57 protein-coding genes (1 of these 57 cut by a window edge) are annotated in these 55,955 nt (G+C 64.0%); 20 read left to right on the forward strand and 37 right to left on the reverse strand.

Going from position 1 to position 55,955, the window contains the following annotated elements; genetic code table 11:
- Positions 1-5: 5 nt before the first annotated feature.
- On the reverse strand, positions 6-503 hold the full coding sequence (gene coaD / locus QQL28_RS23945; protein WP_284269234.1) for a pantetheine-phosphate adenylyltransferase: 498 nt from the start codon (positions 501-503) through the stop codon (positions 6-8).
- 252 nt (positions 504-755) lie between these two features.
- Between coaD and QQL28_RS23950 the strand changes: the two genes are divergently transcribed.
- Together QQL28_RS23950 and QQL28_RS23955 are read left to right on the forward strand one after the other, a co-directional pair.
- Complete coding sequence (locus tag QQL28_RS23950) at positions 756-1,013, forward strand: hypothetical protein (RefSeq protein WP_284269235.1); 258 nt, start codon at positions 756-758, stop codon at positions 1,011-1,013.
- Positions 1,014-1,203: 190 nt separating this feature from the next.
- Positions 1,204-3,057: a potassium transporter Kup gene (locus QQL28_RS23955; protein WP_284269429.1), complete on the forward strand. Its 1,854-nt coding sequence runs from the start codon at positions 1,204-1,206 to the stop codon at positions 3,055-3,057.
- A 151-nt stretch (positions 3,058-3,208) separates the two neighbouring features.
- Here the strand turns inward: QQL28_RS23955 and gyrA are convergent, their stop codons facing one another.
- From gyrA to QQL28_RS23970, 3 genes are all read right to left on the reverse strand, one after another.
- On the reverse strand, positions 3,209-5,944 hold the full coding sequence (gyrA, locus tag QQL28_RS23960; protein WP_284269236.1) for a DNA gyrase subunit A: 2,736 nt from the start codon (positions 5,942-5,944) through the stop codon (positions 3,209-3,211).
- A 169-nt stretch (positions 5,945-6,113) separates the two neighbouring features.
- Positions 6,114-6,512: a DUF2306 domain-containing protein gene (locus tag QQL28_RS23965; protein WP_284269237.1), complete on the reverse strand. Its 399-nt coding sequence runs from the start codon at positions 6,510-6,512 to the stop codon at positions 6,114-6,116.
- A gap of 195 nt (positions 6,513-6,707) precedes the next feature.
- Complete coding sequence (locus tag QQL28_RS23970) at positions 6,708-7,199, reverse strand: single-stranded DNA-binding protein (RefSeq protein WP_284269238.1); 492 nt, start codon at positions 7,197-7,199, stop codon at positions 6,708-6,710.
- Positions 7,200-7,646: 447 nt separating this feature from the next.
- Between QQL28_RS23970 and QQL28_RS23975 the strand changes: the two genes are divergently transcribed.
- The 5 genes from QQL28_RS23975 to QQL28_RS23995 all read left to right on the forward strand — a co-directional run bounded on the left by QQL28_RS23975 (position 7,647) and on the right by QQL28_RS23995 (position 14,024).
- On the forward strand, positions 7,647-8,405 hold the full coding sequence (locus tag QQL28_RS23975; RefSeq protein WP_284269239.1) for an outer membrane protein: 759 nt from the start codon (positions 7,647-7,649) through the stop codon (positions 8,403-8,405).
- Positions 8,406-8,647: 242 nt separating this feature from the next.
- Entirely contained in the window at positions 8,648-9,406 is a 759-nt protein-coding gene (locus QQL28_RS23980) for an outer membrane protein (RefSeq protein ID WP_284269240.1), read from the forward strand.
- A gap of 192 nt (positions 9,407-9,598) precedes the next feature.
- Positions 9,599-10,387 carry an outer membrane protein gene (locus QQL28_RS23985; protein WP_284269241.1) on the forward strand — a complete coding sequence of 263 codons (789 nt, stop codon included), beginning with the start codon at positions 9,599-9,601 and terminating at the stop codon, positions 10,385-10,387.
- Between the two features lie 282 nt (positions 10,388-10,669).
- Positions 10,670-13,645, forward strand: a complete 2,976-nt coding sequence (gene uvrA / locus QQL28_RS23990) for an excinuclease ABC subunit UvrA (protein WP_284269242.1) — start codon at positions 10,670-10,672, stop codon at positions 13,643-13,645.
- A gap of 55 nt (positions 13,646-13,700) precedes the next feature.
- On the forward strand, positions 13,701-14,024 hold the full coding sequence (locus QQL28_RS23995) for a hypothetical protein (protein ID WP_284269243.1): 324 nt from the start codon (positions 13,701-13,703) through the stop codon (positions 14,022-14,024).
- 14 nt (positions 14,025-14,038) lie between these two features.
- Here QQL28_RS23995 and QQL28_RS24000 read toward each other — a convergent pair whose 3' ends face one another.
- A complete protein-coding gene (locus QQL28_RS24000; RefSeq protein WP_284269244.1) occupies positions 14,039-14,374 on the reverse strand; it encodes a DUF5615 family PIN-like protein in 336 nt (111 codons plus the stop codon).
- A 1-nt stretch (position 14,375) separates the two neighbouring features.
- Complete coding sequence (locus QQL28_RS24005; protein ID WP_284269245.1) at positions 14,376-14,603, reverse strand: DUF433 domain-containing protein; 228 nt, start codon at positions 14,601-14,603, stop codon at positions 14,376-14,378.
- 100 nt (positions 14,604-14,703) lie between these two features.
- Between QQL28_RS24005 and QQL28_RS24010 the strand changes: the two genes are divergently transcribed.
- Positions 14,704-15,354: an HAD-IA family hydrolase gene (locus tag QQL28_RS24010; RefSeq protein ID WP_284269246.1), complete on the forward strand. Its 651-nt coding sequence runs from the start codon at positions 14,704-14,706 to the stop codon at positions 15,352-15,354.
- 71 nt (positions 15,355-15,425) lie between these two features.
- Positions 15,426-16,349, forward strand: coding sequence for a nucleoside hydrolase (locus QQL28_RS24015; protein WP_284269247.1), 924 nt, complete (start codon positions 15,426-15,428; stop codon positions 16,347-16,349).
- Between the two features lie 87 nt (positions 16,350-16,436).
- Here the strand turns inward: QQL28_RS24015 and QQL28_RS24020 are convergent, their stop codons facing one another.
- The 5 genes from QQL28_RS24020 to QQL28_RS24040 form a co-directional block, all read right to left on the reverse strand.
- On the reverse strand, positions 16,437-17,387 hold the full coding sequence (locus tag QQL28_RS24020; RefSeq protein ID WP_284269248.1) for a YVTN family beta-propeller repeat protein: 951 nt from the start codon (positions 17,385-17,387) through the stop codon (positions 16,437-16,439).
- 2 nt (positions 17,388-17,389) lie between these two features.
- The gene (locus tag QQL28_RS24025; RefSeq protein WP_284269249.1) at positions 17,390-17,953 is read right to left on the reverse strand and encodes an SRPBCC family protein; all 564 of its coding nucleotides are present in this window, start codon (positions 17,951-17,953) and stop codon (positions 17,390-17,392) included.
- Positions 17,954-18,095: 142 nt separating this feature from the next.
- Positions 18,096-18,884 (reverse strand): AAA family ATPase, encoded by a 789-nt coding sequence (locus QQL28_RS24030; RefSeq protein WP_284269250.1) that lies wholly within the window; start codon positions 18,882-18,884, stop codon positions 18,096-18,098.
- Between the two features lie 108 nt (positions 18,885-18,992).
- Positions 18,993-19,853: a PCC domain-containing protein gene (locus tag QQL28_RS24035; protein ID WP_284269251.1), complete on the reverse strand. Its 861-nt coding sequence runs from the start codon at positions 19,851-19,853 to the stop codon at positions 18,993-18,995.
- Positions 19,854-19,862: 9 nt separating this feature from the next.
- Entirely contained in the window at positions 19,863-21,467 is a 1,605-nt protein-coding gene (locus QQL28_RS24040) for an acyl-CoA synthetase (RefSeq protein WP_284269252.1), read from the reverse strand.
- Positions 21,468-21,661: 194 nt separating this feature from the next.
- Here QQL28_RS24040 and QQL28_RS24045 point away from each other — a divergent pair, with 194 nt between their 5' ends.
- The 3 genes from QQL28_RS24045 to QQL28_RS24055 all read left to right on the forward strand — a co-directional run bounded on the left by QQL28_RS24045 (position 21,662) and on the right by QQL28_RS24055 (position 22,880).
- Positions 21,662-21,985: a hypothetical protein gene (locus QQL28_RS24045; protein WP_284269253.1), complete on the forward strand. Its 324-nt coding sequence runs from the start codon at positions 21,662-21,664 to the stop codon at positions 21,983-21,985.
- Positions 21,986-22,077: 92 nt separating this feature from the next.
- Complete coding sequence (locus tag QQL28_RS24050) at positions 22,078-22,593, forward strand: DUF3828 domain-containing protein (protein ID WP_284269254.1); 516 nt, start codon at positions 22,078-22,080, stop codon at positions 22,591-22,593.
- A gap of 11 nt (positions 22,594-22,604) precedes the next feature.
- Entirely contained in the window at positions 22,605-22,880 is a 276-nt protein-coding gene (locus tag QQL28_RS24055) for a GNAT family N-acetyltransferase (protein ID WP_284269255.1), read from the forward strand.
- Between the two features lie 45 nt (positions 22,881-22,925).
- On the opposite strand, the gene QQL28_RS24060 is transcribed toward QQL28_RS24055, so the two are convergent.
- On the reverse strand, positions 22,926-23,324 hold the full coding sequence (locus tag QQL28_RS24060; protein WP_284269256.1) for an SPW repeat protein: 399 nt from the start codon (positions 23,322-23,324) through the stop codon (positions 22,926-22,928).
- Between the two features lie 182 nt (positions 23,325-23,506).
- Positions 23,507-24,454 carry a tetratricopeptide repeat protein gene (locus tag QQL28_RS24065; RefSeq protein ID WP_284269257.1) on the reverse strand — a complete coding sequence of 316 codons (948 nt, stop codon included), beginning with the start codon at positions 24,452-24,454 and terminating at the stop codon, positions 23,507-23,509.
- A gap of 104 nt (positions 24,455-24,558) precedes the next feature.
- Between QQL28_RS24065 and QQL28_RS24070 the strand changes: the two genes are divergently transcribed.
- The gene (locus QQL28_RS24070) at positions 24,559-24,834 is read left to right on the forward strand and encodes a GNAT family N-acetyltransferase (RefSeq protein ID WP_284269258.1); all 276 of its coding nucleotides are present in this window, start codon (positions 24,559-24,561) and stop codon (positions 24,832-24,834) included.
- A 63-nt stretch (positions 24,835-24,897) separates the two neighbouring features.
- On the opposite strand, the gene QQL28_RS24075 is transcribed toward QQL28_RS24070, so the two are convergent.
- Entirely contained in the window at positions 24,898-25,338 is a 441-nt protein-coding gene (locus QQL28_RS24075; protein ID WP_284269259.1) for a DUF3597 domain-containing protein, read from the reverse strand.
- Positions 25,339-25,677: 339 nt separating this feature from the next.
- On the opposite strand from QQL28_RS24075, the gene QQL28_RS24080 reads away from it, so the two are divergent.
- The gene (locus QQL28_RS24080; RefSeq protein WP_284269260.1) at positions 25,678-26,580 is read left to right on the forward strand and encodes a DUF2189 domain-containing protein; all 903 of its coding nucleotides are present in this window, start codon (positions 25,678-25,680) and stop codon (positions 26,578-26,580) included.
- A 191-nt stretch (positions 26,581-26,771) separates the two neighbouring features.
- A complete protein-coding gene (locus QQL28_RS24085; RefSeq protein WP_284269261.1) occupies positions 26,772-27,596 on the forward strand; it encodes a lytic murein transglycosylase in 825 nt (274 codons plus the stop codon).
- Between the two features lie 143 nt (positions 27,597-27,739).
- Here QQL28_RS24085 and QQL28_RS24090 read toward each other — a convergent pair whose 3' ends face one another.
- A complete protein-coding gene (locus QQL28_RS24090; protein ID WP_284269262.1) occupies positions 27,740-28,000 on the reverse strand; it encodes a hypothetical protein in 261 nt (86 codons plus the stop codon).
- A gap of 730 nt (positions 28,001-28,730) precedes the next feature.
- Here QQL28_RS24090 and QQL28_RS24095 point away from each other — a divergent pair.
- From QQL28_RS24095 to QQL28_RS24105, 3 genes are all read left to right on the forward strand, one after another.
- On the forward strand, positions 28,731-28,883 hold the full coding sequence (locus QQL28_RS24095; protein ID WP_284269263.1) for a DUF1127 domain-containing protein: 153 nt from the start codon (positions 28,731-28,733) through the stop codon (positions 28,881-28,883).
- Positions 28,884-29,006: 123 nt separating this feature from the next.
- Positions 29,007-30,449, forward strand: coding sequence for a methylenetetrahydrofolate--tRNA-(uracil(54)-C(5))-methyltransferase (FADH(2)-oxidizing) TrmFO (trmFO, locus tag QQL28_RS24100; protein ID WP_284269264.1), 1,443 nt, complete (start codon positions 29,007-29,009; stop codon positions 30,447-30,449).
- Between the two features lie 7 nt (positions 30,450-30,456).
- Positions 30,457-31,551 (forward strand): AMP-binding enzyme, encoded by a 1,095-nt coding sequence (locus QQL28_RS24105; RefSeq protein WP_284269265.1) that lies wholly within the window; start codon positions 30,457-30,459, stop codon positions 31,549-31,551.
- Between the two features lie 135 nt (positions 31,552-31,686).
- Here the strand turns inward: QQL28_RS24105 and QQL28_RS24110 are convergent, their stop codons facing one another.
- The 6 genes from QQL28_RS24110 to yajC are packed head-to-tail and all read right to left on the reverse strand — an operon-like array spanning position 31,687 to position 37,328.
- On the reverse strand, positions 31,687-32,952 hold the full coding sequence (locus tag QQL28_RS24110; protein ID WP_284269266.1) for a threonine ammonia-lyase: 1,266 nt from the start codon (positions 32,950-32,952) through the stop codon (positions 31,687-31,689).
- Positions 32,953-32,997: 45 nt separating this feature from the next.
- The gene (locus tag QQL28_RS24115) at positions 32,998-33,861 is read right to left on the reverse strand and encodes a phytoene/squalene synthase family protein (RefSeq protein ID WP_284269267.1); all 864 of its coding nucleotides are present in this window, start codon (positions 33,859-33,861) and stop codon (positions 32,998-33,000) included.
- Entirely contained in the window at positions 33,858-34,241 is a 384-nt protein-coding gene (locus tag QQL28_RS24120; RefSeq protein ID WP_284269268.1) for an Mth938-like domain-containing protein, read from the reverse strand. Before QQL28_RS24120 ends, QQL28_RS24115 begins: the two co-directional genes overlap by 4 nt.
- A 60-nt stretch (positions 34,242-34,301) precedes the next feature.
- Positions 34,302-35,321 carry a protein translocase subunit SecF gene (gene secF, locus QQL28_RS24125; protein WP_284269269.1) on the reverse strand — a complete coding sequence of 340 codons (1,020 nt, stop codon included), beginning with the start codon at positions 35,319-35,321 and terminating at the stop codon, positions 34,302-34,304.
- A 10-nt stretch (positions 35,322-35,331) separates the two neighbouring features.
- Positions 35,332-36,930: a protein translocase subunit SecD gene (secD, locus tag QQL28_RS24130; RefSeq protein ID WP_284269270.1), complete on the reverse strand. Its 1,599-nt coding sequence runs from the start codon at positions 36,928-36,930 to the stop codon at positions 35,332-35,334.
- A 44-nt stretch (positions 36,931-36,974) separates the two neighbouring features.
- Positions 36,975-37,328 (reverse strand): preprotein translocase subunit YajC, encoded by a 354-nt coding sequence (yajC, locus tag QQL28_RS24135; RefSeq protein WP_254095419.1) that lies wholly within the window; start codon positions 37,326-37,328, stop codon positions 36,975-36,977.
- A gap of 181 nt (positions 37,329-37,509) precedes the next feature.
- Between yajC and QQL28_RS24140 the strand changes: the two genes are divergently transcribed.
- On the forward strand, positions 37,510-38,481 hold the full coding sequence (locus tag QQL28_RS24140; protein ID WP_284269271.1) for an ATP-binding protein: 972 nt from the start codon (positions 37,510-37,512) through the stop codon (positions 38,479-38,481).
- A 260-nt stretch (positions 38,482-38,741) separates the two neighbouring features.
- On the opposite strand, the gene QQL28_RS24145 is transcribed toward QQL28_RS24140, so the two are convergent.
- From QQL28_RS24145 to QQL28_RS24165, 5 genes are all read right to left on the reverse strand, one after another.
- Positions 38,742-39,344 carry a cation:proton antiporter domain-containing protein gene (locus tag QQL28_RS24145; protein WP_284269272.1) on the reverse strand — a complete coding sequence of 201 codons (603 nt, stop codon included), beginning with the start codon at positions 39,342-39,344 and terminating at the stop codon, positions 38,742-38,744.
- 186 nt (positions 39,345-39,530) lie between these two features.
- Complete coding sequence (locus QQL28_RS24150) at positions 39,531-41,204, reverse strand: arylsulfatase (RefSeq protein WP_284269430.1); 1,674 nt, start codon at positions 41,202-41,204, stop codon at positions 39,531-39,533.
- A gap of 126 nt (positions 41,205-41,330) precedes the next feature.
- Positions 41,331-42,326 (reverse strand): formylglycine-generating enzyme family protein, encoded by a 996-nt coding sequence (locus QQL28_RS24155; RefSeq protein WP_284269273.1) that lies wholly within the window; start codon positions 42,324-42,326, stop codon positions 41,331-41,333.
- A 631-nt stretch (positions 42,327-42,957) separates the two neighbouring features.
- Positions 42,958-44,358, reverse strand: a complete 1,401-nt coding sequence (locus QQL28_RS24160; RefSeq protein WP_284269274.1) for a LysM peptidoglycan-binding domain-containing M23 family metallopeptidase — start codon at positions 44,356-44,358, stop codon at positions 42,958-42,960.
- A 109-nt stretch (positions 44,359-44,467) separates the two neighbouring features.
- On the reverse strand, positions 44,468-45,118 hold the full coding sequence (locus tag QQL28_RS24165; RefSeq protein WP_284269275.1) for a protein-L-isoaspartate(D-aspartate) O-methyltransferase: 651 nt from the start codon (positions 45,116-45,118) through the stop codon (positions 44,468-44,470).
- A gap of 254 nt (positions 45,119-45,372) precedes the next feature.
- On the opposite strand from QQL28_RS24165, the gene QQL28_RS24170 reads away from it, so the two are divergent.
- On the forward strand, positions 45,373-45,744 hold the full coding sequence (locus QQL28_RS24170; RefSeq protein ID WP_284269276.1) for a response regulator: 372 nt from the start codon (positions 45,373-45,375) through the stop codon (positions 45,742-45,744).
- 185 nt (positions 45,745-45,929) lie between these two features.
- On the opposite strand, the gene surE is transcribed toward QQL28_RS24170, so the two are convergent.
- From surE to argS, 11 genes are all read right to left on the reverse strand, one after another.
- Positions 45,930-46,697: a 5'/3'-nucleotidase SurE gene (gene surE, locus QQL28_RS24175; RefSeq protein ID WP_284269277.1), complete on the reverse strand. Its 768-nt coding sequence runs from the start codon at positions 46,695-46,697 to the stop codon at positions 45,930-45,932.
- Positions 46,698-46,925: 228 nt separating this feature from the next.
- Entirely contained in the window at positions 46,926-47,300 is a 375-nt protein-coding gene (locus QQL28_RS24180; RefSeq protein WP_284269278.1) for a hypothetical protein, read from the reverse strand.
- 115 nt (positions 47,301-47,415) lie between these two features.
- Complete coding sequence (gene serS / locus QQL28_RS24185; RefSeq protein WP_284269279.1) at positions 47,416-48,747, reverse strand: serine--tRNA ligase; 1,332 nt, start codon at positions 48,745-48,747, stop codon at positions 47,416-47,418.
- Between the two features lie 192 nt (positions 48,748-48,939).
- The gene (gene tatC, locus QQL28_RS24190) at positions 48,940-49,749 is read right to left on the reverse strand and encodes a twin-arginine translocase subunit TatC (RefSeq protein ID WP_284269280.1); all 810 of its coding nucleotides are present in this window, start codon (positions 49,747-49,749) and stop codon (positions 48,940-48,942) included.
- Positions 49,746-50,306 (reverse strand): Sec-independent protein translocase protein TatB, encoded by a 561-nt coding sequence (gene tatB, locus QQL28_RS24195; protein ID WP_284269281.1) that lies wholly within the window; start codon positions 50,304-50,306, stop codon positions 49,746-49,748. Before tatB ends, tatC begins: the two co-directional genes overlap by 4 nt.
- 83 nt (positions 50,307-50,389) lie before the next feature.
- Positions 50,390-50,623, reverse strand: a complete 234-nt coding sequence (locus QQL28_RS24200) for a twin-arginine translocase TatA/TatE family subunit (protein WP_074120659.1) — start codon at positions 50,621-50,623, stop codon at positions 50,390-50,392.
- Positions 50,624-50,789: 166 nt separating this feature from the next.
- Positions 50,790-51,521 carry an SMC-Scp complex subunit ScpB gene (scpB, locus tag QQL28_RS24205; RefSeq protein ID WP_284269282.1) on the reverse strand — a complete coding sequence of 244 codons (732 nt, stop codon included), beginning with the start codon at positions 51,519-51,521 and terminating at the stop codon, positions 50,790-50,792.
- A 21-nt stretch (positions 51,522-51,542) separates the two neighbouring features.
- Positions 51,543-52,382, reverse strand: coding sequence for a segregation and condensation protein A (locus QQL28_RS24210; protein WP_284269283.1), 840 nt, complete (start codon positions 52,380-52,382; stop codon positions 51,543-51,545).
- On the reverse strand, positions 52,379-53,407 hold the full coding sequence (gene nagZ, locus QQL28_RS24215; RefSeq protein WP_284269284.1) for a beta-N-acetylhexosaminidase: 1,029 nt from the start codon (positions 53,405-53,407) through the stop codon (positions 52,379-52,381). Before nagZ ends, QQL28_RS24210 begins: the two co-directional genes overlap by 4 nt.
- 52 nt (positions 53,408-53,459) lie before the next feature.
- Positions 53,460-54,980: an SPOR domain-containing protein gene (locus tag QQL28_RS24220; protein ID WP_284269285.1), complete on the reverse strand. Its 1,521-nt coding sequence runs from the start codon at positions 54,978-54,980 to the stop codon at positions 53,460-53,462.
- Positions 54,981-55,132: 152 nt separating this feature from the next.
- Positions 55,133-55,955, reverse strand: partial view of an arginine--tRNA ligase gene (argS, locus tag QQL28_RS24225; protein WP_284269286.1) — the final stretch only. It continues 968 nt past the right edge of the window; the window shows 823 of its 1,791 coding nt (coding positions 969-1,791); the start codon falls outside the window, past its right edge — the gene reads right to left on this strand; the stop codon is at positions 55,133-55,135.

The following is a 55,955-nucleotide window of genomic DNA, read 5'->3' on the forward strand; positions in this document are numbered from 1 at the left end:
CGCCGTTAGCCGGCGAATTTTGCCTTGAGCTGGCTTGCGACGAGCGGCGGCACGAACGCCGAGACATCTCCGCCCATGGCGGCGATCTGGCGCACCAGTGTGGCGGTGATCGGGCGGACCATCGGCGAGGCCGGCAGGAAGACGGTGTGCACCTCCGGCGCCATGGCCTCGTTCATGCCGGCAAGCTGCATCTCGTAGTCGAGGTCGGTGCCGTCGCGAAGACCCCTGATCATGATGGTCGCGCCATGCTTGCGCGCCGCGCTCACGGTCAGGTCGTCGAAGGTCGTGGCTTCGAAGGCGCAGCCGGCCTGGGCGGCGATCGGCCCGCAGACGTCGTCGAGCATCTTCAGCCGCTCCTCGGTCGAGAACAGCGGCTTCTTGCCGGGGTGAACGCCAAGCGCCACGACCAGCCGGTCGCACAGGGGAACGGCATGCCGGACCACGTCCAGATGGCCGTTGGTGATGGGATCGAAGGAACCCGGATAAAAGGCGATACGCGGCATGACCTCCTCCTACCGCGCAACGCCTTGGCCGGCAAGCCAGCCAGGTTCCCTGCCCGTTTTTCGCGAGAACCTTGTCGGAATCCCCTCAATTGTTTCGTCCTGAGGGCAGCGACGAAACAAAACGGATGGCGAACGAAACCATTTTCCGCATCGGCGAAGATGTCCGGAAACTGGCCATGGTTAGTAATCCACCCAACGAAATGACGGGCCGCAGCGAAATGGGCGCAGCGGCCGCATCACAGGGGACCGTCTATGATCAAGGCTCTTTCAGCGATCACTCTGGCTGCGTGCGTTGCGGCAGCTCTGACCATCCTGCCCGGCTTTGCGCCGACCGTCGAAGCCAGCGTGCCGCAGCCGCTGGCCAAGGGTGACCGGCTGGATATCCGCGTCATCGGCAAGGATTGCTCGCAGCAGGCGTGGCCGAACTTCGAAGCCTCCTGCCTGCGACGCGCCGGCACCAAGGCGAACGTCCGTGAGGCGCGCCTGGTGACCGCCGACCGGACCCCGTAGGCTAGGCTGCCTATTCCGGCGTCACTCGACGTCATACAAACCCCATGGAATTTTGCGACGTCTCGTCGCAGACTGAGCTGACGACCGCGCCCCCGGATTGACGGGCGGGCGCGTCGCCATCAGGGGGTTGCCATTGTCCAGTACGCCTGCTGTCGCTACCGGCCACCATCCCGATCCGCTGCCGATTGCCATGACCATGGGCGCCCTCGGGGTCGTCTATGGCGATATCGGGACCAGCCCCCTCTACGCCCTTAAGGAAGCCGCCAAGGCAGCCGCCCATGGCGGGACGGTAACCCCAGAGGCCGTGCTCGGCGTTGCGTCCCTCATCCTGTGGGCGCTGCTGCTGATCATCTCGCTGAAATACGCGCTGCTGATCCTGCGCGCGGACAACCGCGGCGAAGGCGGCATCGTGGCGCTACTGGCATTGCTGCATGCTCGTCACGCCCAGCCGGGCACCTGGCGCGCGCATCTCCTGGTAGTCGGCCTCGTCGGTGCCGCCCTGCTCTATGGCGACGGCGCGATCACGCCGGCGATTTCGGTCCTGAGCGCCATCGAAGGCCTGAAAGTGGATGCGCCGTCGCTCGCGCCGGCGGTAGTCCCCATCACGATCGCCATCCTGATCGGCCTTTTCATGATGCAGAAGCAGGGCACCGGCTTCATCGGCCGGATCTTCGGTCCCGTCATGCTGGCCTGGTTCGGCGTGCTCGCCGCGCTCGGCATCCACGGCATCGTCAAGGCGCCGGCGGTGCTTGCTGCGCTGAGCCCGCTCTATGCCTTCGAATTCCTGATCCACCAGGATTTCCACGTCTCCTTTGCGATCCTCGGCGCTGCCTTCCTGGCGGTGACCGGCGGCGAGGCGATGTATGCCGACATGGGGCATTTCGGGCGCTTGCCGATCCGGCTCGCCTGGTTCGCCATCTGCCTGCCGGCCCTGGTGCTCAACTATTTCGGCCAGGCGGCGCTCCTGATCACCGATCCCAGCCAGATCGACAATCCCTTCTTCCAGCTCTGCCCGGACTGGCTGCACTATCCGATGGTCGCCTTCTCCGCGATCGCGACCGTGATCGCCTCACAGGCGATCATCTCGGGCGTGTTCTCGCTGACCCAGCAATCGATTCAGCTCGGCTTCCTGCCGCGCATGCAGATCCGCCACACCCAGAGCGAAGCGATCGGGCAGATCTATGTGCCGCTGGTGAACTGGCTGCTCGCCGCCGCGACCCTCGGGGCAGTCCTCGCCTTCGGCACGTCGGATGCGCTCGCCGGCGCCTACGGCATCGCAGTGTCGCTGTTGATGGCGATCACCACGCTGCTCGCCGCGCTGGTCGCGATCCAGTGGGGCTATTCGCCGTGGCTGGTGGTCGCGGTGAATGGCTTCTTCTTCGTGATCGACGTGATCTTCTTCTCGGCCAATTCGATCAAGCTGTTCGAGGGCGGCTGGTTTCCGCTGCTGCTCGCCGGCTTCGTCGCCTTCCTGATGCTGACCTGGCGTGGCGGCGTCAAGCTCGTCGAGCGCGCCCGCGCGAAGCTTCGCCAGCCGGAGGAAGATCTGATCGAGACCGCCGTCAACAAATGCCGCGCCAGGCTTCCCGGCACCGCCGTCTATCTGGCCTCGGCGCCGAAAGGCGTGCCGCTGGCGCTGACGCAATTCGTCAAGCACAACCGCGTCCTGCATGAACGCCTGCTGCTCGTCACCGTGCTGATCGAGGAGGTGCCGCACGTCCCCGACGAGGAGCGCGCCGAGGTGATCGAGATCATCCCGGCGATCACGCGCGTGATCCTGCATTACGGCTTCATGCAGAACCCGACCATCTATGAGGGGCTGAAGCTCGCCTGCCGGCAGGGCAAGCTGCCGGGCATCGACCTCTCCGACATCACCTATTACGTCGGCCGCGAGACGATCATCCCGAGCGAGGATATTCCCGGCATGTGGGTCTGGCGGGAGTCGCTGTTCGCGTTCCTGCAACGCAATGCCGAGCGCTCGGCCGCGTTCTTTGGCGTGCCGACCGGGCAAGTGGTGGAGTTCGGCACGGAGCTGGAGATTTAGCGAGTGGCGAATAGCGAATGGAGCGACGCACCCCATTCGCCACTATTAAAGCGCGATGAGATTAGGATGAATCGTCATCGCGCTTTAGGTTATTGTTTGCGCATGATATTTTCGGAAGAACCGCTTCACACTTTTCCGGATCATGCTCTAGCTATTCGCCATTCGCACCGTTGCCGTTCTCCGCCTCTTCCGTGATGTGCTCGACCGAGACCACATGCTCGTCCTCGGCGGTGTCGAACACGATCACGCCCTGCGTCGAGCGGCCGGCGATGCGGATGCCTTCGACCGGGCAGCGGATCAGCTGCCCCTTGTCGGTCACCAGCATGATCTGGTCGGCCTCTTCCACCGGGAAGGACGCCACCAGATTGCCGTTGCGGTTGTTGACGCTCATCGCAACGATGCCTTTGCCGCCGCGGCCCGTGGTGCGGTACTCGTAGGACGAGGTCCGCTTGCCATAGCCGTTGACGGAGACGGTCAGCACCACCTGCTCGGCCGCCGACATCTCGACATAGCGCTCCTGCGGAATCTGGAAGCTGCCGGAGGTCTCCTCGGCCTCGGCGTCCGCTGCAGCCTCATCAGCCGCACCTTCGCCCGCGACCGCGCGGCGCATCTTCAGGTAAGCCGAACGTTCGTCAGAGGTCGTCTCGACATGGCGCAGGATCGCCAGCGAAATCACCTTGTCGGCCTCCGCGAGCGCGATGCCGCGCACGCCCATCGAGGTGCGCCCGGTGAACACGCGCACGTCGGTGACGGGGAAGCGGATGCACTGGCCGCCGGCGGCGGTCAGCAGCACGTCGTCGCGCTCGGTGCAGATCTGCACGTCGACGATCGCTTCATTGTCGTCGAGCTTCATCGCGATGATGCCGGAACGGCGGACGTCGACGAAGTCGGAGAGCTTGTTGCGCCGGACATTGCCGCCGGTGGTGGCGAACATCACGTCGAGCTGGCCCCAGGTCGATTCATCCTCGGGCAGCGGCATGATGGTGGTGATGCGCTCGCCCTGCTCCAGCGGCAGTATGTTGATCAGCGCCTTGCCGCGCGCATTCGGCGCGGCCATCGGCAGCCGCCAGACCTTTTCCTTGTAGACCTGGCCACGCGAGGAGAAGAACAGCACCGGCGTATGCGTGGAGGCCACGAACAGGCGGCTGACGAAATCCTCGTCGCGGGTCTGCATGCCGGCACGGCCCTTGCCGCCGCGGCGCTGTGCCCGATAGGCCGACAGCGGCACGCGCTTGACGTAGCCGGCATGCGACACGGTGACAACCATGTCCTCGCGCTGGATCAGGTCCTCGTCCTCGACCTCGCCCTCCTGCTCCATGATCACGGTGCGGCGCGGGGTAGCGAACTCCGCCTTCACCTCGGCGAGCTCGGTCTTGACAATGTCCAGGACGCGGGCCCGCGATCGCAGGATGTCGAGATAATCGCCGATCTCGCCGGCGAGCTTGTCGAGCTCTTCGCGAATCTCGTCACGGCCGAGCGCGGTGAGACGCTGCAAGCGCAGGTCGAGAATGGCCCTGGCCTGCTCCATCGATAGCCGGATCGTGCCGTCCTCGCTGATGCGGTGGCGCGGATCGTCGATCAGCGTAAGCATGTCCTCGACGTCCCGCGCCGGCCAGTCGCGCGACATCAGCGTGTCACGCGCGGTGGTCGGATCCGGTGAGGTGCGGATCACGCGAATCATCTCGTCGATATTGGCGACCGCGATTGCCAGACCGACCAGGATATGCGCGCGATCGCGCGCCTTGGCGAGCAGGAACTTGGTGCGCCGCGTGACGACCCGCTCACGGAAGTCGACGAAGATGGCCAGCAGGTCCTTCAGATTCATGGTCTGCGGCCGGCCGCTGTCGAGCGCCACCATGTTGACGCCGAAGCTCGACTGCAATGGCGTGAATCTGTAGAGCTGGTTCAGTACCACGTCGGGCACGGCGTCGCGTTTCAATTCGATGACGACGCGGTAGCCTTCGCGGTCCGATTCATCGCGCAGATCGCCGATGCCCTCGATCTTCTTTTCCTTGACCAGTTCGGCGATGCGCTCGACCATGGTCGCCTTGTTCACCTGATAGGGAATCTCGGTGATGATGAGCGCCTCGCGCTCCTTGCGGATGGTTTCGACAGTGACCTTGCCGCGCATGACGATCGAGCCGCGGCCGAGGTGATAACCGGCGCGAATGCCTTGGCGTCCGAGAATGACGCCGCCGGTCGGAAAATCCGGTCCCGGCACGATGTTCATGAGTTCATCGATGGTCAGCGCGGGGTTGTCGATCAACGCGACGCAGGCATCGACCACCTCGCCGAGATTGTGCGGCGGGATATTGGTCGCCATGCCGACCGCGATGCCGCCCGCGCCATTGACGAGGAGGTTCGGGAACTTGGCCGGAAGGACCGACGGCTCCGTCTCGTTGTTGTCGTAGTTCGGCTGGAAGTCGACGGTGTCCTTGTCGATATCGGCCAGTAGAGCCAGCGCCGCCTTCGTCAGCCGCGCTTCGGTGTAACGATAGGCGGCCGGGGGATCGCCATCGACCGAGCCGAAATTGCCCTGGCCATCGATCAGCGGCACGCGCATCGAGAAGTCCTGCGCCATCCGGACCATGGCGTCGTAGATCGACTGGTCGCCGTGCGGATGATATTTACCGATCACGTCGCCGACCACGCGCGCCGACTTGACGTACTTCTTGTCCGGCGTGTGCCCCTGCTCGTTCATCGAGAACAGGATGCGGCGATGCACCGGCTTCAAGCCGTCGCGCGCATCGGGCAGCGCGCGCGCCACGATCACGCTCATGGCGTAATCGAGGTAGGACTTCTTCATCTCGTCGAGGATCGAGATCGGGCGAATGTCCGAAGGATGCTCCGGCTTGTCGCCGGGCGTGTCGTTATCGTCGTCAGCCAAGGGGGAATCCGGTGAGTTCTTGTCCGGGAATCATATAGCGCATCGAGGGTCTGATAACCACCCTCGCAAGGCCTGCGGGAAGCGCTTTTTCCGCTTATTTTTCCAACGACTTACGGCTTCTGCGAAGCTTCGTTTGGGGAGGCTGGAACGGGCACGCAGGAACCCTGTCTCACGAGCCGAAAATCACGTGATGCATGATCCGGCCCGGCAGCAGCGTGAACAGCCCCGCGACCACCAGCGCGCCGATGAACATCAAGATCATTATGCGCCGGTGATCGGCGACGCGATGGGTGTGCGCCCGCCACACCGCGAGCGGCAGCATAACGAGCGTGAAGATCGACAAGAGATGGATCGGACCGAACGGCCCGACCAGCCGGATCTGGTGGATCCAGAATGACGACGCGGCCACGATGGCCATCAGCGCCACCCAGATCCAGCCGATGGTCCGGTGCGGCAGCGTGCCCTTGGGGGCGGCGAGCTGCACGACGCCGAGCACGAAGGCGGCCATCGCCGCAAAGGCGTGGAGCGGGATGGCTGGCGCAGCGTTAAGCAGCGGCGCGAGGGTCATGGCCGACGTTCCCCGGTGCTTGCGCGGGCGTATCCGGCGCAGCAATGTAAATCGCATTAACATGAAGTTAATAGCATTCACATCGCCAAGCGTCCAATCCCTTGAGGCGCAACATCAGCCGAGCCCGCAAGCGGCAAGCCTCACCAGCCGGTTGATCGGAAATGCTGTCGTTCTACGCGAAGGCTCGCGACGTCCTCAGAACGGGATGTCGTCGTCCATGTCGCTGTTGCGGCCACCGCCCGCGGCAACGGCACGGCGCGGCGCGCTGCTCACGGGGCTGCTGGAGCCGAAGTCGCCGCCCGGCTCCTCGCCGAAGCTGCCGCCTCCCCCGCCGCCACGACCATCGAGCATGGTGAGGGTTGAGTTGAAGCCCTGAAGCACCACCTCGGTGGAGTACTTCTCCACACCGCTCTGGTCGGTCCATTTGCGGGTTTGGAGCGCACCCTCGACGTAAATCTTGGCGCCCTTCTTCAGGTACTGTTCGGCAACCTTGCAGAGCCCTTCATTGAAGATCACGACGCGGTGCCACTCCGTCTTTTCCTTGCGCTCACCGGTCGCCTTGTCGCGCCAGGTCTCCGAGGTCGCGACACTCAAATTCGCGATCGGCCGCCCGTCTTGGGTGCGGCGAATCTCCGGATCCTTGCCGAGGTTGCCGACCAGAATGACCTTGTTGACGCTTCCCGCCATCGCCGCTCTCCACTCGCAAACTGCGAAATTGTTCGAAAAAGCCGGAGCCGCGCCAAAACCGCTCGCTGCCGCTTGCTGAGGGACCCTATACGCTCGCGCACGTCGCCGAGCCCGCAGTCCCGCAGGTTATCCCCATATATAGCACCGCGCTCCGCAGCGTTCCAGCTTTGTTCCTGCACGGCGGTGACGGGGTACGCCCGCAACATGAGGTTGCATGTCCAGGAAATCATCGGAACCGCATGGAACTTTTCCGGGTTCCCGCGAATGGGAAATAATGCTTAACATTCATTACCTTAGTACCGATTCAGTTCGCTGCCGACTGTTGCTTTTGGGAGACGGACTCTGCCGACAAATCGGACTAGGTTCGCCGCGACATCAATTCATTGGGCGTCGCGCCTGATTGACCGCTTCGGGGACCAGAGAAGCGGCAAAGCCGGAGGGACAGAAATGAAAAAGATTTTGGTGGGAGCCATTGGTGCAGTTGCGTTGAGCCTGTCGGCTCCGGCGAGCGCGGCGGATCTCGCCGCACGTCCGTACGTGAAGGCTCCGCCCCCGGCGATCGCCGCGGTGTACGACTGGAGCGGCTTCTACATCGGCATCAACGGCGGCGGCGGCTCGGCCCACAAATGCTGGGACTTCGTGGACAGCACCGGCGTTCCCGGCAGTCTCGTGGGTGAAGGCTGCCACAATGCGACCGGGGGCACGGTCGGTGGCCAGATCGGCTATCGCTGGCAGTCGGGCCAGTGGGTGTTTGGTGCGGAGGGCCAAGGCAACTGGGCCGACTTCCGTGGCGACAACACCAGCGCCGTCTTCCCGACGGACCGCAACCGTTCGCGCATCGACGCCTTCGGCCTGATCACCGGCCAGGTCGGTTATGCCTGGAACAACGTGCTGTTCTATGTGAAGGGCGGCGCTGCGGTTGTCGGCGACAAGTATGACTTCTTCGACATTCCGACAGGCGCGCTGCTGGCTTCGGCCAACGAGACCCGTTGGGGCGGCACGGTCGGCGCCGGCCTCGAATTCGGCTTTGCGCCGAACTGGTCGGTGGGCGTCGAGTACAACCACCTCTTCCTCGGCCACCGCACGATCGGCTTCACGACGCCGGGTGGCATCGCGGCTGGAAGCGACCGAATCAGCCAGGACGTCGACATGGGCCTCGTCCGCCTGAACTATCGCTGGGGCGGCCCGCTGATCGCGAAGTACTGATCTCCGCCAAGCTCTTCCTGTCGAAAAGGCCGGCCTCGCGCCGGCCTTTTTGCTGCGCGGGTACAGCCGGCGTGAATAGGTCAGCCATACTCACACGTTTTCCGCGTGGTGTGGCATCTCGGGTACACAACTTGCGGCTTCACTGGTGTAGACACGACATCAGTTGGACCACGGCGCGTCCGATGTCCTTCCCGCGCACGGAAGGCAAAAACAGAAACTGTGACCTGGGATTAATTTTGAAAATGAAGAAGGTTTTGTTGGCTTCGGCCAGTTTGTTCGCACTCAGCGCGTTCGCTCCGGCCATGGCTGCCGACCTGGCGGCCCGCCCCTACACCAAGGCACCCGTTGCTGCAGTTGCCGTCTATGACTGGACCGGCTTCTACCTCGGCCTCAACGCAGGTGGCGGCTCGAGCCACAATTGCTGGGATCTGATCAATGTCGGCGGCGTCCCCGGCGGTCCGGTGGCTGAAGGCTGCCACAACGCGACCGGCGGCATGGTCGGTGGCCAGGTCGGCTATCGCTGGCAGGCCACGAACTGGGTGTTCGGCCTCGAAGCCCAGGGCGACTGGGCTGATCTCAAGGGATCGAACACGAGCCTGGCGTTGGGCGGCATCGGCGCGAACAACACCAAGATCGACGCGATCGGCCTGTTCACCGGTCAGGTCGGTTACGCTTGGAGCAGCGTGCTCTGGTACGTGAAGGGCGGCGCGGCCGTCACCCACAACAAGTACCGCGGCACCTTCGTCGGAACCGACACCGAGTTCGACAGCGCCAGCGAAACGCGCTGGGGCGCGGCGGTCGGCACCGGAATCGAGTTCGGCTTTGCGCCGAACTGGTCGGTGGCGATCGAGTACGACCACCTGTTCATGGACAAGCGGGACGTCACCTTCCCTGCGACCGCATTTGCAGCCTCCCGCATCGACACCATCAAGCAGGATGTCGACATGGCCACGGTACGCGTGAACTACCGCTTCGGTGGCCCGGTGATCGCGAAGTACTAAGCTTCGACAGACGATCAATTCTCGACGGAAAGGCCGGCCTTCGCGCCGGCCTTTTTGTTTGTGGCGGGATAGACCTATTTCCGCATCGCATTAAGCAGTTCCAGTCTCGCAACCCTGTGGCCTTGGGGTGACAGACGGACGCAGCCACATGTCGTAGTTTCGGTCGAACACAACTTGGGACTGGAGACTAAATTGAAGAAGATCCTGCTTGCCGCGATCGGCGCAATTTCGATGACCGTTTCGGCTTCGGCAGCGGATTTGGCGGCGCGCCCCTACGTCAAGGCGCCAGTGGCGCCTGCGCCGATCTATAACTGGGCTGGTCTTTATATCGGTCTGAACGGCGGTGGCGCGTCGAGCCACAATTGCTGGGATATCAACGGCCTCGACTTCATCCTCAGCGGTACCATTTTTCCGATCTCACCCGCCGTGAGCGAAGGTTGCCACAACGCCACCGGTGGGCTGGCAGGCGGCCAGATTGGTTACCGCTGGCAAGCATCGAATTGGGTGTTTGGCTTGGAAGCCCAGGGCGATTGGGCGAACCTGAAGGGCTCCAATGCGAGCCCGTTCTTCGCCGCCCTTGGCGGTTGGACGAACCAGACCAAGATTGACGCGATTGGACTGTTCACAGGTCAGGTCGGTTACGCCTGGAACAACGTTCTTTGGTACGTGAAGGGTGGCGCTGCGCTGACCCACGACAAGTACAACGGCATCTTCAACCCAACCGGACTCACGATTGACCAGGCAAGCGAAACCCGCTGGGGCGGCGCGGTCGGAACAGGGCTCGAATTTGGCTTCGCGCCCGGCTGGTCGGTTGCCATCGAATACGATCATCTGTTCATGGGCAGCCGCACCATCGGCTTGGCGACGACCACTGTTCTTCCCGGCACCGTCTTCCGCACCGACAATATCAGACAGGACGTCGATATGGGCACCGTTCGCCTGAACTACACCTTCGGCGGCCCGGTGGTCGCGAAGTACTGAGCTTCGGCAGACGATCAATTCTCGACCGAAAGGCCGGCCTAGCGCCGGCCTTTTTGTTTATTCCGGATGCATGCCGCGCCGGACTCCTGCCACGTGCTGCCAGCGCGCCAACAATCCGTTGACGATTCGCAACTCGCACTGGAAATCCGGCCCCGTTCTTCCTACGTTCGCGGCATACCCATTGGCGTCCGTCCCCGGTTCCGGGCGAAGGCGCGCCTGAACGTCGGCGCGCGCAGCGCCTGTGGGTATTTCCTTTGGGAATTTTCCTTGGGGACCACCAGGATGGATGAAGTGATCAAGGCGAAGCGCCAACAACAGAACGCGGGATCACACCTGCGCGCAATTACGATCCGTGGCGCGCGCGAGCACAATCTCAAGAACATCGACGTCGAGATTCCCCGCGACAAGCTCGTGGTCTTCACCGGGCTCTCCGGCTCCGGAAAGTCCTCGCTCGCCTTCGACACCATCTATGCCGAAGGCCAGCGCCGCTACGTCGAGTCGCTGTCGGCCTATGCCCGACAGTTCCTGGAGATGATGCAGAAGCCGGATGTCGACCAGATCGACGGCCTGTCGCCGGCGATCTCGATCGAGCAGAAGACGACCTCGAAGAACCCGCGCTCCACCGTCGGCACCGTCACCGAGATCTACGATTACATGCGCCTGTTGTGGGCGCGCGTCGGCGTGCCCTATTCGCCCGCCACCGGCCTTCCGATCGAGAGCCAGACCGTCTCGCAGATGGTCGACCGCGTGCTGGCGCTGCCCGAAGGCACCCGCCTTTATCTGCTCGCGCCGGTCGTGCGCGGCCGCAAGGGCGAGTACAAGAAGGAGCTCGCCGAATGGCTCAAGAAGGGCTTTCAGCGCGTCAAGATCGACGGCACCTTCTATGAGCTCGCCGAGGCGCCAAGCCTCGACAAGAAATTCCCGCACGACATCGACGTCGTCGTCGACCGCATCGTCGTGCGCGCCGATATCGGCCAGCGCCTCGCCGAGAGCTTTGAGACGGCCCTGAAGCTCGCCGAGGGCCTGGCCGTCGTCGAGTTCGCCGACGCGCCGGCCGCAGCGCCTGTCGAAGAGAAAAAGAAGACCGCAAAAATCCACGACAAGAGCGGGCCCGAGCGCATCCTGTTCTCGGAAAAGTTCGCCTGCCCGGTCTCCGGCTTCACCATCCCCGAGATCGAGCCCAGACTCTTTTCCTTCAACAATCCCTATGGCGCCTGCCCCGCCTGTGGCGGCCTCGGCGTCGAGCAGCATGTCGACGAAGACCTCGTCATCCCCGACAAGGAGCTCGCCATCGGCAAGGGCGCGATCGCGCCCTGGGCCAAGTCGTCATCGCCCTACTACATTCAGACGCTGGTCGCCCTCGGCAAGCACTACAAATTCGCACCCACCGCCAAGTGGAAGGATCTGCCGAAGAAGACGCAGAACGCGATCCTCTACGGCTCCGGCGACGACGAGATCAAGTTCTCCTACGAGGACGGCGTCCGCTCCTACGACACCAAGAAGCCGTTCGAGGGCGTCATCACCAACATCAACCGCCGCTATCGCGAGACCGAGAGCGAATGGGCGCGCGAGGAGCTGGCAAAATACTTCCACGACGTCCCCTGCGAGGCCTGCAAGGGTTTTCGGCTCAAGCCCGAGGCGCTCTGCGTCAAGGTCGGCGGCAAGCATATCGGCGAGATCTCGGAACTGTCGGTGAAGCGCGCGGGCGAATGGTTCGAGGGCGTGCCCGGAGCGCTGAACAAGCAGCAGAACGAGATCGCGGGACGCATCCTCAAGGAGATCCGCGAGCGCCTCACCTTCCTGCTCGACGTCGGCCTCAACTATCTCACGCTGTCGCGCTCCTCCGGCACGCTGTCCGGCGGCGAGAGCCAGCGCATCCGCCTGGCCTCGCAGATCGGCTCCGGGCTGACAGGCGTGCTTTACGTGCTAGACGAGCCCTCGATCGGCCTGCACCAGCGTGACAATGCGCGCCTGCTCGATACGCTGAAGCGCCTGCGCGACCTCGGTAACACCGTGGTCGTGGTCGAGCATGACGAGGACGCGATTCGCCTCGCCGACTACGTGCTCGACATCGGCCCCGGCGCCGGCATGCATGGCGGCCACATCGTCGCCGAAGGCACGCCCGCCGAGATCATGCGCAACCCGAAATCGCTCACCGGCAAGTATCTCACCGGCGAGCTCGAGGTCGAGGTGCCGGAGCGGCGCCCGCCGAACCACCGCCGCACCATCAAGGTGGTCAACGCGCGCGGCAATAACCTCAAGAACATCACGGCGGAGATTCCGCTCGGCCTGTTCACCTGCGTTACCGGCGTCTCCGGCGGCGGAAAGTCGACGCTGCTGATCGATACGCTCTATCGCGCGATCGCCCGCAAGCTGAACAATGCGAGCGAAGGCGCGGCGCCGCACGACCGCATCGAGGGCCTGGAGCATATCGACAAGATCATCGACATCGACCAGTCGCCGATCGGCCGCACCCCGCGCTCGAATCCTGCGACCTACACCGGCGCCTTCACACCGATCCGCGAATGGTTCGCAGGGCTCCCCGAAGCGAAGGCGCGCGGCTACGAGCCCGGCCGCTTCTCCTTCAACGTCAAGGGCGGCCGCTGCGAGGCCTGCCAGGGCGATGGCGTCATCAAGATCGAGATGCACTTCCTGCCCGACGTCTACGTCACCTGCGATGTTTGCAAAGGAAAACGCTACAACCGCGAGACGCTGGAGGTCCTGTTCAAGGGCAAGAGCATCGCCGACGTGCTCGACATGACCGTCGAGGAGGCCGCCGAGTTCTTCAAGGCGGTGCCACGCGTCCGCGAAACCTTCAACACGCTGCACCGCGTCGGCCTCGACTACATCCACGTCGGCCAGCAGGCGACGACGCTCTCCGGCGGCGAAGCCCAGCGCGTCAAGCTGGCAAAGGAGCTGTCCAAGCGCGCCACCGGCCGCACGCTCTACATCCTGGACGAGCCGACCACCGGCCTGCACTTCCACGACGTCAAGAAGCTCCTGGAGGTGCTGCACGAGCTGGTTGCGCAGGGCAACACGGTCGTCGTCATCGAGCACAATCTCGAAGTCATCAAGACCGCCGACTGGGTCATTGACCTCGGCCCCGAAGGCGGCGACGGCGGCGGCGAAATCGTCGCCTGGGGCCCGCCGGAGGATATCGTCAAGGCACCGCGGAGTTATACGGGGAAGTTTCTGGAGCCGGTGCTGAAGAAGGCGAACAAGCCGAAGCGAAGGAGCACGAGCGAGGCGGCGGAGTAGCTCGCGGCCTGGAGTTTGATGATTTCGGGAATCAGGCCGCCATTGAGTGTCCGCGATGCCCAGCCAGAACTATGCGCTCTTTCGCAACGCCATCCTCGCCGAACAGCAGGTGACCTGCGTCTATGAAGGCCGCCGTCGCGAGCTGTGCCCACATATCATCGGTACCAACAGACACGGCGAGGAAGTGGTATTGGCCTGGCAGTTTGCCGGCGAGAGTAGCGGCAAGCTGCCACAATGGCGCTACCTGCGGCTGGCGAATGTTAGCAAGGGCCGAACCCGCGACGGCCGCTGGCACGAGGGCGGGTCCCACCGCACCACGCAGACCTGCGTGACCGACATCGATCTCGATATCAATGTTCACGTACGCAAGTTGCGCTGACCCGACCTTTGATGCTAGCAGCCGACGAATTCAATGACCGCTTCGTCCCGTCCAACGGCCTCGCCGATTTGTGGCATGGCGCTTAGAAGTTGGTCTATCAGCGTGCGATCGTCGATATTGCCAACGCGAACCCACAGCACGATCGGCCCTTCACCTTTTGCGACGCGAAGAAGCGAGAAGTCGCGGTCCTTGGTGACGAGAACGGCTGATCGAGACGTTGCCTCATCCCAAATCACTCCGTCCGTCGCGGTCGCCAGCCCAAGTTCGACAACATGCGCTGCATCGAATCCGGCCTGACGCATGGCCCGCGCGAGAGCAGGTGGGAGCTGAGCATCGATCAGGTAGAGCAAGCTATTTGGCCGCTATGATCGGGTGATCGACCTGACGGGCAGCATAGGCGAGCGCCGCATCGATATCGGCATCTTCGAGATACGGATAGTCCTCCAGAATGCTCTCCCGCGACTGTCCGGCCGACAGCAGGCCTAAGACGTCACCGACTGTGATGCGCAGATCGCGAATACATGGACGACCATGCATGCGCTGCGGATCGATCGTAATTCTTGCCAGTAGCTCCGACATCTGTCACCTCTGCGTATTCAATATATAGCATCTTTGATTGCACCTGTCAGCGCGTCACGATCGAACGAGGCGCGCGTTCTGCCGAATGCGTCTTCCCTCAATGCCCTACTCCCTCGCCATCTTCGATCTCGACGGCACGCTGGCCGACAGCTTTCCCTGGTTCCTGCGCACCATCAACGACGTCGCCGACCGCTTCGGCTTTCGCCGCGTCGCGGATGAGGAGGTCGAGGGGCTGCGGCATGCCTCGACGCGCGAGATCCTGAGGCGGCTCGAGGTGCCCGTGTGGAAGCTGCCGGCGATTGCGCGGCATGCGCGGCGGCTGAAGGCCGAGGCCGCGGCGGAGATTTCCCTGTTCGCCGGCGTCGAGACCATGCTGCAGACGCTGGCCGCAAGCGGCGTGCAGCTCGCGCTGGTGACCTCGGACAGCGAAGCCAATGCGCGTGAGAAGTTAGGTGCGGCAGCTAACCTGTTCGCGCATTTCGACTGCGCCGCCTCGCTGTTCGGCAAGCCGGCCAAATTCCGCCGGGTTATCCGCCGCGCCGGCGTGCAGCCGGCACAGGTCATCGCCATCGGCGACGAGGTCCGCGACATCGAGGCTGCGCGTGCGGTTGGCATCGCCTGCGGCGCGGTCAGCTGGGGCTATGCCGCGCCGGCGGCGTTGCAGGCGCTTGCGCCCGATCACATGTTCGAACATATGCGCGACATTGCGGATACCTTAAGCGGAAGCGTAGGGTGGATTAGCGAAGCGTAATCCACCACCTTTGTCGGCATGGTGGGTTACGCCTTACGGCCAACCCACCCTACGAACTGTTCGGGAAAACGATGATACCCCTCACGGACGCAGCCCGCCTGAAACTCCTGGCGCCGCCTGTCGGCAAGGTGCGCGTCGTGCTCGACACCGATACCTACAACGAAATCGACGATCAGTTCGCGCTCGTCCAGATGCTGCTCTCGAAGGAGCGCTTCGAGGTCGAGGCGATCCACGCCGCCCCATTCTTCAACGCGCGCGCGGACAGCCCGGGCCACGGCATGGAGCTGAGCTATCAGGAAATCCTGCGCCTGCTGGAGCGTCTGAAGGTTTCGCCTGACGGCCTGGTTCACCGCGGCGTCACCGACTATGTCGGCCCGGGGAAGGAAGCCCGCGAGGCGCCGGCGGTCGATGACATGATCGCGCGAGCGCGCGCCGGATCGCCTGACAAGCCGCTCTACATCGTTGCCATCGGTGCCATCAGCAACGTTGCCTCAGTGCTTCTCAAGGCACCGGATATCATGGATCGCATCGTGGTCGTGTGGCTCGGCGGCCACGCGCTGGAATGGCCGCACACGATCGAGTTCAATCTCAAGCAGGATGTCGGCGGCGCCCAAGTGCTGTTCGACAGCGGCGTGCCGCTGGTGCTCGTGCCGTGCAAGGGCGTCACCTCGCATCTTCACTCGACCGTGCCGGAGATCGAGCGTTACGTCGAACCTCACGGCAGCATCGGCGCGTTCCTGGCGATGCGCTTCAAGGACTACGCGTCCGATCACCTCGGCTGGTCCAAGGAAATCTGGGACATGGCGCCGGTCGGCTGGCTGCTCAATCCCATGTGGGCGCCGAGCGTGATCGTGCCGGCTCCGATCCTCACGGATCAGATGACGTGGAGCACCGATCGCCGGCGGCATCCGATCCGCTACGTGACCTACGTGGATCGCAACCCGATCCTGAAGGATTTTTTCCTGAAATTGAAGGCGTTCTCCGAGGAAAAGTAGCCGTGCGGTAGCCCGGATGAGCGCAGCGATATCCGGGGTTACAACTCCCGCATGTCGCTTCGCTCATGCGGGCTACAAACTCTCACGCTACTCTGTCCGCCTGAGAAACGCGCCAAACGCGCGCGGGCCGTCGCCGACCTTGACCTCGCCGATCAGCTTCAGCTCGACGGCATCGATGATGCTGAGCGAGTTGCTCTCCCAGTTCGCCACGATGATCCGCTTGCCGTCCGCGGTCGCCGCGATCCCTTCTGGATAGTCCCCGACGCTGATGCGCTTGACCGGCGCGAGGCTGGCAAGATCGAAAACGCTGACGGTGCCGTCATATTGGTCCGTGACGAAGCCGCGGCCCTGCGCCAACGCCACCGCATAGGGGCGCAGACCAGTCTTCACACGCCCGATCTCGCGGGAATCCGCGACATTGATGACCGATACATCGTTCGATCCGACATTGGCGGTGTAGGCGCGCCGACCCTCGGCATCGATCGTTATGCCAAACGGGCGCACGCCGACCTTGATGACAGCCCGCCGCTCGCGCGTTGCGGTATCGATGACGGACACGCTGTCGGCATCGCGATCCGCCGAGAGCAGGAGATGCCCGTCTGGTGTCAGCGCAAGCCCCGATGGCGAAGCGCCGGTCGCGATTTCGGCGACCACACGCCGCGCGCTCGGATCGATCACACGAACCGCCGCAGCGTACCAGTCGGCCACATAAACTGTGGCACCATCTGGCGCTACAGCGACGCCAAGCGGACCACCGCCGACGTTGATCGTGGCGACAACCCGCCGGGCGACGGCATCGATCACCGACAGCGCCTTGGCTTCGGGACTCGTCACATAAGCGAAGCGACCGTCCGGGGTGACGGCGACGCCTGCGGGCTTACCGCCAATCGCGATAGTCGCGACCGGCCGTGCGGTCGCGAGGTCCACGACCGTCAGCGTTTCGCTGAGCTGGTTGGTGACGAACGCCTCCTCGGCCGACGCACGGCCGAGGCCCAAAGCGAAGCCGGCGGCAAGCGCCGCCAACACCAGAACGCGCACGCTCAGCTTCCGCTCTCGATCTTCTTCTTCAGCGCCTCGAGGCCGCCCTTGTAGAGCCCGCTCACCGCCTTCATCGCGGCCTCGTCGCTGAGCTCCGGCGGCGGGTCATTGTTGGGGAAGCCGCGATAGAACGCGCCGGCCCATTCCAGCTTCGTCTTGCCTTCCGGAGCCGGCGATACGGACAGGGTCGAGGAATAGTTGGTGACCGGCAGCACCTTCACGTCGACGGCCGTGATGCGGTACGAATAGCTCATCATGTCGGGCTCGTATTTGTAGAGCTCCTCGTCGACGGTGGCGCCGCCGGCAAGCGTCAGCCGCCGCGTCGCCCCGATCTCGTTGCCCTTCTCGCCCTCGGTCTTGGTGACGCCTGCGAGCCAGCTCATGTCCTGGAAATTGCCGATCACCGCCCAGACCTTGGCCTGCGGCGCGTTGATCTCGATGGATTCCCGCACCTTCTGCCGGGTGGGTCCGTGCGCCCAAGCGGACGGAAATGCCGTCGTCAAAGCCGTCCCCGCCAGGGCCATCGCGGCCACCAGGCCAGCGGCCCTCGCAATCGTCATCCTCATGTCGTTTCCTCAAATGTATCGTTGGTGTCTTACGCGACTGACGCGCGCTGAGGCCATGGTAACGTAGTTTTGGACGGGATCGAGGCCGTTTGTGACGTCCGATGGTCTGACGGCGCGTTTCTTCCCCGTGTCCCGTGTCCCCCTACTCGTCCTGGAGCGCTGCATCGACGAATCCGGCCGGATCGTCGCAGAACTCGCGCATCACCTTGAAATGGTCCGTCTCCCACAACGTCGCCGGCTCCAGTCCGGCTTTGGTCAGTCGCAACAGGGTCGCATTGGGATAGGCCATCAGCATCGGCGCGTGCGTGGCCATGATGACCTGGCAAATGCGGGAGCCCTCCATTCGCCGCAACAGCTTCAGGAATTCGATCTGCCGTGCCGGTGAAAGCGCCGACTCCGGCTCGTCGAAAATGAAGATGCCCTGCCGCTGGCAACGCTCTTCGAAGAAGCGCAGGAAGCCTTCGCCGTGGGAATGGGACAGGAAGTCAGGTGGCGGGCCGCCCGGCAGTCCCATTCTCATGTCTTCGAGCGCCAGCTTGTCGAGCCACCTCGCCACCGAAAAAAAGCTCTCGACACGGAAGAACCAGCCATTGGTTATCTTGGGCAGCCAACTCGCGCGCAGCGCCTTCGACAGTTGGCCACCCATCTTCTCCAGCGCGTCGGAATGGTCGACAGGCCTGTAGCCTTTGCCCCCGCCGGCATCGTCGAAGCCAGCAAGGGTAGCGATCCCCTCGAGGATGGTGGACTTCCCCGTGCCGTTCTCGCCGACAATGATGGTGATGGGAGCCTCGAAACAAAGCTCGAAGTCATCCGTGAAGATCGGCAGGCAGAACGGATAGGCCTCGCGATCGGCAATGCGCGACGGCTCGAGCCAAACGCGTTTGAGATAGGGCGCCGGCAGATTGATTGTGCGGTTGCCCCTCCGACTCATTCCTCGCCCCTGCCAATTCCCGCCAGCTCCAACGACTGACGGGAACGTAACAGGAACGCTCGACTTATGAAAGTGGCATCTTGGACCTGCCACAAGCCCCGGTCGCGCCTAGTCCAACACCTCCAGCACCAGCTCCATCGTCATCAGCACGGGATTGTCGCCGCGGACCAGGCGGCCCTCGGCGAGGCCGCCGGTGTAGTCGACCAGGGCAACATCGAGCTTCGCCTCCTGCGCACCGGAGGCGCCGGGCGCGATTGTGCCGGCCGTCACAGCCAGCTCGGTCGCAAACGGCTCTGTCACGCCGCCATGGGTGAAGCGGGCGCCAATGGTAGAGCCGACGCCGCCATGGATCTTCGCACGCTTGATGCGGTGCTCGCGGCAGAAGCCTTCGAGCGCCCCGGCAAGGTCCTGGTTGGGCCGCAGCCGCAGGGCGAAGGCGCGGGCAGTGGTGCGTGCGCCGGTCGTGCTTGAGGCCACCGGCCCAAACAGCTTGAAGTTGGTTTCGCCGTCAGGCTCCGCCGTGAACATCGCGCCGTCGATGCCGAACGCTGCGACCTCGAACGGCTCGGCGACGACAGTCTCCTCCGGCAGCATATGGCCGCCGTTGGCGCGACCGTCCGCCTCGGTCCAGAGCCCATGGCAGTGGAAAAACGCCGCGCCATCGCGCCTGCCCAGCGTCAGGCTGCCGAGCCGCACCCGCGTCACGCCCTCGGGGCGAAAGGTCTCGCTGTAGAACGCGGCGTTCTCGCCGGTCTTCGACAGCGCCGGCATCACGTAAGCGAACGGGCCGAGCGCGCCGTGCCCGAAATTGAGGACACCGCCGGCAAAGCCCTCCGCCGCAAAGCCGCGGCGCGCGGCCTCCAGCAGTGGCATGCCGGATTGCAGCGTGAAGGAAAATGCTCGTCCCCTCGCCTCCACCCACTGGATACGCTCGGCGACCGGTGTGCCCGGCTGCTTGATGCTCCGCATGATCAGCGCTCAGCCCGCCTGCTTGTTGTCGAGATCGAGCAGGCCCCGCGCCTCCAGCTCGTCGCGCACCATTCGCTTGGGGATCTTGCCATAGCCCGATTTCGGCAGCGCCTCCCAGAAGAAGAAGCGCTTCGGCATCTTGTAGCGCGGCACCTTGGGGCCGAGGAACGCCGCCATCTCCGCCTCGCTCACGGGTTTTGCTCCCTCGCGCGCAACGCAGACGGCAACACCGACCTCGCCCCAGGTCGGATCGGGCACGCCGAGGACGGCGACCTCGCCGACCGCGGGATGCGTCAAGATCTTCTCCTCGATCTCGCGCGGATAGATGTTGGAGCCGCCGGAGATGTACATGTCGGAGGCGCGTCCCGTGATGTAGACAAAGCCTTCCTCGTCCATGTGGCCGAGATCGCCGGTGCGGAACCAGCCGTTGCGAAACGCTTTCGCGTTGGCCTCGGGGTTGTCGTAGTAGCCGGCGAACACCGCAGGGCCGATCACGCAGATCTCGCCGCTCTGGTTGGCCCCAAGCTCGCGGCCCGCGTCGTCCTGGATCGAGACCTGCATGCCCGTGCGCTCGAAACCGCAGGTGCCAATCTTGGAATGCGGACCGTCTTCGAGATCGTGCAGCGCCGCCGGCAGCACCGTGATGTTGCCGGTGACCTCGCCGAGGCCAAAGTACTGCACGATGACTTTGCCGAGCTTGTTCAGCGCAGTCTTCTGATCCTCGCGATACATCGGCGCGCCCGCATAGATCACCTGGCGCAGCGAGGAATGGTCGAACTTGTCGGCCGCGGGATGCTCGACCATCATCTTCAGAATCGTCGGCACGGTGAAGAGGTTACTGACGCGATGCGTCTCGATCAGACGAAACGCCTCGCTGATGTCGAATTTTTCGGTCGGCAGCAGCACGGTGCGCGCGCCGCGCGCGGTCTGCATCAGCTGATGCACGCCGGCGCCATGCGACAGCGGCGCGACCACCAGCGATGCATCCGCTTCGGTGGTGCCCGGCGTCAGATCGGCAAGATGATTGGTGACCACAAAACCCATCTGGCCATGGGTGAGCACGGCCGCCTTGGAACGGCCGGTGGTACCGGAGGTGAAGAAGAACCAGCAGGGATCGTCATGCTCGACGGCGACGTTCTCGACCGTGGCGCCCGCGTGCTTCTCGATCGCCTCCGCAACAGTGGTGTCACCGAACGCGCCGTCACCGATGCGCCAGGTGAACTCCAATGCCCCACCGGTCACGGCTGCGGCATGCTCGGGAAAATCGCCGTGGCACAAGAATCCTCTCGCGCCGGAAGCCTGCGCGAGATAGGTGACCTCGTCCGGCATCAGGCGGAAGTTGGTGGGCACCCAGACCGCGCCGAGCCGGAACGCGGCGAACATCGAGAAGAACATCTCGTCGCCATTCTTGGAATGGACGAGGATGCGGTCGCCCTTGTTGATGCCGCGCGCGGCAAGCGCAGCGGCGAGCGCGGACACTTGCGCGTCGATCTCGCGCCAGGTCCAGTATCTATCGCCCCACACGAAACCCGGCCGCGACCCGTGCCGCCGCGCATTCTGGGTCAGCATGTAAGCGAGATTCATGACGCGGCGCGACATCCGCAATGGCTGCATGGGGCTTCCTCTTCGCTGGCGGCCTGCGCGCAGGCGGACCGCACTTCGCGGATCATTTATCGCCATCGTCAGCGGTGCCGCAAGATCGCACGGCGCAAGGTCGCATTGTCCGGCGGAGCAGCCTCGATCGTTCAGGGAATCTTAAACATGATCGGCGCAACCTTGACCCGTCTCCGCGTACAGAGTTTTGCACCATGTCCAAGGCGCCCGCTTTCCTCCTGTTGTCGCTGGTGCTCGCCGGATGCGCCGCGGCCCCGCAAGCGCGACTTGCGTCCGATCCCGCGTTTGCCCCGGCGCGCTACGCCTGGGACGGTGCTGGTGAGGATCCCAATCAGCCGAAGCCGGCGCGCACGTCGCGGACCGCTGCCCGAACCGGCCAGGACAAGTCGGTCGCGGCGGCCCAGGATGGTATCGAAACCGACCAGGAGTCACAGGTCAAGCGATCGCTCGTCATCTGCAAGGGCTGCCTGCGGCCGCAACCTGCAGAGGATTCGCGTCTCGCCAGGGTTGCCGATTGAACCAATCCGCCGCCACGAAACTCTACTGAGATACACCGCCGGCCGGACATTTCCGGCCTATAAGCGCGGTGCAACCGATCTCAGGACATCCCATGCTCACCCGCCGCACGTTCGTCGCAGCCTCGCTTCTCGCCACCGTCGACGCGGCCGCCGCGCAGGCCCCCTCAGCCAACGATCCCGTCGCGATCCTGACCGCGATCTACACCCGCGCCGCCAAGGGAAAAGGCGACGGCGGCGGCGCCTTCATCATCGAGACCAAGGCGGCCAAGGCAAAATATCTCTCGAAATCGCTGGTCGCGCTGTGGGCCAAGGCCGACGCGCACACGCCGAAGGGCGACGTCGGGCCAGTCGATTTCGATCCCGTGACCAACTCGCAGGAGCCCGACGTCAAATCGTTCAAGGTCGACACCGAGAAGCTCGAGGCCGACAAGGCCACCATCGCGGTGACCATCGCCGGTCACCGCAACGACCGCAAACCCGCCGACCAGGTCGTGCGTTATGAGTTGGTGCGCGAGGGGAGTAGCTGGAAGATTGACAACATCAAGGGCGCGTCCGACGGGCAAGCCTGGTCGATCCGCAAGATGCTGACGGACTCGCTGAAGAGCTGACGGGAGACGACATGAGCGACGTCATCGACAACAGGGCCCATCACCGCTTCGAGCTCGAAGTGGAGGGCCATCTCGCCACCGAGCATTACAGGCTCGACGGCAATGTCATCACCTTCGAGCATACGGAGGTGCCGAAAGAACTCGGCGGCAAGGGTGTCGGCTCAAAGCTGGTGCAAGGCGCGCTCGACCAGGTCCGCGCTGCGGGATTGAGGCTGATCCCGCAATGTCCGTTCGTGAGGGCCTGGATCGACAAGCATCCAGACTACGCGGATCTCGTGAAGAGATGAGCGGCGCAGGCCCGCCGATCGCGCGGGCCTGCAGGAATCTACGGCCTATTGCCCGTGCTTGAGCATGTCCTGGTCGCTCAGCGTCCAATCCTGCCAGAGCTGGAGAATGCCGAGCAGCACCACCACCGCGCCGAGGCTGGTGTGGTAGACGCGCAGAAAGCCTTCGCCGGAATAGCCGAGGATATAGGGCGAGACGATCAGCCAAAGGCCGACCAGGATCGTCGCCACCTCCTGCCAGCGCTGCAACGCGACATATTCGAGCTGGCTGAGGCCAAACACCACCAGGCCAACTGCGACCGAGTTCAGGATCACCGTCTGGTGTCCGACGATCGCAGTATGATCCTGGACGGGAAACCACGGCGACGCAGCGATCAGCGCGCCGAGCAGCATCCCGCACCAGTCTTCCCATGTTCGATGAGTATTCAGAAAACCAAAGTCCGACATCGTAACCTCCTACACAAGAGGCATACGTCGGCGGCTGGCGATCACGACACTCCGAACGTTCAGCGACCCTGCCGGCCGCATTCGGGCGTATGTCTTTTCAAACACGTGGGAACCGCGGCGGAACTTGCAAGAGCCGTGCGGAGGATTTTTGTAGTCGCCGCGCGACGTTAACCTTTTCGACGCTACAGCGCGCCGAGCTTCTGGAGCGCCTCACGCGCCGTCGGCAAGCCTGGTCGCAATTCCAGCGCCTTCCTGAAATCGGCGATCGCGCCCTGCTTGTCGCCGAGCCGCATCCTGGCCTGGCCGCGGTTGTTCCAGGAGAAGACGTCGGAAGGGTCGTATTGCAGCGCCTTGTCGTAGTCGGCGAGACCGCCCTTGTTGTCACCCTGGTAGAGCCGGATCATGCCGCGATTGCGCCAGCCGCGTGCATCTGCCGGCGCGAGCCGGATGACTTCCCCATAGTCGGCCGCCGCGCGGTCGAGCTGCTCGGAATCGCGATAGGCGTTGCCGCGGTTGATATAGGCGAGCGGATCGGGCGCTAGCTTAATCTGCACGGTGTAGTCGGAAATTGCATGCGCCATGTCGCGGTTGCGATAGTAGATGTAACCGCGGTTGCCATAGGCCATGGCAAACGTGGGATCGGCCTTGATTGCAGCATTGAAATCGGCGAAGGCGCCGCCAGCGTCACCCTTGTTGAAGCGCGCATCGCCCCGGCCGTTATAGGCAATCGCCAACGACGGATCGAGCTTGATCGCCTGGTCATAGTCGGCGATGGCGCGGTCGAAATCGCGCTTGAAGGCATAGACGCGGCCGCGATTGTTGAAGGCGCAGGCGTAGGTCGCATCGATCCTGACGGCCTCGTCGAGATCGCTGAGCGCGGCATCGAGCTCGCGCTTCTCGGTCAGGCCATGGCCGCGGTTGCAATAGGCGGCGGCCAGCTTGCGGCCGGTCTCGCTCCCGGCATCGATCACCGCCGAGCACGCCTTGACGCGGTCATCCGGCGCGCTCGCGGTCCCGATGCAGGCGTCCCAGGCCTGCGCCGCCGCATCGCCGTCCGCGGCCGATGCCGGCGCGGTCCAGGCAAGCGTCAGCACGGCCAGCAAAGCTACAAGACCGATCGAGCCACGCATGCGACGGATATCTCCCCTGCAACGATGTCCCTTGGTCGCGCCTTGGCAGAGGCGGGTTCACACGCCTAGATCAGGGCCTGCAACGACGGATGGGAAGGATCGGCATGTCGGCATCGGTACGCGACAACAAGGACAAAAGCCGCTTCGAGCTCGATGTCGGCCAGGAGGTCGCCTTCGCCAATTACCGGCTGACGCCGTCGGCCGTGATCATCACCCACACCGAGACGCCGCGCGCGCTGCGCGGCCGCGGCATCGCATCCGAACTGGTCAAGGGCGCACTGGAATTGATCCGGCGCGACGGCAGGAAGGTGGTCGCGGGCTGCGGCTTCGTCGTCGACTATCTCGACAAGCATCCGGAATATGCGGATCTCGTCGCGTAAGCGCCGGACACAAAAAAGGCCCGCGATCTCGCGGGCCTTTTTCAACGCCGATGGCACTTGCCGTCAGTGCTTGATCTCCGGAGGCAGCTTGCCGCCATTGGCAGCGAGCTTGGACATCACCTGCTTGTGCAGCCAGACGTTCATCGTCGCGGAATCGTTGGTGTCGCCGGTGTAGCCGAGCTCCTTGGCGAGATCCTTTCGCGCGGCAAGGCTGGAATCGATGTCGAGCGCCTTCATGAGGTCGACGATCGAGGTGCGCCATTCCAGCTTCTCGCCCTTGTGCGCGGCGACCGCCTTGTCGACGATCGCGGCCACATCCACGGTCTGCGCGGGAGCAGCGGATGGCGCGGCGGCAGATGGAGCTGCGGAAGGTACGGCCGACGGCGTCGAGCCTGAAGGAGCGGAGCCTGCCGGCGCTCCGCCGGGGGTCGCTCCGCTGGCCGGCGCAGCCGCGGCAGGATGGCTGCCGAAGATCGCGCTGACGATTTTACCAAAGATGCTCATGTCTGCTTCCCCAAAGAAGGATCCGTTGGAAGGGCCTCAGGTGCCAACCTATAGACCAAGTTTCTGTGTCGCGTCCGCTGCCTGAGCGGAGCATGCCACAGCATCAGCTTATCTGCGGCGAAATGACGACCGAATGACATATTCGCGGTTGCACTGCGACATCGAATTTCACCCAGGCGTGAGGGACAGCCCCTGTGAATGGGAGTACGCTTCCACTTCGGCTCGCGACCCGCTGGTCTTCCGAGTCTGGTGTGGAATCGCGATTGTTCGAGAAAATAGCGGCCGCGTGCGCCGTTTGCCGGCGCGGCATTCGGTCGCGCGGCAAGGGAGCAAGCGACCATGGCGACACTCTACCAGGGCAATGTCCCCAGTATGGCCCAGCCTGCTGATGCGGCTGGACCGGTCATCCGAACCATCCAACTGTCCGATCTGCACGACGCGCTCAAGCGCGGCTGGGAGGATTTCAAGGCGGTGCCGAGCCACGCCGTCATCCTCTGCGTCATTTATCCGGTGCTCGGCCTCGTGCTCGCGCGCGTGGCGATGGGCTATTCGGTGATCCCGCTGCTGTTCCCACTGGCGGCCGGCTTCGCCTTGATCGGCCCGTTTGCTGCGCTCGGCCTTTATGAACTCAGCAGCCGCCGCGAGCGCGGCGAGGAGGCCAGCGCCTGGGATGCCATGGACGTGCTACGCTCGCCCTCCTTCGGCGCCATGCTCGGGCTCGGCACGCTCTTGCTCGCGCTGTTCGTGACCTGGGTCGCGACCGCGCAGGCGATCTATGTGGCGGCGTTCGGCTATGAAGGCGTCACCGGCATTTCCGACTTCCTCAAGCGCGTGCTGACGACGCCGCAAGGCTGGTGGCTGATCGTGGTCGGCTGCGGCGTCGGCTTCCTGTTCGCGCTCGCCGCGCTCTGCATCAGCGTCATCTCGTTCCCGTTGATGCTCGATCGGCACGCTAGCGCCGGCGAAGCCATGGTGACCTCGCTGCGCGCCGTGGCGAAGAACCCGGTGCCGATGGCGGCCTGGGGCGTGATCGTCGCAGCGCTGCTGGCGCTCGGAACCATCCCCGCGTTCCTCGGCCTCGCCGTGGTCATCCCCTTGCTTGGCCACGCCACCTGGCATCTCTATCGCAAGGTGATCGTGTCCGATCCCAATGCACGGCATGACGCTCCGCCGCCGCGCCCGCGCAAGCCGGCTGCCGATTTTCCCGCCAACCTGTTCCCCTGGCGGAATCGGTCGGAGTGAAACGAAATCACGTTGCTGCGAGTCCGCCGGTTGATCGCTTGCGGACTCGCCCAATATCATTCCCTTAACCCTGCTCGTGCGTGAGCAGACGCCACCGGCCCATGATCGACCCATGGGCCTTGTTTTAGCCGCGGTTGGAACCGACATTCCGCGCCGCCGGTCATGCCACTTCATGGAATCGATTTGTTCGAATGACCCCGACGATTTCTCGTCTCGCCCTCGCAGCCTTCGCCCTCACCGCCTCGATTGCCTCAGCCGGGCCCGCGCTCGCCGCAGTCGCCTGCGGTTCCGGAAATTTCGATGCCTGGATTGCCGACTTCAAGACCGAAGCCGCCGCCAAGGGCATCTCGCAGCAGGCGATCACGGCCGGCCTTGCCGGCGTCACGCTCGATCAAAGCGTGCTGTCGCGCGACCGTTCGCAAAAAGTCTTCAGCCAGAGTTTCGAGGAGTTCTCCGGCCGCATGGTGCCGCCGCGCATGCAGCGCGGCTCCAACATGATGAAGCAGTACGGCTCGGTGCTGTCGCGGATCGAGCAGACCTACGGGGTGCCCGGCGAGGTGCTGGTCGCGATCTGGGGGCTGGAGACCGATTTCGGCGTCAATATCGGCAAGTTTCCGACGCTGCGCTCGCTCGCGACGCTCGCCTATGACTGCCGGCGCGCCGAGCAGTTTCGCGGCGAGCTGATGGACGCGCTGCGCATCGTTCAGCGCGGCGATCTCGCGCCGAACGAGATGCGCGGTGCCTGGGCGGGCGAGCTCGGCCAGACCCAGTTCATGCCATCATCCTGGATGAAATATGCCGTCGACTTCGACGGCAACGGCCGTCGCGATCTGCTGCACAGCGCGCCCGACGTGCTCGCCTCGACCGCCAATTATCTTGCGAATTACGGCTGGCAGCGCGGCAAGGATTGGGAGCCCGGCGGCCCCAACTTCGCGGTGCTCCAGCAATGGAACAAGAGCGAGGTCTACGCCAAGACGGTCGCCTCTTTCGCGACCCAGCTCGCGCGCGCTCCTTAGAGCATGATCCGGAAAAGTGTGAAGCGGTTTTCCCTCGCGACAAACGCGGAACGCGCGATGACGATTCATCCCAATCTCATCGCCAGTTTCAAAAGATAAGGGGCCGATCGCGTCGCGACCGGCCCTCCTTGGTTCCCTGGCGTTTACTTGCCCATGGTGGCGTGCATCGCCTTGTTGAGGTGCGCGCCGCACACACCCATCTTGCCGTTCAAAAGCGCGTCCTGAGCCGCCGCGATCTCCTTCTGCGCGGTGAACTTGCCGTCACCGTCCTGCATGTTCTCGACCGCGGTCTCGGTCTGCTCGAGATTGGTCGAGCTGCATCCACCCATCTTCTTGGCAGCCTGTGCCGGAGCGACGGCGAGTGCGACGGCGGCGATTGCGATGACCCCTAGTAACGTTTTCATGGTTACCTTCCTTCTCTTATTGTTGCGCAGCCCGACATCATTGCCGGAATCTGCGGGCGAGATTGTTCCTCGACTGCCGCAAGTTTCGAGAATGAATTCCCCGCGAGAATTGCGTGATGTTGCGCGGCGCGCAGAGCCCTCATGCGAAATTTCTGATTTTCATTACAGTTTTGTAACTTAGCTCTTGCACGCTCGGCGTGTGTGCACCGCAGCGAAGATGATTGGAGACATGGTCGGGATTTGCACAGACCGAGATTGTGCCGAGCGACCAAGTCCAAGCGAGAATCGATGTCAGTTCCGGGTCGAAGCGACTGAGCAGTCCTGACTCACCGCAGCTCGACAGCAGCCCGCTGCTTCAGATGACAAAACAGTGAATTATCGCTCAGTTCTAATGAATCATATTGCATGCGATTCGCGCATAGGAGGAATAGGGTACGAATTCCGCCTGGCGGCTTGCGACGGACCTATTGCGACATATTTTTGTCGCGGATGGAACTGACATAAGATGCTATAAATCCGTGATTTCACGGGACTTTATTGCACCTTTGGGTGCGCCGGACCTGGCGCTTGGGCAGGACCGCCAACCCGTTAATCGTTCCTTACTTGCGCTATGCGCTCTTCGCTTAGCTGCATCGCAACATCGGAACTTCCGCAATGCAGCAGTCCGACCTATATTCATTTCAACGATGACGCTCAGGTCAAGGGCTGAATCGAACTACAGGAGACTACCATGCTGCTCTCGATTATCCGTATGATCCACGCGTTCCGGGACTATCAGCGCAATGTTGCTGAACTCTCGCAGCTCAGCGATCGCGAACTGGCCGACATCGGCCTCGACCGTTCCGACATTCCGCGCGTTGCCGCCGGCGCCTACAAGGGCTGATTGGCCCTTCCCGGACCGGACCAACCGATAGCGCCCGCCTCGTGCGGGCGTTGTCGTTTCTGGGGTGAGAAACGCCATCACGGTGATTCCACTCGACACTGAAAAGCGCTACCTGTCGCGCCCATGACAGGATCGCACTCCAAGATACTTACCTCCAAGACCGTTCACATCATCGGCGCGGGCCTCGCCGGCTCCGAAGCCGCCTGGCAGGTCGCCAAATCAGGCGTCGCCGTGGTGCTGCACGAGATGCGGCCGAGCCGCATGACCGAGGCCCATCGCACCGACGGGCTCGCCGAGCTCGTCTGCTCGAATTCGTTCCGCTCCGACGATGCCGCCAACAACGCCGTAGGCCTCCTGCACGCCGAAATGCGCCGCCTCGGCTCGCTGATCATGCGCGCAGCGGATGCCAACCAGGTGCCCGCAGGCGGCGCGCTCGCCGTCGATCGCGAGGGCTTTTCCGCCGCCGTGACCAAGGCGCTGAACGAGCACCCCCTGATCGAGATCGCCCGCGGCGAGGTCGCCGGCCTGCCGCCGGCCGACTGGGACAATGTGATCGTCGCGACCGGCCCCCTCACCTCCGCCCCGTTGGCGGACGCGATCCGCGAGCTGACGGATGAAAACGCACTCGCCTTCTTCGATGCCATCGCGCCGATCGTGCACCGCGATTCCATCGACATGTCGGTCGCATGGTTCCAGTCGCGCTACGACAAGGTCGGCCCCGGCGGCAACGGCGCCGACTACATCAACTGCCCGATGACCAGGGAGCAATATGACGGCTTCGTCGCCGCGCTGATTGCCGGCGAGAAGACCGAGTTCAAGGAGTGGGAGACCAACACACCCTATTTCGACGGCTGCCTGCCGATCGAGGTGATGGCCGAGCGCGGGCCCGAGACGTTGCGTCATGGCCCGATGAAGCCGGTCGGGCTGACCAATCCGAACGATCCGACGACCAAGCCGTACGCGATCGTTCAGCTCCGCCAGGACAACAAGCTCGGCACGCTCTACAACATCGTCGGCTTCCAGACGAAACTGAAGTACGGCGAGCAGCAGCGCATCTTCCGAAGCATTCCGGGCCTTCAGAACGCCGAATTCGCCCGCCTCGGCGGCCTGCATCGCAACACCTTCCTCAACTCGCCAAAGCTGCTCGACGGCCAGCTCCGCCTGCGCGCGCAGCCGCGGCTGCGCTTTGCCGGCCAGATGACGGGCTGCGAGGGCTATGTGGAATCGGCCAGCGTCGGCCTGATCGCCGGCCTCTATGCAGCGGCAGACGCGCGTGGCGAGCAACTCACCAGCCCGCCGGCGACGACCGCATTGGGATCGCTGCTCGGCCACATCACCGGCGGCCATATCGAGACCATCGAGCCGGGCACGCGCTCGTTCCAGCCGATGAACATCAATTTCGGCCTGTTCCCGCCGCTCGCGACCCTGCCGACCAAAAAGCCGGACGGCACGCGGCTGCGCGGCAACGAGAAGACGGTCGCCAAGAAGCAGGCGCTGAGCGCCCGTGCGCTGGCCGATCTCGATCGCTGGATCGCCGATCACCAAAACATCGCCGCAGCGGCGTGAGCCTGTCATGAGCCTACCCAAAGAAGACGCCGCGGTGCTCGCGGCGCGCTGGACCGAGGGCGTGCTCCTGAAGCGCGACGTGTTCTCGACCGTCGAGCGCGGCCGTTTCAAGAGTGAGCGTGGCGAGATCGATGCGGTGCTGCGCCGCCTCGACGAGGTGCCGTGGTGGTCGTTCGTGCTGGCGCGCCATCTGTTCGCGCGCGAGAAACATGCGCTGGCGCTGGCCAAGGGCCTGAACGTCGGTCCTGAGCTGCTCTGGACCGGCCGCCGGGCGCTGGTCCGCGGCTTCGTCGACGGCGTCGCGCTGCATCTGGCCAAGCCGCACGGCAATGTCGCCTATTTCCGTTCCGCGAAGGACGCGTTGCGCCGGCTGCGCCACGCCGGCATCTGCCACAACGACCTTGCGAAGGAGCAGAACTGGCTGGTCGGCCGCGACGGCCGCGCTTATGTGACCGACTTCCAGCTTGCCGCCTGCTTTGGGCGTCGCGGCCGGCTCTATCGCATTCTCGCGTACGAGGACCTTCGACATCTGCTGAAGCACAAGCGCTCCTATGCGCCCGAGGCGCTGACGCCCAGGGAGCGCAAGATCCTCGCGAAGAAATCCTTTGCAGCAAGCCTTTGGCTCGCCACCGGCAAGAAGGTCTATCGCGCGATCACCCGCGGCCTCTTCAATTTCACCGATCGCGAGGGCGGTGGCCGCAGGCTCGTCAACGACGCGCCCGTGCTCGTTGACCTGATCCGCAAGAATCCGGCGGTGCGTGACACCGCCATCGTCGCCTTCGCCGACCGCCGTTCCGGCGTCGGGCTTTACGCCTTCGTCGAGGCGGAGGAAGCCGCGCTCGAGGATCGGCTTCGCAATGACCTCGCAGCCGCGAACGGGCCGAAGCCCCCCGAGCACATCCAGGTGGTGCATGCGCTGCCGCGCGATGCCAGCGGCAAGCCACGGACCGAAATCCTACAGCTCGTGGCGATGAACCAGCTTGATTTGATCGAGCCGATGATGAAGAGCGACCAGGATCGCGCGTTCCTGAAGGACATCCTGGATCAGCGCAAGAACCTGCGCGACCGCTTCAATTTCGAAGCGGACTTGCCGTCGAGCTAGAGCATGATCCGGAAAAGTGTGAAGCGGTTTTCCCTCGCGACAAACGCGGAACGCGTTTGCGCGGAGATCATGCTCAAACAACAAGGTAAAGCGCGATAACGATTCATCCCAATCTCATCGCGCTTTAGCTACGGCTCACGTGCAGCGGGCACTCAAGCCGGATGCGCCGAGCTTCGCCATGACCTCGTCGAGATGCGCGGCATCGCGCGTCTCGATGACGAGCTGAAGCAGCGTCGCCTTGGCCGGCAGGTCCGAAAATGTCCGCTGGTGCGAGACCTCGATGATGTTGGCGCCGGCTTCCGCCAGCAGCGCCGCTACGGCGGCGAGCTGGCCCGGCCTATCGGGGATATCGAGCGACAATTGCGTCAAGCGTCCCTCGCGCGCGAGCTCGCGGGTCAGCACCGAGGCGATCAGCCGCGTGTCGATATTGCCGCCGCTCAGGACAAGGCCGACCTTCTGGCCGGCAAAGCGCGAGGGATCGCTCATGATTGCCGCGAGTCCCGCGGCGCCCGCGCCCTCCACCACGGTCTTCTCGATCGAGATCATGGTCGCCACCGCGCGTTCGAGCTCGGCCTCGTTCACCAGCGCAATGTCGTCGACGAGGCGGCGGACGATCTCGGTCGTGATCTTGCCCGGCGACTTCACCGCAATGCCTTCGGCGAGCGTGTCGCCGCGCGCGGGCAGGTTGCCGTCATGGATGGCATTGTACATCGAGGGATAGAGCCAGGCCTCGACGCCGAGAATTCGCAAGCCAGGCTTGAGCGCTTTCGCCGCAATCGCGATGCCGCTGATCAAGCCGCCGCCGCCGATCGGGACGACCAGCGTATCGAGCTCCGGCACCGCCTTGAGCATCTCGAGCCCGACCGTGCCCTGCCCGGCGATGACGAGCGGATCGTCATAGGGATGGACGAAGATCATGCCGCGCGCTTCGCCGTGCGTGCGTGCGAACGCGGCGGCCTCTTCCAGGGTCGCCCCGGTGACGATCACCTCGGCGCCGTGATGCCTGGTGTTTTCGATCTTCACCATCGGCGTGCCGACCGGCATCACGATGGTCGCGGGAATGCCGAGGCGCTTGGCGTGATAGGCGACGCCCTGCGCGTGGTTGCCGGCCGACATCGCGACGACGCCGCGCTGCCGCTCCTCCACTGAGAGCGCGGTCAAACGATTGAGGGCGCCGCGCTCCTTGAACGAGGAGGTGAACTGGAGATTTTCGAACTTGAGCCAGAGATCGCAGCCGCAGATCGCGCTCAGCGTCCGACTGTAATTGCAGGGCGTCTCGACGATGGCGCCGCGGACCACGTCCGCGGCAGCGCGCAGGTCGGCGAGCGTGACCGGAAGACCGCTCAAGTCGACCGCGGGATCCGGCGTATCGTGCGAGGTGGTTTGGAGTGCTTCGGCCATAGGTCAATATAGGTCATTTGGCCTGCAACCGCGATACGGGAGCCGCTATTTGGTAAATTGCCGCGACCGCGACGCGCGCCAGAGCGTCCACAGGGTTCCTAGCCGCGAAGGCGGTTGCGGCAGGAAGGGATTGCGATCCGCGCGGGACAGGCGCGCCAGATCGCGGCGCGCGGCTGCGAGCGGCAGGAACGCCAGCCTGGCCTGCGGCGGTATCTCCACCAGCAGCGAGGTCGCGGTCGCGATATGCTGTCGCGCCTCGCCCGCGAGCTCATCCAGCGCCGCGCGTAGCGCCGGCGTCTCCTTGGCCGCAAACACCTCATCGATGGTGCTGCCATGGCCTTCCAGAAGTTGCTGCGGCACGAAGAGCTGGCGATGCGCGGCATCGCGCGGCAGGCTGCCGATCACCTGCACCATGCCCTGGGCAAGGCCGGCGTGACGGGCGAGATGATCGATGGCCTCCGACGGGTGCGCGCAGATCCGCGCGGCAAGTGACAACAGCGCCGCGCACGTTTCGGTCAGATACCCCTCCAGCGCCGCCATGGTCGGCATCGGGTCATTGTAGAGGTCGAACTGGTGCTCCTCGATGAGCCGCGACAATGGCTCGGCCGGCAACTCGTAATCGTGAATCGCGGTTAGGAGCTCGGCGGCAACCGGATTGCCCTCGGCGCTGCCATGGACATGGCCGGCCAGCATGTCGGTCCACCATTGCAGGCGGATTTCGCCCGGAAGAGGCTGTGTCACCTGATCGCGGACGCGGACGATCTCGGCATTGAAAGCATAGAGCGCGAGCAGCGCGCGGCGCTCATTGGCGGGCACGAACAGGGTCGCGGCGTAGCGCGCGAAATCGTGGGTGCGCACGAGATCGGCGCAGAAGGCAGCAGCGTCAGTCGCTCGCGCGCCGCCGCTCATGGCACCGCGATCAGGGCCGCCGCGACCCGCCGCCGCTCGCCGATCATGATGTTGTAGGTGCGCACGGCCGGCCCAGTCTGCATCGTGTCCAGCACCACCTTCACCGCCTTCAGCGCTTGGCGCAGCTCCGGCGGCGGCAGCCAGACCCCGCTTCCGGTGCCGACCAGAAGGGTGTCGATGCTGTTGGCTGCGGCAAAGACCCGCTCCAGCGAATAGCGGTCGATCTTGGCGGGGTCGGTCACGTCCCAGGCCCAGATCGCATCGGGCAGGCACAGCAACGAGCCGCGATGCGACATGCCGGCAAAGGCGAAGCCGCCCTTGCCATAGGCGTCGATCGGCGCCGAGCGCGGGAAATGGGGAGCGTTGGGATCGCCGGCCATGGGACTTGTCCGAATTGGGCTACTGCCCTCGCAAACTCTTGCGAGGGCGCGCGGTTCGGATCATGGCCGATTTTTCTTCGCCGGCGTAGCCGTTTCGACCGCATCTTCGCGATGCTCGCCGACGCCGAGATAGATCAGGATCGGCGCCGCGATGAAGATTGACGTATAGGTGCCGACCAGCACCACGCCGAACATCATCACCGCGGTGAAGCTGTGGATGGCATGACCGCCGAAGAGGAGCAGCGCCAGCAGCGCCAACGTCACGGTGAAGTGGGTGATGATCGAGCGCGACAGCGTCGAGTTGATGGACTCGTTGAGCAGCTGCGGCATCGGCATCTTCTTGTAGCGCCGGAGCATTTCGCGGATACGGTCGTAGATGACGACGGTGTCGTTCAGCGAATAGCCGAGAATTGTCAAAAGCGCCGCGATGCTGGTCAGGTCGAAATCGACCTGGCTGATCGACATGAAGCCGATGGTCAGCACGATGTCGTGCACGTTGGCGATCATGGCGCCAAGCGCGAACTGCCATTCGAAGCGGAACCAGAGATAGATCAGGATGGCGACGATCGCGAGCATCAGGCCGATCATGCCGTAGGCAAGCAACTCGCCGGAGACGCGGGGGCCGACCACTTCGACGCGGCGGTACTCGACGGTGTCACCGAGCGCGCCGCGCACCTTCTGCACGGCTTCCTGCTGGGCGGCGTCGCCGCCCGGCTGCTCCGCAACGCGGATCAGGACGTTCTCGGGGCCGCCGAACTGCTGCAACTGGACTTCGCCCAGCCCCAGGGCGTCGAGCGAGGTGCGCATCGCCGCGATGTCGGCGGTGCCGGACTTGGCCTGCACTTCCAGAAGCGTGCCGCCGCGGAAGTCGATGCCGAAATTCAGGCCGTGGGTGAAGAACAGCGTGATCGCGACGATCGACAGCGCGGCCGAGATCGGGAAGCTGATGCGGCGGAAGCGCGTGAAGTCGAAATGCGTATTGTCGGGGACGATGCGCAGCGACGGCAGCAGGCCAAGGGCCGCAACGACGGTGAGGATGGCAATGAGGACGCCAAGCCCGATGAGAACGGTGTGAGTCACAATCAGGCTCCTAGATCGGCACGCTCTGCGGCCGCTTCCACCGCACCCACCAGGCCACGATCAGCCGGGTCAGCGTAAAGGCGGTGAACACCGTGGTAATAATGCCGATGCCGAGCGTCACGGCGAAGCCGCGCACCGGACCGGTGCCGATGTAGAACAGCACGGCAGCAGCAATGAAGGTCGTAATGTTGGAATCGAGGATGGTCGCAAGCGCCCGCTTGAAGCCGGCGTCGATCGCCGAAATCGCATTGCGGCCGCCGCGCAATTCCTCGCGGATGCGCTCGTAGATCAGCACGTTGGAGTCGACCGCGATACCGACGGTGAGCACGATGCCGGCGATGCCGGGGAGCGTCAGCGTGGCGTTGAGCAGCGACAACAGGCCGAAGATCATCGCGACGTTGATGGCCACCGCGATGTTGGCGAACACGCCGAACAGCCGGTAGGTGAGCAGCATGAAGACGATGACCATGATCGAGCCGACATAGGCCGCAAGCTCACCCTTCTCGATCGAGTCCTGGCCAAGACCCGGGCCGACCGTGCGCTCCTCGATCACCGTCAAGGGCGCCGGCAGCGCGCCGGCGCGCAAGAGGATCGCAAGGTCGTTCGCCGACTGCACCGTGAAGCTGCCGGAGATCTGGCCCTGGCCGCCGGTGATCGGCTCGCGGATGACCGGCGCCGAGATCACCTCATTGTCGAGCACGATCGCGAACGGCAGGCCGACATTCTCCTGCGTGGCCTGTGCAAATTTGCGCGCACCCGACGTATTGAACTTGAAGCTGACGATCGGCTCGCCGGTGCGTTGGTCGAAGCCCGGCTGCGCGTCCGTCAGGTCGCCGCCGGAGACCAGCACCTGCTTCTTCACGACATAGGGCACCTTGGGAGAGCTTGCGCTCATCAGGAGCTCGGATTCGGGCGGCAGGCTGCCCTTCTGCGCCTGGTCGGGCGGCACCGAGGCGTCGACCATGCGGAATTCCATCTTCGCGGTCTTGCCGAGCAGCTCCTTCAGGCGGGTCGGATCTTGCAGGCCCGGCACCTGGACCAGGATGCGGTCGGTGCCTTGCCGCTGGATCACCGGCTCGACGGTGCCGAGCTGGTTGACGCGGCGTTCGACGATCTGGATCGACTGCTCGATGGTCTGGCGCACGCGCTCGGTGATCGCGGCCTGCGGCACGGTCAGTCGAATCAGCCCGCCGCCGGCATCGCTGACCTCCAGGCTACGCTGGCCGTTGGAGCCGAGCAGTCCGCCGAGCGGCTGCGAGAGGTCGCGCAGCTTGGCCAGCGCGTTCTGAAGGTCGGTGTCCTTGACGCGGACCTCGACCGCATCGCCCTTCGACGACAGCCCGGTGTAGCCGATCTTGGCCTCACGCAGCACGCGGCGGACGTCGTCGCGGATCTGGTCGAGCTTCTCCTTCTTGACGTAGTTGGAGTCCACCTCGAGCAGCAGATAGGAACCGCCCTGAAGGTCGAGGCCGAGCACCAGGCGGCGCTGCGCCCAGGCGGGCCAGGTTTTGACCTGCGCTTCGGGGAAGAAGTTCGGGACCGCGCAGAGGCACACGATCAGCGCCGTCAGGATGATCCCCAGCGCCCTCCACCGCGTGAAATACAACATCGACTAACCTGTCAGATCAGGAGAATACGAGGCTCGTGCGAGGATCAGCTCGCCGAGTCGTCCTTGGCGCTGTCCTTGGCCGGCTCGCCCTTGGCGCGCACGCCGGAGATCATCTGGCGCATCTGCCGCACCCGCACGCCGTCGGAAATCTCGAACTCGATCTGGTCGTCGTCGACGACCTTGGTGACCTTGCCGACGAGGCCGCCCGAGGTCACGACCGTGTCGCCGCGACGGATGTTCTTCACGAGGTCGGCATGGTCCTTCACCTTCTTCTGCTGCGGCCGCAGAATCAGGAAGTACATGATCACGAAGATCAGGGCGAACGGCAGCAGCGACATCAACATGCTGTTGGTGTCGCCGGCGCCCGCGGCCTGGGCATACGCAGGGGTAATGAACATTCGGACGATCCTCGTGAACGGGAGAAGGCCGGCATCGCCCCTTGGGGCAGCCGGGTCGGTCAAATTTCGCGCGGACTATAGCGGCAGCGGCCCCAATTGCAACGCTGCCAGACCGATGATTTGGCCCACCTTGCGGGCGGCGCTCAGGCCCGATAAGGCTGCATTCTCAGGAACTTCGGACATGCCCAAAAAACCAAGCAAAACCGCCGCCGGGAAGGCCACCAAGACCCCTGCCCGAAAGCCCGCCAACCTCGCGGCAAAACGACCCACGGCTGAAACCGCCGACCTCGCGCAAGAGCGCATCGTGCGTGCGCTGGAGACCATTGCCGCGCACCTTGCGACCCAGGCACCGGCGTCCGCCGCGCCCACCTCGTTCGAGCGCGCCGACGCCTACGTCTGGCACCCGGACGGCCGCCTCTCGGCGGTGCCGCGGGTCAGCCGCGTCGACCTCTTCCTGCTCAAGGGCATCGACCGGATGCGCGACATCCTGATCGAGAACACCGAGCGGTTCGCCAACGCGCTTCCCGCCAACAATGCCCTGCTCTGGGGCGCGCGCGGCATGGGCAAGTCGTCGCTGGTGAAAGCGGCGCATGCCAGCATCAATGCGGACCGGAAAGCCGCCGACAAGCTGAAGCTGATCGAGATTCATCGCGAGGACATCGAGACGCTGCCCGCGCTGATGGAGCAATTGCGCGGCTCGTCCTTCCGCTTCATCGTGTTCTGCGACGACCTCTCCTTCGACGGCAATGACGCGTCCTATAAATCGCTCAAAGCCGTGCTCGAAGGCGGCATCGAGGGCCGGCCGGACAACGTCATCCTCTACGCCACCTCCAACCGCCGTCATTTGCTGGCGCGCGACATGATCGAGAACGAGCGCTCGACCGCGATCAATCCGGGCGAAGCGGTCGAGGAGAAGGTCTCGCTGTCGGACCGCTTCGGCCTGTGGCTCGGCTTCCACCGCTGCAGCCAGGACGAATACCTGGCGATGGTGCGCGGCTATTGCGGCCATTTCGGCATCAAGGTCGATGACGAGGCGCTGGAGCGCGAGGCGCTGGAATGGTCGACCACCCGCGGCTCACGCTCCGGCCGCGTCGCCTGGCAGTTCGTGCAGGAGCTCGCGGGACGGTTGGGTGTGAAGCTGACGGCGAATTAGCGAGGGTTCTCGCCACACCCACAACTGTCATTGCCCGCGAAAGCGGGCAATCCAGTATTCCAGAGACATCGAGATTCAGCACAACCGCCGCGACGTACTGCGTCGCCCGGTCCCGGCTCCGCCAAAGGCTTAGCCGGACTTTCGGTGTTGGGCCGGCGTAGCGCTAGCGAAGACGGCAAGCCGAGCGACGACATCGTCTTCCGCGGATGCGCAGGATTGCGCAATCAAACCAGCCAACGCTACATTTGGTGCGGACCCGATCAACGATCGAGTTCAGCTCGGGTGCCAGTCGTCAGACGAGATGCAAACCGTTCAGTCAACACCGGGCCAAGGACTGATGTTGCGAACACAAGCACAAGCACGACATTGAGCATTCGATCGTCGAGCAGCCGTTGACCGGCTGCACCGAGCGTTTCATGCGCGACCAGAGTCGCGGCGAGCGTGGCGGCAACGTGCGGCAGCGTGAGCGACCAGATCGTAAGCTGTTCATTGCGGTTGTAGCCAAACGCGCGACCCACCACCCAGGCGGCTATCCACTTGCCGACGAGCAGGGCACCGATGATGCTGGCAACGAGCAAGAAGTTGTCGAAAATCCCGTAGACAAAGCTGACCGGGTTGATCAGGAATCCGGTAACGACAAAGAAGATCGGAATGAACAGCGATTTGCGACTCTCTGTGACCCGTGCGACGAAGTCGATGATCGACGCTTTCGCCGGGCCCTCATTCCAAGATGGCAGAGGACCGGTTTGCGTCTGGGCCATGGCGGACGTGGAACGCAGAGCGGCAGATAGAAGCGGAAGCATCGCCAGCGACGAGAGCAGTGCGCGACGGTCAAGGCGTGGAACTCGCATGATCTGTTTCATTGTCGATGTCGATCCGTTTCGATTGTGCGGTCCCTACCCGTCAACATTGAAGGTGCGTGCGAGGCTGGTGCATCGCTGCTGTTCGTAGCGCGCTTGCCGGCATGCTGCTTGGTGAGGAGTTGGATTCTGAGCGCAGTGGATTGGCGAGCGCCCTATGTCGGGCGCCCGCCAATTCATACTGATCCATTAGTCGCTGCGACCGGCAACTTTGGCCTGCTTGACCTGTTGCAGCACCTGCTCGAGGTTGTAGCTCGCCGGGTCCTGGAGCGGCGGGTACGCAATATAGCTCTCGAGCTCCTTCAGCCAGAGCGCCTGGCCGATGGGCAGCATGTTCCAGTCATACACGTAGGCTGTCGAAGGGGAGCCGATTACGCCGCCAAGGCCCATGAGTGTCTTGTACTGTGCACCAATGGAGGTCTCGAACGGGTCTCGCTTGATATTGACGACTTGGGCCCAGTGATAGGGAAGCGCTCCGGCAATAAAGCCCTGCGGCGCGTCGGACACCATCGTGAAGTAGATCTTCCAGTTCTTGTAGCGGACCGCCGACGGATCCTTGCCCGAATAGTAGAAGAAGGTATCGCGCGCCGACTTTTCTGAACGCCCGGAAAGGTATTCGGTCTGATCGACGCCATCGAGCGTCGTCTTCACGATGCCGGGATATTGGCCGGCCTCGATGCGCTTCTTCAACTCGTCTCCCTTTGCGCCGCCCGCGATGTTAACAAACGTCGGCAGCCAGTCGAGTGCCGCGAAGATTTCGTTCTTGATGGTGCCGGGCTTGATGACACCCGGCCAGCGAACCACCAGCGGAGCACGCATGCCGCCTTCCCAGGTGCTCAGCTTGCCGCCCTTGAACGGCGTGGTGCCGCCGTCCGGAAAGGTGATGGTTTCAGCGCCGTTGTCGGTCGTGAACACGACGATCGTGTTGTCGAGCTGGCCCATGTCCTGGAGCTTCTTCAGCACATAGCCGATGTTGTCATCCAGCTGCTTCATGCCGGCCTCGTTGAGGCCCCAGTCCTTGCCGCCGGCTTCGCCGACCATGGCCGCGTACTTGTCATTCAGCACCGTCGTGATGTGCATGCGCGCAGGGTTGTACCAGACGAAGAAAGGCTTGCCCGTCGTCTTCGGATCGTTGCGATCGAGGAAGTCGATGACCTTGGCCGAGATTTCCTCGTCGACACCCTTCGATCGCTCGAGCGTCAGCGGGCCCTGGTCGACGCACTGCTGAGTCCTGGATGTACCATCGGACTTGCACGACAGGATATTGCGCGGAGGCGTCAGACAAACCGCCGTTTTCGGATCGACCGCGCCCGGTACCTCCGGAATGCCGGGGATCGGCGTATTCTTGCATGGCGGGGCAACCGTCTGCTGGGTGGGGGTCTTGTTGATGTCCGGGAAGCTCACGCCTTGCATGGCGTCGAGATGGTACAGGTAGCCCCAGTATTCCTGGAAGCCATGCGCGGTCGGCAGCGCGTCGGTGTGATCGCCGAGATGGTTCTTGCCGAATTCACCCGTGTTGTACCCGAGATCGAGCAGGAACTTGGCGATCGCTGGTGTACCGGGCCGCAGATAGGACGGGCTGCCCGGCAGTTGCGGCGGGATCATGCCGGTGCGCAGCGGATGCATGCCGGTGAAGAAGGCATTGCGACCTGCGGTGCAGCTCTGCTCGGCATAGTAATGCGTGAAGATCGCACCTTCATTGCCGATACGATCGATGTTGGGCGTCTCGCCGACCATCAGGCCGCGATGGTAGATGCTCGGCTGGTAGAGGCCGATGTCGTCGCCCATAATGAAAAGGATATTGGGTTTCTGTGGCGGTTGCTGCGCCACCGCCGGCGTGCTGGCTGGCCCGGACAGCGACATCAACATCGTCGCGCCAAGCAGCGAGGCGCAGGACCTCTTGTGCCAACCGGATGTCTTGCACGGCGGAATTGCGGCAAACGGCGGCCTGTCATTGAATTTGCAATTCAACATGGCATCGCTCTCCCATTATGATGCGTTAGAGACACCTCGCCTGATGCACCGAAATCCAAGGTGGTTCGTGGATGTGTCGATCGGCTCCGCATGCCGCGCAGCCGGCCGGTAGCGTCTGCAGTAATTCGGCGCGCACAAATGCGAGCCGCCTTTGATGACCTTGCGTGGAATCTTGACGTTGGTCGTTCTTGGGTCGTAGCTATCGGCTTCACAGCCGCCGCGCGGATTCTCGGGAATGCAGCAGGCCTTTGCAGCGTCGGCTTCATGCCGAGACGAGTACCAGTCTGACGTCCATTCCCAGACGTTGCCGATCATGTCGTGCAGCCCGTAACCGTTCGGCGGAAATGCGGTGACCGGCGATGTCCGTTCGAACCCGTCCTCCCTGGTGTTCTGGCGCGGAAATTCGCCCTGCCAGGTGTTGGCCATGTGACGGCCCTCGGGCGCAAATTCATCTCCCCAAGCGAACTCGGCGCCCTCCAGTCCGCCGCGCGCCGCGAATTCCCATTCCGCCTCGGTCGGCAAATCCTTGCCCGCCCATCGTGCGTAGGCGAGCGCGTCGCTGAAGGCCACATGCACGACGGGATGATCATCCAGCCCACGGATGTTGCTCCCGGGTCCATAGGGATGCCGCCAGTCCGCGCCTTCGGCGAAGGTCCACCACTGGCTGAAGTCCCGGAGATTGACCGGATGCGCGGGCGGAGAGAACATCAGCGAACCCGCATAGACCATGTGCGGGAGCATTCCGGGATAGTCCTTTGGATCGGGCGCGATCTCGGCAACGGTGACGTGGCCGGTCGCCTTGGCGAACGCTTTGAATTGCCGGTTCGTCACCGGATGGCAATCCATCCAGAACGCATCCACGGTGACGCGGTGGACCGGCGCTTCCTCCGGATAGTGCCGATCCGACCCCATGCGAAACGTGCCGCCCGGCACGTACAGCATCCCCTCACCTGCTGGATGCTGGAACGATTGTCCGGGATCAGGCGACGATTTCGCGTCAGCCAGCTTCATGCCGATCTCCCGACCCGCGCATCATTGGCCTGCGCCACCACGGAAACGGAACGCCACTCTTCCAGGTTGATCTAAATCAAAGGGTCCTGGTCGGGTCATTCACGATGGCGCTGGGTCGCCAGCAAGCCCTGCCACGTCCGCTGCGCCATCGAAACCGAAGCATATTCAGAACACTAGGACATCGCACCGGCAGCCATCGGCTACTTTGCATGGGGTTGTTTTTCGATAATTTCATCGTTCTGTCACAAAAGGACTCCGGCCGAACCTGATCTCATTTCTCTTAGCGGCCCCGCGAGGCTCCGACACCGGAACCTCGAATTATACGCGACGAACTCAGCGATTTCGAATGGATCGGGATTCAGAGAGCTTGCCGGAAAAGAAGGAGCAAGCACGAACATTCCGCCGGAGCGAAATCGCATGAACACGATCTGCTTCCGGCATTCACCACACTTTTTGTTAATCCGAATTTTGCTACGTGCTAATCGCCACCACGGTTCACGGCAGCTTCTCGGCCGAGCGACTGCTGTCTCTGGAATACTGGATCGTCCGCCCCAGCGCGCAATTGCGCACAAGGCGGACGATGACAGCGTGTTTGTGGTGGTTGCGTGCCCTGCTTCGGGAAGCGTGCGCCTCACGCCCCGTTGAGGAATTGGAGCGGGTCAACCGGGTTTGATCCTTTACGGATCTCGAAGTGGAGCTGCGGCGACGCCACCTCCCCGGATTGCCCCGACTTGGCAATGACCTGGCCGCGCTTGATGCTATCGCCGCGCTTCACCAACAGCTCACTCGCATGGGCATATGCGGTGACGTAGCCGTTGGAGTGCCGCACCAGAACCAAATTGCCGTAGCCTTTCAGCTCGTTACCGGAATAGGCAACGACGCCGTCTTCAGCCGCCTTGACCGGCGTGCCCTCGGGCACCGCGAGATTGATGCCGTCATTGCTCTTGCCGTTGGTCTTGGCGCCGTAGCTCGTGATCACCTTGCCACGCACCGGCCAGCGGAAAGTCGGCAGCGCGCCGGTGGCGTCCGCGGCCTTCGCCGGCGTCTCGGCGGGCTTCTCTTCGACGTTGGCGGTGGCTTGCGCCAGCCGCGCGCTCTGCATCGGTGCGGCAGCGGCCGCAACCCTGGTGGCGGGCACGGTTGCGACCGCGGCAGGCTGCTGCACAACGGCGACGGGCGCGGAAGCCACTGCCACCGGGGCAGCCGGCGCGGCAACGGCCGCGGTCTTGCCGTTCGGTACGGTCAGCTTGGTGCCGAGCTTGAGCTTGGCGGACGGATCGAGACCATTGGCGCGCGCGAGCTCAGCCACTGGAATGTGGTTCTTGCGCGCGATGCTGGCGAGCGTGTCGCCACGATTGATGAAGTGGGTGCTGGGCGGGGCGCTGACGGCCGCCACCGGCTTTGCTGCGGGTGCCGCGATCGGCGCTGCGGCAACCGGAGCCATTGCCGGCGCAGGCGCAGCTGCGGTGGCCGCCGGATGCGGAATGACGAGCTGCTGGCCGGGGGAGAGCGTGCGCGGGCCCTTGTAGCCGTTGGCGGCGAGGATCGCCTGCGGAGTAGTGTGATAGCGCTTGGCGAGCACGTCGAGCGTGTCGCTGGTGCCGACGATGATCTTGGTCCCGCCGGCGGGATGGGCCGCCGCGACCGACCGCGGCGGCACGGTGCCGGTGGTTTCAAGATGCGGCTGTGCCGGCGGCGCATAGGACCCCATGCCACGCCCGCCTCCGGCTACACCCCCGCCTCCTGCGGCGGGATAGGATTGCGGCGCGGCGACCGCAGGCGGCGGTAACGGCTGGGACTGATAAGAGCCGGGCTGTGTCTGCGGCCGTGCATATTGCGGCAGCTCGCGCTGCGGCGGGGCCTGCTGCACCGACCCGGTGGAATCCTGCGACGCGAAGGGGTTGGAGAAGTTGGATTGCGAAAGCCGCGACGACATATCGGCGCTGCACCCGGCGAAACCGAACGAGATCAGCGCCAGCACCGCGACATGCGGCACGCGGCGCGAGTAAAGCAACTCGGCAAGAGCGGACATGGTTACTCACTCGTACGCAACTGAACTGGTCTTTTAAGTAAACACGCGCCGAGTAAATAACCGCTTAACCCTCCCAATAAGGTGTTGGCACCACAGCCGATCCCGAATTCTACAGCTCGCGGGCCACGCCAGGCAGCGCCGGGACGAAGCGGACATCGACGAGTTCCCTGCGCTCGATCCCCGTCTCGGTGCGGGTCAGGCGGATCAGGGTCTGCACCCCCTGATGCGGGCCGACCGGCGCGATCAGGACGCCCCCGACCTCCAGCCGCGCGATCAGATTGTCGGGGATCACTTCCATCGCGGCGGTGACGATGATGCGGTCGAAGGGGCCGATATTGGCGGGCAGATCGAGACCGTCGCCCAACATCACCTCCACATTGTGGTAGGCGAGCTTCTCTAGCCGGGCGCGCGCCGCATCGGCGAGTTTTCGATAGCGCTCGACGGTCAGGACATTCCCGGCAAGCCGCGACAGCACTGCGGCCTGATAACCGGAGCCCGTGCCGATCTCCAGCACGCGATGCTTCTTCTGCAACTGAAGCTGCTCGGTCATGTAGGCAACGACGAAGGGCTGGCTGATGGTCTGTCCGCAGGCGATCGGCAAGGCGCTGTCGCGGTAGGCGTCCTCGCGGTCAGCCGCCTCGACGAACAGATCGCGCGGCACCTCCTCCATGGTGCGAAGCACCGCCTGGTCACTGATGCCGCGACGTCGCAGCGTGAGCTGAAACATCATTTTTTCCGGCGGATGCTGATTGGTGGTCATCGCTAATTTTTCGTCGCGTTTTCATCTCGGCCGGGTCGAAACTGCGGCGGTAGTTTGCGACCTTGGTCGCAGCCGCACGATTCTTGTTCCGGCGCAGGAACCCATGATAATCTTCTGCCACGGCATCTGACCACAGAATCTGCTTTACGCAGAGTTCGCCATGCCGCCATTTCCCGATCGGGGTTTGTCCAAACGCTCGTTGCGTCGCATGGTTTTATCTGCGAACGTTTGATGGGAAGGGCAAGGACTCACGGATGACTGCGACACGGCCTTCGGGCGGTTCTGTTTTCCTCGTCGAGGACGAGGTCATGATCAGGATGATGGTCGCAGACATGCTCGAAGAGCTTGGCTACAAGGTCGCGGCCGAGGCCGGCGACATTGCGGAAGCGATGCGGCTTGCCCAGTCGACCGAATTCGATTTCGCCATCCTCGACGTCAACGTCAACGGCAAGGTGATCTCGCCGGTCGCGGACGTCATCAAGGCCAAGGGCCGGCCATTCATCTTCGCGACCGGCTACGGCTCGTCCGGCCTGCCCGAGCAGTATCGCGACCGGCCGGCGCTGCAAAAGCCGTTTCAGCTCGACGCGCTCGGCAAGACCATCGAGTCCGCGCTGCGCGGCGGCTAGGCCCCACCACGTGCCGCGATGATGGCATAATGCCAGTGATTTGCCCGACGCGTCAAATGATTTCGTAAAATACGAAGCACGCGAACTGCAGCCCCGACTCCTTTGCATGGGGTTGTTTTCGATATTTTTGCTGGACGGGTCGCGAAGGCGTCAGGCCGACGGCCCCTTACGACGGCGAACACGCTCTATTTCAGCGTCTCGCCAAGCGCCTGCGAGAAGGCCTCGTCCGTGCGGTCGAGCCTGAGCGGCGTCACCGAGATGTAGCGCTCGCGCAGCGCCGCGAGGTCGGTGCCTTCCGCTGGCAGATCCATCATCGCGGTGCGCTCGAAGCCGATCCAGAAATAGGGATTGCCGCGGCCGTCGCGGCGCTCGTCGACCCTGAGGAAGCCGAGATTGCGCTTGCCCTGACGTGTCACGCGAATGCCGAGAACCTCTTCCGGCGCGCAGGACGGAAAATTGACGTTGATCACGGTATTCTTCGGCACGCCGGCCGTGAGTACCTTGCGCACGATGTCGGGACCGAATTTGCGCGCGGTGTCCCACGGCGGACGCTCGCGCGTCTCGACGCTGAACTCCTGCGACAGCGCGAATGACGGCAGGCCGAGAATGGTGCCTTCGAGCGCGCCCGCGATGGTGCCGGAATAGACGACATCCTCGGCGACGTTGCGGCCCTTGTTGACGCCGGACAGCACGACGTCGGGCAGCGTCGCGCCCAGAATATGACGCGCGCCCATGATGACGCAGTCGGTCGGCGTGCCCCTCACCGCGAAGTGCCGCGGGCCGACCTCGCGCAGGCGCAAGGGATCGTTCAGCGACAGCGAATGCGAGACGCCGGACTGGTCGAGTTCGGGCGCCACCACCCAGACATCGTCGGACAGGGCGCGCGCGATCTCCTCCACGACCTTGAGGCCGGGCGCGTGGATGCCGTCGTCATTGGTGCAGAGAATTCGCATGCGTCAGATCGCTTCCTCGGGTGCTGTGAGGAGGTCTTATCCGGCTATGACCGATCAGGCAAACCGGCGAAATGCCGGGGTTTCCGGTCGTTTGGAACTTACGGACGGCTGTCGACCGACCTCTCGCCTAAAGCGCGATGAGATTGGGATGAATCGTCATCGCGCTTTAGGTTGTTGTTTGAGCATGATCTTTTCGGAAAACCGCTTCACACTTTTCCGGATCACGCTCTAGCGGCGGATGCGCCATTGCGGCAGGAAGCGCGCCAACCGGCCTTCCGCTCGCAAGGCGAGCACGACCGGAGGGACCGGTTTTGGTGGCGGCGCAACGGGTGCCAGCGCAAGCGGCAGCTCGATGGCCGCATGCACCGTCGTTCGCGCCGCCGGCGCCTGCGGATAGCGCGTGCGTGCCAGCGTCAGTGCCTTGTCAAAATCCTCGAGATTGAGCCCGGGCTTGGCGCGCCGGCCTTGCACGAAATCATCGTCCCAAAGCCGCGCGATCTCGACGTCGAGCACGCCGCGCAGCCGCTGGTCGACCGCCTGGATGCCAAATCCGGTCACGGCCCATTGTCTGCCGATCCAGAAGATGTCGCGGTGCAGGGCCATGGACGGTCGCTGGAGAAGTCCGACGGCCGTCAGGATAGCCGCCCGTCCGATCTCCGCAACCCAGGGATCGCGCTTCGTGCAGCGAACCCTTGTGATTGAGCTGTTTTTGCCACGCCTACTCGCGCGCGACCACCTTCAGCCCGCCCATGTAGGGTTGCAGCACCTCCGGCACGGCGATCGAGCCGTCCTCCTGCTGATAGGTCTCCATCACGGCGATCAGCGCGCGGCCGACCGCGGTGCCGGAGCCGTTCAGCGTATGGACGAAGCGCGGCTTGCCATCAGGGCCGCGCGAGCGCGCGTCCATGCGGCGGGCCTGGAAATCGCCGCACACCGAGCAGCTGGAGATCTCGCGGAACATGCCGCCCTCGCCCTGTCCGGGCATCCAGACCTCGATGTCGTAGGTCTTTTGCGACGAGAAACCCATGTCTCCTGCACACAGCGTCATCACGCGGTAATGAAGGCCGAGCTTCTGCAGCACCTGCTCGGCACATGACAGCATCCGCTCCAGCTCGTCCTTGCTGGTCTCGGGCGTCGTGATCGAGACCAACTCGACCTTGGTGAACTGGTGCTGGCGGATCATGCCGCGCGTGTCGCGGCCCGCGGCGCCCGCTTCGGCTCGGAAGCACGGCGTCAGCGCCGTCAGCCGCATTGGCAGTTGCTTCTCGTCGAGAATGGACTCGCGCGCGAGATTGGTCAGCGACACCTCGGCGGTCGGGATGAGGCCGAGGCGCTCGGTCCGCAGCCGCTCATTGTCGGGCGCAGCGAGCAATTCGCCCTTGATCGCCCAGAACTGGTCGTCCTCGAATTTCGGCAATTGCCCGGTGCCGAACATGACCTCGTTGCGCACCAGGAGTGGCGGGTTGATCTCGGTGTAGCCATGCTCGTTCGTGTGCAAGTCGAGCATGAACTGGCCGATCGCACGCTCCAGCCGCGCGAGCCCCTTCTTCAGCACGACGAAGCGCGCGCCGGAGAGCTTTGCCGCAGCCTCGAAGTCCATGTAGCCGAGTGCATGGCCGAGATCGTCATGCAGCTTTGGCGTGAACGCGTAGTTGCGCTTGTTGCCGAACACGTGGTGCTGCACGTTGCCGTGCTCGTCGACGCCGTCAGGCACTTCGGCAAGCGGCAGGTTGGGGATCGCCGACAGCTCCTTTGCCAGCTCCTCATCGGCGGCCTTCGCGGCCGCTTCAAGCTCCGGCATCGTGGTCTTGAGTTCGGCCACCTCGGCCATCAGCTTGGCCGCGCGCGCCTCGTCCTTCGCCTTCTTGGCCTCGCCGATCTCCTTGGAGGCCGCGTTGCGCCGCGCCTGGGCCTGCTCGGAAGCCAGGATCGCCGCCCGCCGCTTCTCGTCGATCGCCAGCAGCGCCGCCGACATCGGCTTCAACCCACGCCGGGCGAGGCCGGCGTCGAAGGCTTGCGGATTGTCGCGGATCGTCTTGATATCGTGCATGGCTGTGGTCCTGGGGCAGCGTGTAAACAGTCAACGTCAAATGTTGTAAGTTTACATCGGCGCGCTTCCCCTAGCACAGCTGTCATCGCCCGCGAAAGCGGGCGATCCAGTATTCCAGAGACAGTGAGGGGATACGGAAGGGCCGCGGCATACTGGATTCCCCGCTTTCGCGGGGAATGACACCGGAGGCGCCTATTCCGCCGGATTGGTACTCGATGAGGCCCCGCCGCTCGACGCTTGCGACGCGGCGGCCTTCTTCTCCACCATCGCTACCGCGATGATCGAGCCCTCATAGAGCGCCAGCAAGGGAATGGCGAGCGAGCACTGGCTCAGCACGTCAGGCGGGGTCAGGACGGCAGCGATGATGAAGGCGATGACGATGAAATAGCGGCGCTTCTCGCGCAGCATCTTCGAGGTGATGATGCCGATGCGGCCGAGCAGCGTCAGGATCACCGGGAGCTGGAAGGCGATGCCGAAGGCGAAGATCAGCGACATCATCAGCGACAAATATTCGCCGACCTTGGGCAGGAGCTGAATCTGCGCGGTCTCGTCGCTGCCGGCCTGCTGCATGCCGAGCGAGAAGCGGACCAGCATCGGCAGCACGACGAAATAGACGAGCGCCGCGCCCAGCACGAAGAAGAACGGGGTCGCGACCAGATAGGGCAGGAAAGCCTGCTTCTCGTGCTTGTAGAGGCCGGGCGCCACGAACTTGTAGATCTGCGTGGCGACGATCGGGAACGAGATGAAGCCGGCGCCGAACAGCGCGAGCTTGAGCTGGGTGATGAAATATTCCAGCAGCGCCGTATAGATGAATTTCGAGTTCTCGGGCCCCGCGACCCACACGAACGGCCAGACCAGCACGTTGTAGATCTGCTTGGCGAAGAAGAAGCAGAAGATGAACGCGATGCCAAAACCGAGCAGCGCCTTGATCAGCCGCGAGCGCAGCTCGATCAAATGGTCCATCAACGGCGCCTTGCTGGCCTCGATATCGGCGTCGGTCATGACGCTTTGGCGTCCTTGATCGCCTCAGGGAGCGCGGTGTCTTGGACTACAGTGCCCTGGGTCACAGGAACCGCCTCAACCTCGCGGGTAATCGCGAGCGGTTCATTTGCCGCCGCATGCGCCTCTGCTTCCACGAAGGTCGCGGGCGTCGGCGCTTCGGGTGTCGTCGGCATCACCGGCGCTTCGGTTGAAGTCGCCGGCGCTTCAGTTGAAGCCACAGGCGGCTCGATCGCGGGTGTGGCCGCGGTCTCCGCCGGCTTGTCGATGTCCTCGATGCGCAGCGCCTCGTTGACGTCCTTCGTGAGCGAGGTCATCAAATTATTGCCAGTGAAGCTGGAGGCGGCTTCCTTGACCTCATCGAAGCTCTTCTTGAGGTCGGCCATCTCGGCCTCGCGCATGGCTTCCTGAAACTGGCCCTGGAATTCGGCGGCCATCTTGCGGGCCTTGCCCATCCATTGGCCGACCATGCGCAGCACACCGGGGAGCTCCTTCGGGCCGATGGCAACCAGCGCAACGACCGCGATCAGGACCAGTTCACTCCACCCGATGTCGAACATGAAGTCTTCCGTTCAGGCAAGCCACGATTGGCCCAATCCGCGGCGCACGGGATCGGGACCGCACACGTCTGCCGATCTTTGGCTCAGACGGCCTTGCTGCCGACGTCGGATCGTGCCGCAGTCGGCGCGGCATTGTGCTCGATGGACTTGGCGGGCTCGGGCTTGTCGGCAACCTTGTCGTCGTCCTGCATGCCCTTCTTGAACGCCTTGATGCCCTGCGCCACGTCGCCCATCAGATCCGAAATCTTGCCGCGGCCGAACAGCAGCAGGACCACTGCGATCACCAAGATCCAGTGCCAAATGCTAAGCGAACCCATCCTGCAACCCTCCAAACGCGCATGGCCGGGGACCCGGCCGATCTTCACCGAAACCTAGGCTTCGCAGGTGTCAAAAACAAGGACCAAGGCAGCGCCAATTCGCTGTTGGCGCTACGTAATCCTGCTAGTGTTAACCGGTCGCGGCGGTCCGTAGAACGACGGGCCGTCAGCCCTCGTCGCCGCCTTCCGGCGTCTCCGGTTCCGGCTCTGGCGCCGGAGCCAGCGCAAGGTCCAGATCCTCGCCAGGCTCGAGCGGATCCTCGTCCTCGCGCAGCGCCGGGTCGTCCGACGGCGTCGGCACGCTGAAACCGGTCGGCAGACGCGAATCCAGAAGGCCTGTGCCCTTCAGCTCCTCCAGGCCCGGCAGGTCGCCGAGCTGTTCCAGCGTGAACTGCGACAGGAAGTCCTCGGTGGTTCCGAAGGTGAGCGGACGGCCCGGCGTCTTGCGCCGGCCGCGCGGCTTGATCCAGCCGGTTTCGAGCAGCACGTCGAGCGTGCCCTTCGAGGTCACGACGCCGCGGATCTCCTCGATCTCGGCACGGGTCACCGGCTGGTGGTAGGCGATGATCGCCAGCACCTCGATCGCCGCACGCGACAGGCGGCGGGTCTCGGTGCTCTCTCGCGTCATCAGCCAGGCGAGATCGCCGGCGGTGCGGAAGGTCCATTTGTTGGCAACGCGCACGAGGTTCACGCCGCGCGTCGCATATTCGGCCTGCAACTGCGCGAGCGCAGCCTTCACGTCGACGCCATCGGGCATGCGCTTGGCAAGGGTCGCGGTATCCAGCGGCTCGCTCGACGCAAACAGCAGCGCTTCGAGAAGCCGCAATTCTTCGGGTCGTGCCTGGGATTCGTTGTCCATCGGCTCGACCTCTTCTACCCGAACTTCCGCCAAGGCCATGGCAGCTTCTCCTTCTTGCACTTAACCGACCGGCGTTTCAGGCGCGGGAGCCGCCCCTGGCACCGGTTGATGCCGCCCCTTTCGGAAATAGAGCGGGGCGAACGCCTCTTTCTGGTTCAGTTCCAGCTGGCCTTCCCGCACCAGTTCGAGCGCGGCAGCAAAGCTCGAGGCGAACACCGTCGCACGCTGCGACGGATCGGCGACGTAGCGAATCAGGAAGTCGTCGAGACGACCCCAATCGTCCGATTCAGTAAGGCCCCCGACCAGCCGCTCCAGCGAGGCGCGCGCTTCGGCGAGTGACCACACCGTGCGCTTGGCGAGATGCACGCTCGCGAGCACGCGCGACTGGCGCTGCGTGGCGTAGGCCGTGAGCAGGTCGTAGAGGGTCGCGGTGTATTTCGGATGCTTGACCTCGGCGATCTGTTCAGGCTCTCCGCGCGGGAAAATGTCGCGCAGCAATTGCTGCCTGTTCATCAGCCGGTTCGCCGCTTCGCGAATGGCCTCGAGCCGGCGCAGGCGATTGGCGAGCGCGGTGGCCATCTCCTCTGCGCTCGGACCTTCCGCAGTCGGCGGTTCCGGCAGCAAGAGGCGCGATTTCAGGAAGGCAAGCCAGGCCGCCATCACGAGATAGTCGGCCGCAAGCTCGAGCCGGATTTTTCGCGCGGCTTCGATGAAGTGGAGATATTGATCGGCGAGCGCCAAAATCGAGATCTTGGCGAGATCGACCTTCTGCTGCCGCGCCAGCGCGAGCAGCAGATCGAGCGGGCCCTCATAGCCCTCGACATCGACGACCAGCGCCGGTTCGCCCTCGGCGAGCTCGGCGGGCCGCCCGGTTTCAAACGATAGGATCTCTGCGGTCATGCGGATGCCGTGTTCGCCTGTGCGATCAATGCGTCGAGTTCAGCCCGCGCCACCGTCCGGTCGAACGGCTGCGGCGCCTTGCGCGTGGCCAGCGCCCTGTTCGCGCGCTCCAGCGCCTTGCCCGACAATTCGGGCGTTTGGCCGGCGACCTCGTGCATTTCCTCGATATTCCCGTTGCAATGCAGGACGATGTCGCAGCCGGCTGCAAAAATCGAACGCGTGCGCTCGGTAATGGTGCCCGCCAATGCGTTCATCGACACGTCATCACTCATTAACAAACCTTGGAACCCAATCACGCCACGAATCACCTGCTGAACCATTGTCGCAGATGTCGTCGCCGGATGGGCGGGGTCGAACGCGCTAAACACAACATGTGCGGTCATCGCCATCGGCAGGTCCGCCAATGGCTTGAACGCGGCAAAATCGGTCCGCTCCAGCTCATCCCCTGGCGTGTCCACCGTCGGCAGCCGGAAATGGGTGTCAGCCGTCGCCCGGCCATGGCCGGGGATGTGCTTGAGGACCGGGAGCACGCCGCCCTGCTCCAGCCCGTCCGTGACGGCGCGGGCGATCGCCGCAACCTTGGCCGGCTCGGTTCCATAGGCCCGGTTGCCGATTACGGCGTCGGCGCCCGCGACCGGCACGTCGGCGAGCGGCAGGCAGTCCACGGTGATCCCGAGATCGGCCAGATCAGCCGCGATCAGTCGGGCGCTGAGGCGCGCAGCCGTCAGCCCAAGCGCCGAATCAATGTCGTAGAGCTTTCCGAACACGGCGCCCGGCGGATAGACCGGCCAATGCGGCGGACCCAGCCGCTGCACCCGTCCACCCTCCTGGTCGATCAGCACGGGGGCATCCGCGGCACCAGCGACGCCGCGCAATTCCTGAACAAGCGAAGCAACTTGAACTGGAGTCCCGATATTCCTCTTGAAGAGGATGAAACCCCACGGACGTTCCGCACGGATAAAATCCCGCTCGGCGGCGGTCAATTCCGTTCCGGATACGCCGGTAATGAAAGCCCGCGTGCTCATAGTCGCCGATTAACCGTACCCCGCTAGGGGGTCAAGGAAACGGCCAATAATACTACGGGATAAAGCACTGGCCGCCGGCCGCCTTCAGCTCGGTGCAGAACTGGACGGCTTCCTGACGGGTCCGGTACGGACCGACCATGGCGCGGTACTTCACCTTGTTGTCGGCCAGATCCACCCGCTTGATCACCGGCGAGCGGGATCCGAGTACGGACCCATATTTGCCCTGTGCCACGCGGAACGACTCTCTCGCGGCAGCCTCAGTGTCTTGCGACGAAACCGATACCATGTAGCTGCCACCGGTTGCCGCTTCGGGAGCAGCAGGCGGGGCGATCTGCGTCGGATTGGTCGCGGCCATCCGGGTCGGCGGCGGCGCAGTCGGGTCCGGCGCACCGCCCTGGGGCGCCAGCGACATCGGCTGGTTGGCGCTGGCATTGGCCGAGGTCGGCGGATTGCGTGGCGCGGCCGGCACGGCGGCGACGGCTTTCGGCGCCCCGGCCGGCTTGGCCGCGGCGGCAGCCGCCGGCGCGGGCGTGCTGTCGGTCTGATCGCCCTTCACCGCAAGCGTCCTGATCCGGCGCGGCTCGCTGTTGGGCATCGTGCCGTTATTGGGCGCGGCGACTGGCGGCGGCACGGCCGACGGTGAGACGCTCGCAACCGGCGGCGGATTAGCATTCGGATTGAGCGGCGGGAAAACGACGCGCGGGCCACCGGACTTGGCGTTGACGTCGATCGGCGCTTCCTCGCGCGGCACGATTTTTTCGCCGCCGTCACCGGTGACCATGCGATCCGGCACCTTGGCGGAGCCATCGGCGGGCGCCGGCACGACCTTGGTCGGCGTGTTGTCCGCCTTGATGATCGGCGGTTCGCCGCTGCGGGGAGCTCCAAGGTAGGTCTTGTAGGCGAAGGCGCCCCCGGTTCCGACCACGGCCAGCGCAAGGATGGCCGCAACGGTCATCAGTCCGCCGCGCTTCTTCTGCGGCACCTCGTCCTCGAGCTCATCCTCGGGATAGTCGCTCTGATAGGCGTAAGGATCGTCGGGATAGGACGGATCGCGCTGGAAATCCTGCTGACCGGCTTCGAGCTGGCCGTAAAGCGCATCGTCATAGCGCGAGGGATCGACCGGAGCGTTGTGCTCGGGATAGGCCTGCTCAGTATAGGCCTGGGGCTCCTGGTAGTCCGGCTCCGGAGCCGGCTGCTGTGCCGCGAAACGCTGCAAAGGATGCACAGGGTTCGCCGCCGGCGCGTAGCGCGGCTGCTCGGCCGCAGCCGGCTGCGGCTGAACGTTGGCACGCCGCATCCAGGACGGCGGTCCCGGCGGCGGTGGCGGCTCCTCGTAATGATCCTGGTAGTTGTCCGGCGCGTAGCTTTGCTCAGGCGGCTGGTACGGCTCGGGCGCCGGCGGAGCTGGCGGCCTCGCGGCGGGCCGGCCTTGCTGCGCGGCGAACGGATCAGTCTGCCCGATCAGGCGCGCAAGTTCGGCCAAGGGATCGTTTTCCGCCCTGCCATGCTGATCGCCACTGCGACCATAGTCATCGGAAGGATACGGTCTGTCCTGATATCGTCGATCGGCCATCGTGATGATGCGTCCCCTTCGGGAAAGCTCGCCAGTCGTCGACCCGAACAGCGGCCTTCACCCACAAGGCATTCAACCAAGTCGCATTACGTAAGCGAGCCGGCATTCTGCCGGTTAGCCCCCTCAAATTCCCTGAAGTAGTTCGCCCCAAACTACCGCATCTCGTCCGGGGCATGGACGCCCAGAATGGCGAGGCCCGATGCCAGAACCGAGACGACGCCCTGGACCATTGCCAATCGCGCCTTTGTAAGCTGTGCATCATTATTGATAATGAAGCGTAAATAGGGCAGATCGCGCCCCTTCGTCCAAAGTGCGTGAAATTCGCTGGCTAAATCATAGAGATAAAAGGCAATTCGGTGCGGCTCGTGGGCGCTGGCAGCCGCTTCGACCGTCCGCGGATAAATTGCGAGCCGCCGCAATAAATCGAGTTCCACTGGGTCCGACAGCCGTTCCAGCGCCGAGTCCTGCAGCCAAGCGATTCGGGCGTCGGTCGTCTCCGGCAGATCTGGAAACACCTCCGCCCTTGCATTGCGGAAGATCGAGTGGCCGCGGGCGTGGCCGTACTGGACGTAAAACACCGGGTTGTCGCGCGACTGCTCGATCACCTTGCCGAGGTCGAAATCGAGCACCGCATCGTTCTTGCGGTAGAGCATCATGAAGCGAACGGCGTCCCGGCCGACTTCATCCACCACCTCGCGCAAGGTGACGAAGTCACCGGCGCGCTTGGACATTTTGACCGGCTCGCCGTTGCGCAGGAGCTTCACGAGCTGGACGATCTTGACGTCGAGCGCGGCCTTGGTGGCCGTGACCGCCTTCACCGCCGCCTGCATGCGCTTGATGTAGCCGCCGTGGTCGGCGCCCCACACGTCGATCATGTCGGCAAAGCCGCGATCGAATTTGTTCTTGTGGTAGGCGATGTCGGACGCAAAATAGGTATAGGAGCCGTCCGACTTGATCAGCGGACGGTCAACGTCA

Source organism: Bradyrhizobium iriomotense, assembly GCF_030160715.1.
GTDB classification, from domain to species: domain Bacteria; phylum Pseudomonadota; class Alphaproteobacteria; order Rhizobiales; family Xanthobacteraceae; genus Bradyrhizobium; species Bradyrhizobium iriomotense.

Bases quoted from the DNA above. Each gene is read 5' to 3' on its own strand.
- QQL28_RS23970 (WP_284269238.1), bottom strand. From the start codon at position 7,199: ATGGCGGGAAGCGTCAACAAGGTCATTCTGGTCGGCAACCTCGGCAAG.
- QQL28_RS24120 (WP_284269268.1), bottom strand. From the start codon at position 34,241: ATGGCCGGCGATCCCAACGCTCCCCATTTCCCGCGCTCGGCGCCGATC.
- QQL28_RS23975 (WP_284269239.1), top strand. From the start codon at position 7,647: ATGAAAAAGATTTTGGTGGGAGCCATTGGTGCAGTTGCGTTGAGCCTG.
- tatB (WP_284269281.1), bottom strand. From the start codon at position 50,306: ATGTTCGACATCGGGTGGAGTGAACTGGTCCTGATCGCGGTCGTTGCG.
- nagZ (WP_284269284.1), bottom strand. From the start codon at position 53,407: ATGAGCACGCGGGCTTTCATTACCGGCGTATCCGGAACGGAATTGACC.
- QQL28_RS24115 (WP_284269267.1), bottom strand. From the start codon at position 33,861: ATGAGCGGCGGCGCGCGAGCGACTGACGCTGCTGCCTTCTGCGCCGAT.
- QQL28_RS24010 (WP_284269246.1), top strand. From the start codon at position 14,704: ATGCCCTACTCCCTCGCCATCTTCGATCTCGACGGCACGCTGGCCGAC.
- QQL28_RS24180 (WP_284269278.1), bottom strand. From the start codon at position 47,300: ATGGCCCTGCACCGCGACATCTTCTGGATCGGCAGACAATGGGCCGTG.
- QQL28_RS24095 (WP_284269263.1), top strand. From the start codon at position 28,731: ATGCTGCTCTCGATTATCCGTATGATCCACGCGTTCCGGGACTATCAG.
- QQL28_RS23965 (WP_284269237.1), bottom strand. From the start codon at position 6,512: ATGACCCTCGCGCCGCTGCTTAACGCTGCGCCAGCCATCCCGCTCCAC.
- serS (WP_284269279.1), bottom strand. From the start codon at position 48,747: ATGCACGATATCAAGACGATCCGCGACAATCCGCAAGCCTTCGACGCC.
- QQL28_RS24030 (WP_284269250.1), bottom strand. From the start codon at position 18,884: ATGAGTCGGAGGGGCAACCGCACAATCAATCTGCCGGCGCCCTATCTC.
- QQL28_RS24170 (WP_284269276.1), top strand. From the start codon at position 45,373: ATGACTGCGACACGGCCTTCGGGCGGTTCTGTTTTCCTCGTCGAGGAC.
- QQL28_RS24065 (WP_284269257.1), bottom strand. From the start codon at position 24,454: ATGCGTGGCTCGATCGGTCTTGTAGCTTTGCTGGCCGTGCTGACGCTT.
- QQL28_RS24005 (WP_284269245.1), bottom strand. From the start codon at position 14,603: ATGTCGGAGCTACTGGCAAGAATTACGATCGATCCGCAGCGCATGCAT.
- QQL28_RS24070 (WP_284269258.1), top strand. From the start codon at position 24,559: ATGTCGGCATCGGTACGCGACAACAAGGACAAAAGCCGCTTCGAGCTC.
- tatC (WP_284269280.1), bottom strand. From the start codon at position 49,749: ATGACCGACGCCGATATCGAGGCCAGCAAGGCGCCGTTGATGGACCAT.
- QQL28_RS24060 (WP_284269256.1), bottom strand. From the start codon at position 23,324: ATGTCGGACTTTGGTTTTCTGAATACTCATCGAACATGGGAAGACTGG.
- QQL28_RS24220 (WP_284269285.1), bottom strand. From the start codon at position 54,980: ATGGCCGATCGACGATATCAGGACAGACCGTATCCTTCCGATGACTAT.
- QQL28_RS24200 (WP_074120659.1), bottom strand. From the start codon at position 50,623: ATGGGTTCGCTTAGCATTTGGCACTGGATCTTGGTGATCGCAGTGGTC.
- QQL28_RS24110 (WP_284269266.1), bottom strand. From the start codon at position 32,952: ATGGCCGAAGCACTCCAAACCACCTCGCACGATACGCCGGATCCCGCG.
- QQL28_RS24090 (WP_284269262.1), bottom strand. From the start codon at position 28,000: ATGAAAACGTTACTAGGGGTCATCGCAATCGCCGCCGTCGCACTCGCC.
- QQL28_RS23995 (WP_284269243.1), top strand. From the start codon at position 13,701: ATGCCCAGCCAGAACTATGCGCTCTTTCGCAACGCCATCCTCGCCGAA.
- uvrA (WP_284269242.1), top strand. From the start codon at position 10,670: ATGGATGAAGTGATCAAGGCGAAGCGCCAACAACAGAACGCGGGATCA.
- QQL28_RS23950 (WP_284269235.1), top strand. From the start codon at position 756: ATGATCAAGGCTCTTTCAGCGATCACTCTGGCTGCGTGCGTTGCGGCA.
- QQL28_RS24035 (WP_284269251.1), bottom strand. From the start codon at position 19,853: ATGCGGAGCATCAAGCAGCCGGGCACACCGGTCGCCGAGCGTATCCAG.
- QQL28_RS24140 (WP_284269271.1), top strand. From the start codon at position 37,510: ATGCCCAAAAAACCAAGCAAAACCGCCGCCGGGAAGGCCACCAAGACC.
- QQL28_RS24155 (WP_284269273.1), bottom strand. From the start codon at position 42,326: ATGAAGCTGGCTGACGCGAAATCGTCGCCTGATCCCGGACAATCGTTC.
- QQL28_RS24045 (WP_284269253.1), top strand. From the start codon at position 21,662: ATGTCCAAGGCGCCCGCTTTCCTCCTGTTGTCGCTGGTGCTCGCCGGA.
- QQL28_RS24145 (WP_284269272.1), bottom strand. From the start codon at position 39,344: ATGAAACAGATCATGCGAGTTCCACGCCTTGACCGTCGCGCACTGCTC.
- QQL28_RS24015 (WP_284269247.1), top strand. From the start codon at position 15,426: ATGATACCCCTCACGGACGCAGCCCGCCTGAAACTCCTGGCGCCGCCT.
- secD (WP_284269270.1), bottom strand. From the start codon at position 36,930: ATGTTGTATTTCACGCGGTGGAGGGCGCTGGGGATCATCCTGACGGCG.
- QQL28_RS24160 (WP_284269274.1), bottom strand. From the start codon at position 44,358: ATGTCCGCTCTTGCCGAGTTGCTTTACTCGCGCCGCGTGCCGCATGTC.
- QQL28_RS24055 (WP_284269255.1), top strand. From the start codon at position 22,605: ATGAGCGACGTCATCGACAACAGGGCCCATCACCGCTTCGAGCTCGAA.
- QQL28_RS24085 (WP_284269261.1), top strand. From the start codon at position 26,772: ATGACCCCGACGATTTCTCGTCTCGCCCTCGCAGCCTTCGCCCTCACC.
- yajC (WP_254095419.1), bottom strand. From the start codon at position 37,328: ATGTTCATTACCCCTGCGTATGCCCAGGCCGCGGGCGCCGGCGACACC.
- QQL28_RS24210 (WP_284269283.1), bottom strand. From the start codon at position 52,382: ATGACCGCAGAGATCCTATCGTTTGAAACCGGGCGGCCCGCCGAGCTC.
- QQL28_RS24105 (WP_284269265.1), top strand. From the start codon at position 30,457: ATGAGCCTACCCAAAGAAGACGCCGCGGTGCTCGCGGCGCGCTGGACC.
- QQL28_RS24080 (WP_284269260.1), top strand. From the start codon at position 25,678: ATGGCGACACTCTACCAGGGCAATGTCCCCAGTATGGCCCAGCCTGCT.
- QQL28_RS24050 (WP_284269254.1), top strand. From the start codon at position 22,078: ATGCTCACCCGCCGCACGTTCGTCGCAGCCTCGCTTCTCGCCACCGTC.
- QQL28_RS24150 (WP_284269430.1), bottom strand. From the start codon at position 41,204: ATGTCGCTGTCCGGGCCAGCCAGCACGCCGGCGGTGGCGCAGCAACCG.
- QQL28_RS23955 (WP_284269429.1), top strand. From the start codon at position 1,204: ATGACCATGGGCGCCCTCGGGGTCGTCTATGGCGATATCGGGACCAGC.
- QQL28_RS24165 (WP_284269275.1), bottom strand. From the start codon at position 45,118: ATGACCACCAATCAGCATCCGCCGGAAAAAATGATGTTTCAGCTCACG.
- QQL28_RS23980 (WP_284269240.1), top strand. From the start codon at position 8,648: ATGAAGAAGGTTTTGTTGGCTTCGGCCAGTTTGTTCGCACTCAGCGCG.
- scpB (WP_284269282.1), bottom strand. From the start codon at position 51,521: ATGGCCTTGGCGGAAGTTCGGGTAGAAGAGGTCGAGCCGATGGACAAC.
- QQL28_RS24075 (WP_284269259.1), bottom strand. From the start codon at position 25,338: ATGAGCATCTTTGGTAAAATCGTCAGCGCGATCTTCGGCAGCCATCCT.
- QQL28_RS24040 (WP_284269252.1), bottom strand. From the start codon at position 21,467: ATGCAGCCATTGCGGATGTCGCGCCGCGTCATGAATCTCGCTTACATG.
- surE (WP_284269277.1), bottom strand. From the start codon at position 46,697: ATGCGAATTCTCTGCACCAATGACGACGGCATCCACGCGCCCGGCCTC.
- coaD (WP_284269234.1), bottom strand. From the start codon at position 503: ATGCCGCGTATCGCCTTTTATCCGGGTTCCTTCGATCCCATCACCAAC.
- QQL28_RS24025 (WP_284269249.1), bottom strand. From the start codon at position 17,953: ATGAGGATGACGATTGCGAGGGCCGCTGGCCTGGTGGCCGCGATGGCC.
- trmFO (WP_284269264.1), top strand. From the start codon at position 29,007: ATGACAGGATCGCACTCCAAGATACTTACCTCCAAGACCGTTCACATC.